The following is a 54786-nucleotide window of genomic DNA, read 5'->3' on the forward strand; positions in this document are numbered from 1 at the left end:
CGGAACCCCGTCGCGACCCGCTCCCCCGTCGGCGTGAGCGCGATGCGCGTGCGACGGGCGTCGTCGGGGTCGGCCTCGCGCCGCACCAGACCCATCTCGACGCTCTGCTGCACCAGCCGCGACGCCCGCGGCTGATCCACTCCGATCGCCTCGCCGAGCTCGCTCACGCTGAGCGGGTGGGATGCCGCGTGCAGCGCTTCGATCAACCGCAGCCGCGCCGGGCCGCCCATGCGGATCGCGGGGCCGCCCTCTCGGGCGCCGGGCCAGGACGGCGGCGTCCCGACGTCGTGATGACCGCCGTGGCGACCGCGTCCGCCCCTCATCCAGGGCGGGCCGCCCGCTCCCTCCTCCGCGCCCGGGGGACGCCCGTGGCGGTCACCGCCGCCGGGGCCCGGACCCCGCCCGCGCAGACGACCGAGGGCGGCATCGATGGCATCGAGGTCGGCGTCGGAGGGTGAGGAGTCGGCATCCGGCATACCTCGAATTTACATGTCTCTTGACATGTTCCGGCATTGCATGTCACACTGCATATACATGCACATTGACATGCAAATGGATCGCACCCGCGATCCCTCACGAAAGGACCTCCCATGGAGAACCTCACAGACATCCCCGAAACCACCCCCGCCGTCCCCGACCAGCGCGCCTTCGCCCGCGAGGTGCGCAGGGTCGCTCGTGCGCTCTGGCAGGAGCGCGCCGCCGCGTTCACGGCCGACGACATCGGCCCGCGCGAGGCGCGACTGCTGCACCTGCTCGCCTCCGATCGCGCCGCCGACCTGCCGGAGCACCTGCCGCACGGCGGCAAGCGCCTTCGCCGGCTGGCCGAGCGCGGCTGGGCGACCGAGACCGACGGCACCTGGACGCTGACCGAGGCCGGCCGCGCCGCCGCCCAGCGACTCACCCAGCACCTCACCCACCGCAGGGAGGAGATCGGAACCCGCCTGGCCGCGGCCGTGTCGGCCGACGACCTCGCGTCCGCCACGACGACCCTCGAGGCCGTCGCCCGTGCGCTCGGCGCTCCGGACGGTGACGGCCCGGACGGCCATCCCCGACACCGCCGCCACGGCTTCGGACCCGGCGCGCACGGCTTCGGACCCGGCGCGCACGGTCGGGGCCGGGCTCATCACGGCGCGGGCTGCCGCGACCACGCCCCGCGTCAGCGCGACGCGGAGAGCGCGTACGAGCGCGGCTTCGCCGCCGGTTTCAGCGAGGGCCGCACCGCCGCCGGGGCGTGAGCCCGTCCCGAACCGGCGCGCGCCCGTCCCGAACTCCTCCGATCGACGCCCTCACCGTCGCCGCAGCCCCGCGTCCACGCGGCTCCTGCGGCGGCACGGGACGCCAGTGGAGGAGTCCGGGACCGCGCCGGACCCCGCCCGACCGCGCCCCGCGCGTCAGCGCGGCGTGCGCCGCCACCAGGACGGCATCCGGACGCCCTGCTCGTTGCCGCTCTCGACGTCGAGCCCGTAGTGCTCACCGACGTAGTCGACGAGCTGGGCACGCTCCGCCCGGTCGTAGACGCGCCGCTCCCGTCGGAAGGCGATGACGGTCGACCAGCACATGAGCAGCATGACCACACTGAACGGCAGCGCGATCGTGATCGCCGCGGTCTGCAGCGCCGACAGCCCGCCGGCGAGGAGCAGCGCGATCGCGAGCGCCGCCGTGGCGAGCGTGAAGAACACCCGCACCCACCGCTTCGGCTCCGCGTCGCCGCCGGTCGCCAGCATCCCCATCACGAGCGCGCCGGAATCGGCGGAGGTGACGAAGAAGATGCCGATCAGCACGATCGCGCCGATCGTCAGCACCTGCCCGGCGGGCAGATGCGCGAACAGCTGGAACAGCGCGCCCTGCAGATCGACGCTGCCGTCCGGGAGCAGCATCGACCCGGGGGCGTTCAGCTCCTGGTAGAGCGCGGAGCCTCCGAGCACCGCGAACCAGATGATGCCCACGAGCGTCGGCACGATCAAGACGCCCAGCACGAACTCCCGAACGGTGCGCCCCTTGCTCACGCGGGCGATGAAGATGCCGACGAACGGGGCCCACGAGATCCACCAGCCCCAGTAGAACGAGGTCCAGGCCGCCTGCCACTGCTCCCCCGCCTCGCCCTGGAACGCGCTGACGGTGAAGCTCAGCCCGACGAAGTTCTGCAGGTACGCCCCGATCGACTGCACCCATTCCCGCAGCAGGTATTCGGTGTGCCCGACGACGAGCACGAACACCAGCAGAAGCGCCGCCAGCACGAGGTTGAAGGTCGACAGCCACTTCATGCCCTTGGCGACGCCCGACAGCACCGAGAACAGCACGAAGACGGTGATGACGCCGATGATGACCACCTGCATGAGGGTGTCGGGGGTGCCGAACCCGGCGCTGGAGAGGCCGGCGCCGATCTGCATGACGCCCAGGCCGAGCGAGGTGGCGACGCCGAACACGGTGCCGACCAGGGCGATCGTGTCGATCACGTTGCCCCAGGTGCCGCGCACGTGCCGTCCCAGCAGAGGCTCCAACGCCCAGCGGATCGAGATCGGCCGCCGGCGGCGGTGGATGGCGTAGGCCAGCGCGACCCCGACGACGACGTAGATGGCCCACGCCTGCACGCCCCAGTGCAGGTAGGTCTGGATGAGTGCGCTCTGCGCGAGCTGCGCGTCGGTTCCGGTGACGCCCGGCCGGGGCGAGACGAAGTGGCTGAGCGGCTCGCTCACGCCGTAGAACACGAGCCCGATCCCCATGCCCGCCGCGAACAGCAGGGAGAACCAGGCGCCGACCGAGAACTCCGGCTCGTCGTCGTCCTTGCCGAGCTTGATGTCGCCGAAGCGGCTGAAGCCCAGCACCAGGGCGAAGGCGACGAAGAAGGCCGAGATCAGCACGTAGTACCAGCTGAACGTGCGGACGATCGTGGCCTGCACCGCGGCGAACGCGCTCTCGGCGGTCGCCGGGAACAGCACCGCGAAGGCGGTGACCAGGACGATGATCGCCGCCGCCGGCCAGAACACCCAGCGGGCGAGCGGGCGTGAGGCCAGCGGATCGGCCGCCGGCGCCGCCGGGCTCGCCCCGCTCATGCGCCCCGCGCTCCGGCGTCGGTGGACCCGACATCCGTGCGGTGGAAGTTCTGGAACGACCGCGACGCCGTCGGACCGCGCTGGCCGTGGTAGCGGTTGAGGTACGGGCCGGTGCCGTAGGGGTTCTCCGCCGCGGACGACAGGCGGAAGAAGCAGAGCTGGCCGATCTTCATGCCGGGCCACAGCTTGATGGGCAGCGTCGCGACGTTCGACAGCTCCAGGGTGACGTGGCCCGAGAAGCCGGGATCGATGAACCCCGCCGTCGAGTGGGTCAGCAACCCGAGGCGGCCGAGCGAGGACTTGCCCTCCAGCCGCGCGGCGATGTCGTCGGGCAGCGTCACCTGCTCGAACGTCGACCCGAGCACGAACTCGCCGGGGTGCAGGATGAACGGCTCGTCGGGCCGCACCTCGATGAGGTGTGTCAGATCGGGCTGGTCCTCGGCCGGGTCGATGAACGGGTACTTGTGGTTGTCGAACAGCCGGAAGTACCGGTCGAGCCGCACGTCGACGCTCGACGGCTGCACCATCGCGGGGTCCCAGGGCGCGAGCCCGACCCGTCCGGTGGAGATCTCGGTGCGGATGTCACGATCGCTGAGCAGCACGCCGCCAGCCTACTGGCCGTGTCCGGCGACCGCCGCCGGGTCAGCCGTCGACGGATGCCGCGACGGCCAGAGCGGACCGGGTCAGAAGCCCGGTGATCTCCTCCGCGGGGCGATCGGAGGCGATGGCGAGCTCGATGAGCACGTCCTCCGCGAACGCGACCCAGGCGCGGGCCGCCACCCGCAGCGTCGCCGAGTCGGCGTGGCCCAGTTCCCGGAAGACGTCGAGGATGCGGCGGGCGTTCTCGTCGCGTGCCTCGTCGACGAGCTCGCGCACGACGGGGTCGCCGCTGGCGACGCCCCGCACGAGCGAGTAGAAGGTCCCGGTGTGGGCGCGCACGAACGCGACGATGCGTGCGACGGTGTCGTCGAGGCGCTCGCGCGGCGGCAGCTCCTCGCGCGGCGCGGATGCCGCGATCAGCGCGTCCCGCGCCGTCGTCACCACCGCGGTGTGGAGTCCCTGACGCGAGCCGAAGTAGTGGAACACCAGCGCCCGGGAGACGTCCTCCCGCGCGGCGAGGGCCTCGATCGTGAGGTCGTCGAGCGGCTGGGAGACGAGGAAGGCGACCCCCGAGGCGATCAGCTGGGCACGACGATCCTCCCGCGACAGGCGTCGACGCTGGTCGGAGGACATGTCCCGACCCTACCGAGCCGCTCCCCGACACCGAGGGCCCGGGCCACGTCGCAGGGGTCGGTGAGAGTTCTCTCACACTCGGTCGACCTTATTGACTGATTGTCAATTCGGGCGCACAGTCGATGATCGAGCGCGTCGGCAGCGGAGCCGGCGCCCACGGCATCCGGAGGATCGATGAGACTCTCGAACCCGACCCGCTCCCGCGCAGGGCGCATCACCCTCGCCACCGTCCCCGTCGTCCTGGCCTCGACGTTCCTGCTGGGCGGGGTCGCGCAGGGCGCCGTCCCCGTCTCGTTCGCCGTCTCCGGCAGCCAGTTCCAGATCAGCGCCTCCAAGCTCGAGGGCACCGGCTTCTCGCAGTACGCGGGGGTCACGCAGGACACCGCGGGCGGCTCGCACAACGTCGCGATCGCGAACATCGCGTCGGCCCAGCTCTACGACCTCTGTCAGTCGGTGATCTCCGACACCCCGCTCGGCAAGGTCGGCGTGCGGATCACCGCGGGCGGCGGCGGGAATCCCGCCTCGGCGACCGATCTGCAGATCGGCATGACCGACCTCAAGGGCGACTCGTCGTTCTCGAACATCCGCATCGGCGTGGACGCGTCCACGGTCAACACGGCGGCGAAGGGTTCCGTCGGCGATTTCGCTCAGGATGCCGACAGCGTCACCATCGACAACCTCCAGCAGATCTCCTGGAGCACGCAGGCCTCCGTGTTCACGCTGACCGGCATGTCGCTGACGCTGACGGACGGATCGACCGGATGCTTCTGACACGTCGGGCGGCCCGGGCGCCGCGCTCCCCCGGCCGCGGTCGGAGCTGGCGGCGCGAACGGCCGCTGGTCGGCGGCATCCTGCTCATCCTCGGCGGCCTCGTGATGTTCGGATCGAGCCAGCTCGACTTCGGCCGGCTGCACATCCACCTCGGCATCGAGGGGTTGCAGGCCGTCGTGATCCCCCTGCTGCTGATCGTGCTCGGCGCCCTGGTCATCGCGACACCGGCGCACCGCATCCTCTACGGCGTCATCGCGCTGGCGACGAGCGTCTACTCGATCGTCGGCGTCAACCTCGGCGGCTTCCTCGTCGGGTTCCTGCTGTCGGCCGTCGGCGGCATCCTGGCCGTCTCGTGGATGCCGCGCCCCGGCACCGACCCCGCCGCGGAGGCAGACGCGGACGCGGACAGGGAGCCCGAGGGGGCGATCGTCCCCGACGAGGCGGTCGCGCGATGACCGGTCGTCCGCGCGCCCGCGCGGCGGCGGTCGCGGCGGCGCTGCTCGCGCTCACGCCCGCCGTCATGGGGGCCGCGATCGTGCCGGCGACGTCGGTCGCGGCGTCGACCCCGCATCCGGCGGAGTGGTGCATCCCGATCATCCTGCCGTGCCACGGCGCCTCCTCGCCGTCGCCGAGTCCGTCGCCGTCGTCGTCGCCCACGGGGTCAGCCCCCGCCGTCCCGGATCCCGGGACTCCTGCGCCCGCACCGCCTCCCGCCCCGTCTCCCGCTCCGTCGGAGGGGAGCACGCCCCCGGCGGTCGCGCCCGTCGCCGACGAAGACGGGCCGGTGTTCACGCAGCCGTCCGCACAGCTCGGGTCGACGTCGCTGTCGTTCAGCGGGCTGCGGGGGATCTCGGTCGTGACGGTCCCCCTCGCGGACGGTTCGCGGACGACCGCGCTCAAGCTCGAAGCCGACCGCATCTCGATCTCGGGCTTCAGCCTGACCGTCCGCCACGAGACCGGCCCGATCCTGACGACGACCGCCGACACGATGACGCTCGAGGGCCACGTGGCCGTCTACCTCAACTCGCTGAGCGCGACGCTGCCCGGGGGCCGGCTGCTCACCCTGGGCGCCGACACCCCGCCGCCCGCCGAAGGCCTCGAGTCGATGTTCGGCGTGACCCTCGGTCTCGTCGGGTCGACGGCGGACTCCATCACCTACACGAACACGGTGCAGCACCTGTCGGAGTGACGGGGCGGCCGGCGGGCTCCGGTCGGTTTGCTAAGCTGGCCGCGCACCTCCCGGTGCATGGGGCTGTAGTTCAATGGCAGAACTTCTGCTTCCCAAGCAGACAGCGCGGGTTCGATTCCCGTCAGCCCCTCCACTTTCTTGCGCGCAGCGCCTCTTGGTATCTTTCCCGCGGGTCGCGCACCGTGCGCGAGCGAGGAGCGCGGGAGCATGACGCAGGACGCCGCACCACCCCTTCGTTTCGGCCTCCGACGGATGACGGCCCGCGATCCCGGTGAACGGCACCGCGCCGCGAGCCCCCTGGAGCTGTTCTTCGACCTCGTCTTCGTGGTCGCCGTGTCACTGTCGTCGCAGCAGCTGCACCACATGGAGTCGGAGGGCGCGCTGGGCGTCGCCGTCCTGAGCTACATCATGGTGTTCTTCACCGTCTGGTGGGCGTGGATGAACTTCACCTGGTTCGGCACGTCGTTCGCCGTCGACGACTGGCTGTACCGCGTGATGACGATCGTCCAGATGGCCGGCGTCCTGGTGCTGGCCAGTGGCAGCGCCGCCGCGATGGAGCACCAGGACTTCACGATCGTGACGCTCGGCTACGTGATCATGCGCCTCGCGATGGTCGGGCAGTGGCTGCGCGCGGCGGCATCCGTACCCGCGTACCGCCGCGTGTGCCTGAGGTACGCGGGCGGAATCGCCCTCGTGCAGGTCGCGTGGGTGCTGCGCCTGCTGCTGCCCCCGGGCGCCGGAACGATCGCTTTCTTCGCGCTCGTGCTCGCCGAGGCGCTCGTGCCCATCTGGGCCGAGCACCGCGACCACGCCCCGTGGAACGCGCATCACATCACCGAGCGTTACAGCCTGTTCACCCTGATCCTGCTCGGCGAGTCGATCCTCGCTTCGGCGGGCGCGATCATCGAGGCCGTGCAGAAGCAGGACCACCTCGCCGAGCTGATCGTCGTGTCTGCGGCGGCGCTGGTCATCGCGGCGGGCATGTGGTGGGTGTACTTCTCCCGCGAGCACACCGGACACATCCGCACCCTCGCCTCCTCCCTCCGCTACGGGTACTTCCACTACGTCATCTTCGCCGCGGCGGGTGCTTTCTCGGCGGGCATCGAGATCGCCGTCGACGCCATCGGCGGCGAGGCCCACCTGTCCGACATCGCCGCGCACGCCACCCTCACCGTGCCCGTGGCGCTGTTCATCCTCGGGATCTGGGCACTCACGCTGCGGACCCGGTTGACAGCGGCCGGCAGCACGCTCCTGCTGCTCGGGACGGCCGCCGTCGCCGCCGCGACGTTCGTCCCCTCGACGATCGGGATGCTGCTCACCGCCGCCGTCGGCACGGTCACCGCGGTCGTCGCCGTCGAGATCGGCCCGGCCCCTCGCGGCGCGACTCAGAGGCAGGTGTCGACGACGGTCTGATCGTCCAGCACCGCCACGATGCGCTCCGCGAGCGGCCAGTAGGGCGCGTAGTGCTGCGGATCGCGGTTGATCTGCACGCGATGCGCGACCTCGGTGGGTGCGGTCTCCGATCGCTCCGGCTCGGGCACGTCCTCGACCATCGCCCGGTAGAAGAGCGTGGCGGCGGTGTACGGGTCCAGCCGTTGCTCCCGACTCCCCCAGCCGTCCTGCTGCTGGAACAGCCCGATCGAGGTCGTCCGGGAGCCGTCCGGATTGGTGACGCCGTCCGTCTCCCAGTCGCCGTAGTCGATGTTCTGCAGACTCGACTCCCCCAGCGCGGTCATCACGGCGATGGTCTGATCCCGCGCGGACAGGCCCGCATCGCGCCCGGCGGCCACGATGGTGCGCGCGTTGTCGAGCTGCTCCCGACCGAAGCCGTCCGCCTCGGCGCAGACGGCCGCGTGATGGATCGACCGCCCGATCGCCACGCCCGCGATGCCCAGACCCACGGCGAGCACGGCGGCCACGGCGAGCGCGATCGCGCGCCGGCGGCGCAGCTGACGGCGGCGTCGGGCGCTGACCGCCGGGCGGCGGCGGCCCGCGGATCGGCGCGACGTCGACGGGCGGCTGCTCACCTGCGGCATCCTGCCACGCCCGGCTATCCGCCAGCCGAGCGGGGGCTGAGATCGCCCCCCGTCACCGCTGTCACCCGACCGGTTCGACGGCCTCGTCCGCGCGCCGTCCGGCCGAGCGCACCGCGCCGATCGAGGCGGCGATCACCAGAGCGATGCCGACGACCTCCAACCACGCGAGATGCTGACCGAGAAGCACCCATCCGGCGAGTGCGGCGACGGCCGGGGCGAGACTCATGAGCACGGCGAAGGCCGCGGCCGGAAGACGGCGCAGGGCGATGAGCTCGAAGGCGTAGGGCAGCGTCGACGACAAGAGCGCGACGGCGGCGCCCAGCCCGAGGATCTCGGGCCGGAGGAGCGCAGCACCGGCATCCACGAGGCCGAACGGGAGGGAGAGGACGGCGCCGACGGTCATCGCGATCGCCAGCCCGTCGAGACGAGGGAACGCGGCGCCCACCCGCGACGACGCGAGGATGTAGAGCGCCCAGCTCGCCGCCGCCCCGAGCGCGAACAGCACACCGTCGAGGCGGAGCCGATCCCATCCGCCGCCGGCGAGGGCGACGACGCCGGCGAACGCGAGCAGCGCCCAGATCCAGGCCGCCCTCCCGCGGCCGGCGATGATCGAGAGGGCGAGCGGGCCGAGCACCTCGATCGTCACGGTGACCCCCAGGGGGAGCCGCTCGAGCGCGAGATAGAACAGCCCGTTCATCATCACGAGCACGACGCCGAACACCACCACGTCGCGCCACGCGGCACCGCCGCGACCCCGCAGCCGGGGACGGGCGACGATCAGGAGGATCAGGGCCGAGAAGACCAGCCGCAGCATCACCATGCCGAGCGGGCCGACGTGCGGGAAGAGGGTGACCGCGATGGCCGCGCCGCCCTCCTGGAAGGCGAGCCCGGCGACGACGAGCGCGACGGCGGCCGGAGCCGCGGACGCCCCCGCGCGACCGCTGGTCACCGGCGGCGGATCACGGGATCGGGCAGACGGCGACCGCCGCGACCTGGGCGGCCATGTCCTCGGCGGTCCACGGGAGCCCCGCCTGCGGGGCCGTGCGCCCCGAGGCGGCGGGCGCCTTGGAGGCGATCGCGGCGAGCTCCCAGGCGAGGCTCCGCACGAGGTCGGCGGAGGCGCGGGAGTTGTTCAGCGTCACGACGACGCTCATACCGGTGTTGCGGTCGGCGAAGGCCGCCGTGAGCGCGCCGGGAACCGCTCCGTACTGCCCGACGAGACTGCCCGCCTGGTAGACGCCGCCGCGCGCCGTGAACCACGACGGGCCGTCGGCGACCGCCGGCAGTGCGTTGTCGAAGCGGCCGGCGGCGTCGTAGGGGCGCAGCCCGAGGGCCAGCGCCTGGACGTAGCGGCTCAGATCCGCGAGATCCGTGATGACACCGGATGCCGTGAACCCCGCCGCCGGCGAGAGGTCCTCGATCGGCGTCGGAGCACTGCAGGCCGCGCTGCCGTCTTCGGCGTTGCCCGTCCACAGCCCGGGCAGCTGCGCGGAGCCGGTGCTCGGGAAAGAGCTGTCCGACATGCCGTTCGGGCCGAAGACGTAGTGCTGGTAGAGCTGCGCGGAGCTCTTGCCCGACGCGCGCTCGAGCGCGAGACCGAGCAGCACGTAGCCGGTGTCGGAGTCGGCGAAGACCGTGCCGGGCTGGGCCGTCGAGCCTCGCGACATGCCGTAGCCGAGAAGCTCGCGGGGGTTCCACTGCCGGGCCGGCGTCGCGCGGGTGCGCGTCTCGATCGACGGCCCGTACGACGCGAGTCCCGCCGTCGAGTCGCAGAGCTGGCCGAGGGTCACGCCCCCCTGGTCGCCGAGGCCCGCCACGTACTCGCCGGCCGTGTCGTCGAGGCTGACGACGCCGTCGTGCACCAGCCCGTAGAGCACATCGCAGGTCATCGACCGCGTGGTCGCTCCCGCGTGGAAGGTCATCGTGTCGCTGACGGCGGCGCCCTCGGGCGCGGTCGTGCCGACGCCCGCCTCCCACACGCCCGACCACGGCACCCGGACGCCCACGACGGCGCCCGACGCACCGGATGCGGCGAGGGCGCGCTCGACGGCCGTCTGCAGCTGTCCCTGCACGTCCGCGGGGATGGCGGCATCCACCTGATCGGGCAGCGGCAGCGAGACGGAATCGTCCGACGAGCACGCGGCCAGCGCGATCGCCAACGCGAGCGTGCCGGCTACAGCCGCGAGACGTCGCGATCGACGAAGACCCCGCATCCTCACCCCCTGATCAGTTCTTTCAGCGTAGAACACGATGCGCACCGGACCGGACGCCGTGACACTCCTGTGACGTTTCTGTGAACGGATTTCGCCGGCGGCCGGTCGCGGGGCGCGGCGGCGCCGGCTCTAAGGTGGGTGCCATGGCGCACACCTTCGACGACGACGCCCTCGCCGGCGTGCTCGGTCACATGAACGACGACCACTCCGACGACAACCTCCTCATCGCCCGCGCCTTCGCTCCGCTCACCGAGGTCGTCGGCTCCGAGATGATCGGATTCGACGGGGCGGCGGGCCGGTGGCGCGTCCGCCTCGCCGACGGCGCCGAGGACGTCATCGTGGTCCCGTGGCCGGGCGGTGCCATCACGGAGCGCCGTGAGGTGCGCCGCGAGATCGTCGCGCTGTACGACGAGGCCTGCGCCCGGCTGGGGATCACGCCGCGCCCGCACTCCTGAGCATTCTCGGAGGCAACCTTCAGTTTAGGTGAGCCTTAGTTTCAGATACACTGACGGCTGTGACCGAGCCGATCCCGTTCTCCACCGCCCTGCGCGAGCGTTCGCGCTCCGCCCACTCCGGCAGCGAGCACGCCGGCTTCATGGACGACCTGATGCGCGGTCGCGGCACGCGCGACGACTACGTCGCCCTCGTCGCACAGCACTGGTTCATCTACGACGCCCTCGAGACCGCCGCCGAGACGATGCGGCACGACCCCGTCGCCGCCCCGTTCATCAGCGACAAGCTGACGCGGCTGCCCGCGATCGAGGCCGACCTGGCGTTCCTCATCGGCGACGACTGGCGCGCGCGCATCGAGCCCCTGCCCACGACGCGGCGCTACGTCGAGCGGATCCGGGAGGTCGGCACCAGCTGGCCCGGCGGCTTCGTCGCCCACCACTACACCCGGTATCTCGGCGACCTCTCGGGCGGCCTCTTCATCGGCAAGCTGATGGCGCGGCAGTTCGGCTTCGAGACCAACGGCATCGGCTTCTACCTCTTCGACGAGATCGCGGATCCCGCCGCGTTCAAGGACGTCTACCGCGAACAGCTCGACGCGGTCGCCTGGGATGCCGCCGAACGCGAGCGCGTCATCGACGAGGTCCTGACGGCATACCAGTTCAACACCGACCTCTTCCTCGACCTCGCCGCCGCGAAGGCCGCGACCGCGGCATCCGCCTGACCGCGCGTTTCGACTCCTCGCTGCGCTGGTCAGAAGCCGGCGGCGCGGACCCCGGCCATGAAGCGGCGGACGTCGGCATCCACGAGGATGTCGCTCGGGCGCAGCGGCCGTGAGAGGTACAGGCCGTCGAGCGAGGTGAGCCGCGACAGCGCGACGTACGTCTGTCCGGGGGCGAAGGCGCCCGAGCCGAGGTCGATGACGGCGCGGTCGTAGGTCTTCCCCTGCGACTTGTGGATCGTCACGGCCCAGGCCAGGCGCAGCGGGAACTGCGTGAACTCGGCGACGATGTCACGCGTGAGCTTTCGAGACGCCGGGTCGTACGCGTAGCGGAACCTCTCCCACACGGCCGGCTCGACGTCGACCTCCTCGCCGTCGATCTCGACGCGCACCGTGCCACCCGCGATCCGGGTCACGGTGCCGATCGACCCGTTCACCCAGCGCGGTCCGTCGCCCCGCGTGCCCACGTCGTTGCGCAGGAACATCACCTGGGCGCCGACCTTGAGCTGCAGCTCCGTGTCGGCCGGATACGACGCCTCGCCCCGGCCGAAGTCGCCGCTGATGTCGGCGCGCGCCGTCTGCACCGGCCCGGGCAGCGCGTCGAGGTGACGCTGGTTGATGCGGGAGACGATGTCGTTGCGCGTGGCGAGGGTGATGATCGGAGGCTCGCCGTCGACCGGCTCCGGGACGGGACGAGCCCCGGCGGCGTTGAGCATGCCGGCGATCTCCGCGGTCACGACCCCGTGGCGCACCGCGTTCAGCATGGCCTTGAAGCCGTTGTCGGCCTGCCGGTGGATCTCGCGCAGCTCGCGGATGTGCAGGGGCGCGCCCACCCGGCCGAGGTCGAGCAGTCCGTCCGAGCGGATCGCGGAGCCGTCGGCCGACGGTCCCGCCCACACCTGCGCGTCGAAGAACCAGAACGACCGGTAGTGGTCGTTGATGTAGCGCAGCTCATCACCGCGCGGGGGCACCGGTGACAACTGGTAGGGATCGCCGAACATGATCACCTGCACCCCGCCGAACGGCTCCGACCGGCGGCCCCGGGCCTGGCGGAGGGAGCGGTCGATGGCATCCATGAGGTCGGCGTTGACCATGGAGACCTCGTCGATCACGAGTGTGTCGATCGCCTTCAGCACACGGCGGGCCGGCTCGGACTGGTCGAGCTCGCTGTCGGCGATGAGTCCGATCGGCAGCCGGAAGAGCGAGTGGATCGTCTGCCCCTCGACGTTCAGCGCCGCCACGCCCGTGGGCGCGCACACGGCGATCTGCTTCTGCGTGTTCCACGCGAGATGCTGCAGGAGGGTCGACTTGCCGGTACCGGCCCGTCCCGTCACGAACACGTGCTCGCGAGTGTCCTCGATGAGGCGGAACAGCTCCTCCTGCTCGGCGGACAGGGCGGGGATGCTCACCGGATCCATGCTAGCCATCAGCATCCGTTTCCTAGACTGGACCTGTGGACGGGGTGGTGGGTGTCGATGCGCGCGCGGCGCAGACGCGAGGCGATGCCGCGTCGCGCCGCTCCTCCGCCCGTCGCGGAAGCCGCCGGCTGGCCCTGGACCTGACCGCCCTCGCCGTGGTCGGCGTGCTGCTGCTGGCGGCGGTCGGCGCGGCGACCGTCACGATCTACCGCGATCTCTACAGCCCCGGCGCTTTCGTCACCCGGTATCTGGAGATGCTGAGCCAGGGCCGCGCGCCGGAGGCGCTGGCGCTGCCGGGCGTCACGATCGACTCCACCGATCTGACCTCCGCGGGCCTGCCCGCCGACGCGAGCGAGGCGCTGCTGCGCCGCGCGGCGCTCGCCCCGCTCAGCGACATCCAGGTCGTGAGCGAGCAGGAGAGCGACGGCGTCGAGGTCGTGACGATGTCGTACCAGGCGGGCCCGCACCGCGGCACGTCGACCTTCCGCGTCGAGCGCTCCGGCTGGGTCGGGCTGGCGCCCACGTGGCGGTTCGCGCAGAGTCCTCTCGCGGTGATCGACCTGACGCTCCGCGGCGCCACCGCGTTCTCGGTCAACGGGTTCGCGGTCGACACGCGGCAGGTCTCGCCGGCCGGTGCGCAGGCCGATCCGCTCGCGCCGGTCGCGCTCCTCGTCTTCTCGCCCGGCCTCTACTCCATCTCGGTCGACACCCCCGTCTCCACGAGTGCGGGAGTCGCGGTCCTGTCCGACACGCCGCAGGCCCAGGTGCCCGTCGACATCCAGACGCAGCCGACGACGCAGTTCGTGGCGGTCGTGCAGGACCGCGTCGAGTCGTTCTTGACCGCGTGCACGACCCAGCAGGTGCTGCAGCCGACGGGGTGCCCCTTCGGACTCCAGGTGCGCAACCGCATCGTCGAGCCGCCGGTGTGGTCGATGGTCACGCAGCCCACGATCACGCTCGAGCCCGACGGCGCCGGGTGGGCCATCGCTGCGGCGGATGCCGTGGCGCACGTCGTCGTCGACATCCGATCGATCTTCGACGGCACCGTCCGTCACGTCGACGAGGACGTGCCGTTCCGGGTCGGCGGGACGATCACGATGCTTCCCGACGGCACCGCCTCCATCCAGGTGGAACCCGCGAGCTGAGGACGCGGTCGCCTCAGCGCGCCGCGCGGGCGTCGCGTTCGGCGAGCTCGGCGAGCCGGGCGTTGTACGCCTCCAGCTCGGCGTCGCCGGTGCGGTCGGCGTGACGGTCGCTGCGCCGCTGCGTCCGCTCGTCGGAACGGCTCCACTGGATCGCGACCGTGATGGCGAGGATGAGGGTCGGGATCTCGCCGATCGACCAGGCGACCCCGCCGCCCGTGTACTGATCGACCAGCGGCGCCTCGCCCCAGGTGCGTCCCATCGAGCCGAACCACTCCGCGACGAACAGGCCTGTGGACATCATGATCGCGATGCCGAAGAACGCGTGCATGGCCATGACGCCGATGAGGGTCAGCAGCCGGAACGGATAGGGGTAGCGCAGCGGCACCGGATCGATGCCGACGAGCGACTGCACGAACAGGTACCCCGAGATCAGGAAGTGCGCGACCATCCACTCGTGGCCGATGTGGTCGTAGAGGGTCCAGCGGAACAGGTCGGTGTAGTAGAACGCCCAGAGCGACCCGATGAACATCGCCGCGGCGAACAGCGGATGCGTGATCACCCGGGAGAACGGCGTGTGCACCGCCCACAGGATCCACTCGCGACCGCCCCGCGTGCCGTCGTCGCGCTTGGCGATGGCCCGGGAGGCCAGGGTCACGGGAGCCCCGAACACGAGCATCATCGGGATCGCCATCGACAGCAGCATGTGCCCGATCATGTGCATGCTGAACAGGTAGTCCTGATACGCGTTGATCGGTCCGCTCGTGACCCAGAACAGCGACAGCAGGCCGAGCACCCAGAGCACGGTGCGGTAGATCGGCCAGCGGTCGCCGCGGCGGTGCAGGCGCCACACCCCGGCGAGGTAGAAGAACAGCCCGAAGCCGACGGCGAAGACCCACAGGATGTCGATGTCCCACTGCGTGAACCACTGCGTGATGGTCAGCTCGGGCGGCAGCGGCGTTCCGGTCAGGATCTCGGCCGGCGTCTTCACCTCGGGCAGGGTCGTGTCCACGGGCGGCGGGGTGCGCGAGAGCGCCACCGCCGCACCGCTGGCGATGCCCATGAAGACGAGCTCGAGCGTCACGAGGCCCCAGAAGCGGCGCGCCGCGGCATCCTGGCCCGCCCGATCGGCGCGGGCGATACGGGCGATCACTCCCGTGCGGTACCGCGCGCCCAGCGCGCCCAGCAGCAGCAGCGCGACCACTTTCACACCCAGCAGGGCGCCGTACGGCGACAGCAGGTAGCGGGGCTCGACGACGCCGACGGCCGCGCGGGCGACGCCCGACAGCGACACGACCACGAAGGCGACGAGCGCGAGGCTCGAGTACCGGGTCAGCACCGCGCCGAGCTCCGCGACGCGCAGCTGGGGCCGCAGCACGATGAGAAGCAGCAGGCCGCCGAGCCAGACGGCCGCGGCGACGATGTGCAGCACGAGCGCCGAGACGGCGATGTTGTGACCGGCCTCGTCGCCCGAGTGGCCCTGCGTCGCCATGGGCACGAGGCTCGCCGCCGCCAGCACCGCCACGACGAGCGTCGACGTCCACCCGCGGACGGCGAAGGTGAGCACCGTCAGGCCCGCCCCGGCGATCGTCGTGAGCGACCACGCGCGGCCCACGTCGGTCTCCACGAGGAAGCGGCCGAGCTGTCCGCCGAACTCCGCACCGACGTCGGGGGTCGCGTTGAAGATGCTGAGGAAGGTGAAGAACGCGGTGAGCCCGCTGGCCACGGTGAAGAGGGCGGCCGAGATGGATGCCGTGTCCAGCGCCGCGTCGAACGTGCTCTCCCCGGCCCGCAGCGCGAAGAGCGCGAGCACCAGGGCACCGAGCATCCCCGCCGCCGACAGGTTGACGGCGAGCGTCACGAGGGGAAGCCCCCAGCGCACGACGGGACCGGCGTCGCCGATGAGCAGGGGCGCGGCCCCGCCCCCGTACAACAGCCCGAGCACCAGAGCGGCGAGGGCGGACGCGACGAGGATCGCGGGGCCCGCGAGGCGCAGCGCACGGGTCGAGATCACCCGTCCAGCCTACGCGGCGCCGGACACACGAAAGGGGGGATGCCGAGCGGCATCCCCCCTTCGCAGGACCGTGCTTACTTGACGGCGGCCTTGAGCTTCGAGCCCGCGGTGACCTTGACGCGCTTGCCCGCGGCGATCTTGATCTCCTCACCCGTCTGCGGGTTGCGGCCCGTGCGGGCGGCCGTGGCGACCTGCTCGAACGAGAGGAAGCCGGGGATCGTGACCTTCTCGCCCTTGGCGACGGCCTCGGAGACAGCCGAGAACAGGCCGTCGACGACGCGGCCGACGGTGGCCTGGCTCTCGCCGGTGGCGCTGGCGATGCTCGCGACGAGCTCAGTCTTGGTGATAGCCATTGGGGTTGTCCTCCAGACGGCAGCAGATGCCGCCTTCAGTGAGATCGGACCGGACGCGAGGCGACCGGTTTGGTCGGTTGGACCGTCCCCGAATATACCTACGATCCGCGGAAATCCGCGGATTTCCGGCCCTCAGACGTCATCTTCACCGGCGTGTCGGCCCGGATCGGTGACGGATGTGGCTGATGTGACCGCGGCGAGCACAGCAGAAGGCCCGGCCTCCGCGAGGAGAACCGGGCCTTCCGACGGGTGCGGTGCTTACCAGCTCGACTTGGTCACGCCGGGCAGCTCGCCCTTGTGCGCCATGTCGCGGAAGCGGACGCGCGAGATGCCGAACTTCGACAGGTAGCCGCGGGGGCGACCGTCGATGGCGTCGCGGCCACGCAGGCGCACGGGCGACGCGTTGCGGGGAAGCTTCTGCAGGCCGACGCGGGCGGCCTCGCGGGCCTCGTCGGTCGCGTTCGGGTCGACGAGGGTCTTCTTCAGCTCGGCACGCTTCTCGGCGTAACGGGCGACGACCTCCTCGCGCTGGTTGTTGCGCGCGATCTTGCTCTTCTTGGCCATGAGATCAGCGCTCCTCTCGGAATTCGACGTGCTTGCGGATCACCGGGTCGTACTTCTTCAGCACGATGCGGTCGGGGTTGTTGCGACGGTTCTTACGCGTCACGTAGGTGTACCCCGTGCCGGCAGTCGACCGGAGCTTGATGATCGGACGGACGTCCTGAGCCTTCTTCGCCATTAGAGCTTCACACCCTTCGCGAGGAGGTCCTTCACGACCGACTCGATGCCGCGGGCGTCAATGACCTTGATGCCCTTGGCCGAGACGTTCAGCGTGATCTTGCGACCGAGCGAAGGAACGTAGTAGGTCTTCTTCTGCACGTTCGGGTCGAAGCGACGCTTCGTCCGGCGGTGCGAGTGCGAGATGTTGTGACCGAAGCCGGGAACTGCTCCGGTCACCTGGCACACTGCTGCCATAGTGATTCTCCTTAGTACCGTGACACCGGACGGTGCCACCCAAGATCCCTTGTCTGCATCCCTCTGAACACAGGGATACGAACTGCGTGCTGGAGTGCGCGCAGACAAAGAGTCAGTCTAGCACGGCCGGGCGTGTCGCCTTGACTCACGCGAGCGGCCCGGCTCCCCGTCCCCACCGGAACGGCGAGACCGTGGGATCTCCCTCGATCCAGAACCGCCACGGGAACGCGGCGGTGCCGCCGACGCCGGCCACCCCGACCCGCGGACCCGCGGCGACGTCGGTGCGCGGACGGGCCGGCAGCCACAGCCGGGCGACCGCACCGGCCCACGGCGCTCCCGTGACCGCGTCGATGCCGTCGTGCAGCGGATGCCGGAGCCCCACGGCATCCCCGAGCCGGCCGGGACCCCGCGCGAGGTCGCGGCCGGCGCGGGCCGCGGGGCGCCGCGAAAACGCGACGTCCTCTCCCACGACGATCTCACCGGCGCGCAGCAGCACGCCGCCCGCCTGACCCTCGGGACCGCACACGACGTTGACGCACGAGTGGATGCCGTGGCTCAGGTAGACGTAGAGGTGCCCGGGCGGTCCCCACATCGTGGCGTTGCGGGCGGTCCGTCCGCCGCGCGCATGCGAGCCGGGGTCGGGCTCGGGGCCCGTGCCGGCGCCGTGGTAGGCCTCGACCTCGGTGAGGCGCACCGCGACCACCGCGCCGTCGCTCGCGACCTCCAGCACGCCGTCGAGCAGCCGCGGCGCGACGTCGACCGGCAGCCCCGCGAGCGCCGCGCGCGTGGCCGGGACGAGACCCGTCGTCGTCATGGCGTCATCCGCGCGGAGGGGTCTGGCACCACGAGATGTCGAAGCCGGCGAGCGCGCCCACCTCGGTGCCCGCGTCGGCCCCCGTCAGCGCGACGACGTGCGTCCGCACGTGGGTCGGGAGGGGGAGGCGGTAGCCGTCGTACGGGTTCGACACGGCATCCGGCGCCACGAGGAAGGCGGCGTAGCGCCCGCTGGGCGAGACGCACGACTGGATGAGGATGTCCTTCGGGTCGACCGAGAACACGGGGGTCGCCGCCCCCGACGCGTCGACGACGTTCACGGTCGTCGAGCGCACGGTGAACCCGTCGACGACGGCGAGCACGCGCAGGGTGCTCCCGTCGGTCATCGGCGTCATCTTGTTCGTCTGGCCCAGCGCCTTGTCGGTGGGCGGCAGCGGCACCTGGGTGGCGGTCGCCAGATCGATGGCCGCCGGTCCCTCCACACGCTCGATGATCGCGGTCGTCGTGCCGCGGGCGATGCCGTCGATGGAGACGGCCGTCCCCAGCGTGACCGGGTCGCCGCCCGACGGGGAGATCAGGGTGAGGGCGCCGTCGTAGGTGAGCATCAGGATGCTGTCGGTGCCGGGCACGAAACGCCAGTCGTCGACCCGCGACTCTCCCCCCGTGCGTTCGATCATCGTGGGTGCGGCATCGGACTGCGCGGCGGTCAGCGACGCCGTGAAGAGGCGGGCCTCGCGGGCACCGGGAGTGCCGACCGTGGCGTCGGTGAACGTGTAGCCGATGAGATCGCCGCGATCGGCGCTCTGCAGATCGGTCACGGTGCCGTCGCCGGGCAGTGCGAGCTCGCGGACGTTGCCGCCGTCGAGGTCGGTGACGACGAGGTGGGAGGTGTCGTCGTCGCTGAGGGTCGACATCACCAGGTGGCCGGACGTCGCGCGGAAGTCCTCGATGTGGGCGTTCGTGTAGACCGGCTCGGGGTCTTCTCCGGCGAGGTCGGTGCGCAGGATCGTGTCGCCGCCGGTGCCGCGCTGAAGCACGTAGGCGTGGAGGGGCGGCGTCGTGAAGCTGTGCTCGACGGCGGCCGTCGGCCCGCCGCCCACGCCGACGAGCCCCGCGATGGTGACGGTGTAGGAGGTGTCGTCCCACAGCGGCTGGGTGAAGCGGATGCCGACGCTGCGCCCCGACGTGTCGACCGTGAACGGCGCCGCGGGAGAGACCGTGACCTGTGCGGGTTCGACCGTCGCCAGCGACTGCGTCGTGGTGATGATCAGGCGCGAGCCGGAGGCGCTCACCGCGGCATCCGGGTCGACGCTCACGTTGGTGACGCGGGGCCCCTGCGCGACCGTCACGGCGGAGCCGGCGAGCCCGACGACGGCGAGGGCGCCGACGACGAGCGCGAAGCCCACGAGGAAGGCGCGGGAGCGTCGCCGGCGCGTGCGCTCGCGGCGCGTCGCGCGATCAGTACTCATACGGGTCCTTGGGCTGGTCGACGGTCTGCACCGACGCCGGCTGGATCTGCAGGCGCCCGTCGGCGTCGCGGATCGTCCCGGTCACCGTGACCCAGGTGCCGGTCGACGGGATGCCGTCGGCGAGCGCGACCGGCACGCTGGCCGGCTGCGCGTCGATCACGCAGTGGGTGATCACGAGCCGGGTGAGCCCGAAGCCGCCGTCGGTGGGCGTGACGAAACCGGTGAGGGTGATGGTGTCTCCGTCGAACGCCTCGGGGTTGGTCGCGGTCGCGAACACGCTCGCCCACTCGCCGACGCCGAACGTCGACGTGTCGCCGGTCGACGCGAGGGCCACGGTGTCGGAGCCCTGGAACAGCGGCGGCGCTCCGGTGTCGCGCTGCATGGCGAGCTCGGCCGACAGCGTCGCCGGGGGTGTGAGCACGATGGCGGCGACCACGCCCGTGGCCAGGATGCCGCCGGTCACCGTCGCGGCGGTGCCCCACACCGAGCGCGCCTCGTGCCCGTGGTCGTCGCCGTGGTCGTGTCCGTCGCCGTGCTCATGCTCGTGCCCGTCGCCGTGGTCGTGCCCGTGATCGGCCTCCGCGCCGCGCGGCAGCGCGAAGCTGAGCACGGCGCCGACCAGCGTGAGGATCGCCATCGGCACCGCGAACCAGTTCGACGAGGGGTTGATGTAGAGCGCGAGCTGACCGGTGAGCCACAGCACGACCGTGACGGCGGAGAGGCCTGCGGCGAGGCCGACACCGAGGAGCCGGGATCCGAGGAGATCACGCAACGAGGTTCACCACCGATCCGACGGCGATGGCGAACAGCACGACGACGATCACCAGACCGCCGAGGACCTTCGTGCGGAAGGTCGTGCGCAGCAGCGCCAGCATCTTGACGTCGACGAGCGGTCCGACCAGCAGGAACGCGACGATCGAGCCGGGCGTGAACGTCGAGGCGAACGAGAGCGCGAAGAAGGCGTCGACGTTGGAGCAGATGGAGACGATCATCGCGAGCGCGATCATCGCGATGATCGACAGTGCGGGGTTGGAGCCGATCGCCAGCAGTGCCGAGCGCGGCACGAGCACCTGAACGGCGCCGGCGATGGCGGAGCCGATGACGAGAGCCGGCATCACGGCGCGCAGCTCCACGACGAACTGGGCGAGGCTGCGCTGCGCCTTGCCGGGGCCGCCGCCGTGGGCGGCGTTGTCGAGCGAGAGCTCGCAGCTGGCGCGGAAGCGCTCGGTGATGAGGCCGTCCGGGTCGGGATGCCGGCTGTACAGCCATCCGATGAGGTTGGCGACGGCGTACCCGCCGAGCAGGCGGGCGATGAGGATGCCGTCGTCGAAGCCGAACGCCTGATGGGTCGTGATGATGACGATCGGGTTGACGATCGGCGCCGCGATCAGGAAGGTGAGGGTCTCGGCGACGCCCAGTCCGCGCATCATGAGGCCGCGGGCGAACGGCACGTTGCCGCACTCGCAGACCGGGATGAGCATGCCGAGCAACGACAGCACGGCGCGGCGCGCCCACGGCGCGCGCGGCATCCACCGTTCGATGACGCCGGCGGGCACCCACACCTGCACGACGATCGACAGCAGCACGCCCAGCACGACGAAGGGCAGCGACTCGATCAGCACGCTGATCGCGAGGGTCAGTCCGTCCTGCGCCCGCGTCGGAAGCGACGGCCCGGGCGAGAGGAGAGCGATGACGACGAGCGTCGCGACGACCAGCACGCCGATGCCGACGGCCACCGCGGTGCGGACCGGCGCGGCGCGCACCTCAGTCGACACGGTCTCCGGGGCTCGCCGCCGCCCGTTGCGCCGCGCAGGCCGCGCACACGCCGAAGATGTCGACCACGTGCTCGGCCTCGGTGAACCCGTGCGCCGCGGCGGTGCGCTGCGCCCACGCCTCGACCTCGCTGGCCTCGATCTCCACGGCGAGCCCGCACGAACGGCAGATCAGGTGATGGTGGTGGCCCGTGCTGGTGCAGGCGCGGTAGATCGCCTCGCCGTCCGGGCTCTGCAGCTGGTCGGCCTCGCCGCTCGCGGCCAGCGTCGCCAGGGCGCGGTAGACGGTCGCGAGACCGATGCCGGTGTTCTCGTCGCGCAGGGTGGCATGCAGCGTCTGAGCGCTGACGAAACCGGTGGCGTCGCTCAGCGCCTCGCGCACGCGATCGCGCTGCCAGGTGTTGCGCTGGGCCATGCGGCGAGTCTACCCACGGGGTCTTGGAGCGGGCTGGACACGGCGCAGCCCGCCCTCACGCCTCGACACTGCCCCGCCGACGGACCCCGTCGATCGCACGACAGACGAGGTAGATGAGGAAGGACAGCGTCGTGATGTACGGGCTCACCGGCAGCGTGCCGGCGATCGCGAGGAGGATGCCGCCGACGGCCGCGGTGACGCCGAAGCCGGCGGCGAGCAGCGGCACCGCGACGGGACCGTTGGACACGCGCATCGCCGCCGCGGCCGGGGTGACCAGCAGCGAGAGCACGAGGAGTGCGCCGATGATGTGGACGGCGACGGCGACGACGATGCCGAGCAGGAGCATGAAGGCGAAGGACACGACCGTGGTCGGCACTCCGCGGGCGGCGGCCGACTGCGGGTCGAGGGAGTCGAAGGTCAGCGGGCGCCAGATCAGCAGGAGCGCGACGAGCACGATGGCGCTCAGCACGATCAGCACGGTGAGCTGATCGCTCTGCACCGACACGATCTGGCCGGTGAGCAGGCTGAAGCGGTTGGCGCTGCGCCCGTTGTAGAGCGAGATGCACAGGATGCCGATGCCGAGCCCGAAGGGCATGAGCACGCCGATGATCGAGTTGCGATCGCGCGCCCGCGCTCCGAGCCATCCGATGAGGCCGGCCGCGACGAGCGATCCGAAGATGGAGCCCGTCACGACGTCGAAGCCGAGCAGGAGCGCGGCGGCCGCTCCGGCGAAGGAGAGCTCGCTGATGCCGTGCACCGCGAAGGCCATGTCGCGCTGCATGACGAACACGCCGATGAGCCCGCCGACGATGCCGAGCACGGCTCCCGCCCACACCGAGTTCTGCACGAGCGCGAGGATGTCGCCGTAGCGCGAGAGCCCGCCGAAGAGCGCGTTCGCGATGTCGTCCATGTTCACGCGACAGCTCCCGGTGCGGCGGCGTCGCCGTGGTGATGGTGGTCGGCATCCGAGTCGGGGGCGCCGACGACGACCAGTCGTCCCCCGACACGCGCGACGTGCACGGGCGTGTCGTAGAGGGCGGTCAGCGTCTGCGAGGTCAGCACCTCGTCGGGCCGGCCCAGCGTGAAGCGGCCGCCCGTCAGGTAGAGGATGCGGTCGACCTTCTCGAGCACGGGGTTGATGTCGTGGGTGACCAGCAGCACCCCGGCGCCGCTCGCGGTGCGGTAGCGATCGATCAGATCGATCACGTCGCGCTGGTTGGCCAGGTCGAGGCTCGTCAGCGGCTCGTCGCACAGCAGCAGGCCGGGCTCGTCGGCGAGCGCCTGCCCGACGCGCAGCCGCTGCTGCTCGCCCCCGGACAGCAGGCCCACGGGGCGGTCGGCGAAGGCGGTCGCCCCGACGGCGTCGATGAGCTCCTGCACGCGCCGACGGTCGCCGCGGCGCGGCAGGGGCGGACCGAAGCGGTGGCCGTCGACGCCGAGGCGCACGAGGTCGCGCCCGCGCATGGCCGTGTGCCGGGGCAGCGGGCGCTGCTGGGGGATGTAGCCGATGCGGCGGTTGCCGGCGCGACGGACGCGCTCGCCGAGGGCCTCGATGGTGCCGCCGGTCAGCCGCTCCAGGCCCAGCACGGCACGCAGGAGCGTGGTCTTGCCGGCCCCGCTCGGGCCGAGCACGGCGACGAGCTCGCCGGGCTGGAGCTCGAGGTCGAGGCCGCGCCACAGCTCATGGCCGCCGCGCGAGAGCGCGGCGGCCATGATGCGAAGGGGTGAGGATGTCGCCGGGGTCACGAACCCAGGGCGCTCTTGATCTGCGTGGCCATGTCGGTCATCCACGATACGTAGTTCTCGCCCTCGGGGAGCAGTTCCGACGCCTTGATGACGGGAACGCCCGCCTCGCCGGCCTTCGTCTCGACCTGCGTGGTCTCCGCGCCGGCCGCCTGCGCGTTGACGAAGACGATCTTCACCGACCCGCCGCCGACGAGGGTGAGCGCGTCCAGAAGGGTCGCAGGAGGCACGTCCTGCCCCTCCTCGACCGCCTCGCTGAAGGCGGCGGGCGTGACGTTCGTCAGACCCGCGGCTTCGGCGAGGTACAGCGGCACCGGCTCGGTGACGAAGATCTCGGTGCCGGTGTGGGCCGCCGCCACCTCGGTGAGGATCGGCGTGACCTTCGCGTCGATGTCTGCCCGGAACGCCTTCGCGTTGGCGGTGAACACGCTCGCCTCCGCGGGGTCGAGGGCGCCCAGCTGGGCGGCGATCTCGTCGGCGACGGCCGCGATGGTCTGCGGGTCGTAGAAGACGTGCTCGTTGAAGCCGTCGACGGCCTCGGACGGGTCGGAGCCCGTCCATTCGGGGGAGAACGTCACGGCGCTGATGAGCGGCGCGTCCGACTTCGCGGCATCCTTCAGCGTCGCCATGAACGGGTCGTAGCCGCCGCCGTTCTCGATGAGCAGCTGCGCGTTCTGGATGTCGAGCTGGTCGGCCGCCGTGGCCTCGAACTCGTGCGGGTCCTCGCTCTCGTCGGCGATCAGGGCGGTGACCTCGACGTGCTCGCCGCCGATCGTCTTCGCGATGTCGCCGTACACGTTGGTGGAGGCGACGACGGCGATCGTGCCGTCGGCGGAGGCGGAGGGCGTGGAGGACGCACCGGTCGAGCCGGAGCAGCCGGTGAGCGCGAGGGCGGATGCCGCGGTCAGCGCGGCGAGGAGGACGACGGGACGCTTCATGTCCCCCAGAGTACGGCTAGTGATAATCGTTATCAAATCCGGGCGGCCCGAAATGCTGTCAATCCGGGCTCTCGGCTTGAACGAGCGCACCGCGCGACGTCAGGCTGTTGTTCGGCCCCCGCGCCGACGGCGCACGCGGACGGCCCATCACCCCTTTCCGACCGTGACCTCTCCGGTCGTCGCCTTTCCGTTCCGAGGAGCCGTCATCTCACCCTGGACTCTTCTGCTGCTCGCCCTCGGCGTATCGGCGGATGCCTTCGCCGTCGCCCTGGGCAAGGGCCTCCAGCTGCGGGCCCACGTGCTGCGCACGGCCCTCGTCTTCGCGACCGCCTTCGGTGTCGCCCAGGCGGTCATGCCGCTGCTGGGCTGGCTGCTCGGCTCGACCTTCGCGGACGCCATCGCCCCGTTCGATCACTGGATCTCGTTCGGCCTGCTCGCGCTGGTCGGCGGAAAGATGCTGTGGGAGGCGCTCACCCCCGACGCGCCGACGGAGGCCGGGGAAGCCGAACACGTCCACGACGTCGAGGCGTTCACGACCCGCGAGGTCGTGCTGCTGTCGGTCGCCACCAGCATCGACGCCCTCGCCGTCGGGGTGTCGTTCGCCTTCCTGAACGTCGACGTCGCGGTCGCCGTGACCGCGATCGGTCTCGTGACGTTCGCCCTGTCGTTCATCGCGGTGTTCATCGGCTACCGCATCGGCACCCGCTTCCGCCGGCCCGCCGAGATCCTCGGCGGGCTCGTGCTGATCGGCATCGGTACGCAGATCCTCATCGAGCACCTCACCGCCTGAGCATCGGGGACGGCTGCGGCGGTCCTGGCGCTCCTGGCGCTCCGGGCGCCTATCGCTCGCGCTCGGCGTGCCCGCTCTCGAGGGCGATCACCTTTCGGAGGCGACGCTCGAAGTCGCTTCCCCCCTGATACGTCGCGCCGAGGAAGGCGTCGACCAGCTCACGCGCCACCTGGGTTCCGACGACACGTCCTCCCAGACAGAGCACGTTCGCGTCATCGTGCTCCACGCTCTGGTGCGCCGAGTAGTGGTCGTGCGCGAGCGCCGCACGGATGCCGCGCACCTTGTTCGCGGCGATCGACACCCCGACGCCGGAGCCGCAGATCAGAATGCCGCGGCTTCCCTCCTCGCTGCGCAGGAGGGCAGTGGTCAGCTGCGCGGCGACGTCGGGGAAGTCGACGATCGCATCGTCCGCGGGTCCGATGTCCCGCACGGGCAGGCCCCGCGCACGCAGGTGCGTCAGGAGGTCGCGCCGGAGATCGTGCCCTCCGTGATCCGAACCGATGATGACCGTCATGGGACTGCCTCTCCTGTCGAGTGGAGATGCCGGAGCGCCCAGCCCGACGCGGGGCGCTCCGGCATCGTGCGGATGCCGAGGTCAGCGGCGCTGGGCCGCGGCCTCCATGATCTCCAGCCCCTTCGCGTTCAGCTCGGGGATCGCCGGCATCTCGTCGTAGACGCCCGCCCCGACGAGGAACTCCGCCGTCTTGGTGAGGCTGTCCGTGAAGGCGGTCCCGCGCATCTGCTCCAGCGCCTGGTCGAAGGTCAGCCACTGCCGCGCGTCGAGAGCGTACGTGGCCTCCTCGTCGGTCGCCTCGATTCCCATCTCCTTGAGGAAGACCTGGAACGTGGCCAGCACCTCGTCCCGAGGCGTGTCGATGATCCACTCGTTGGCCTTGTACACGGCGTCGACCCACGCCGCGGCGGCATCCGGGTTCTCGGCCCAGAAGCGGGGCGTGACGACGTACGGGTCGAGGATGGACACCCCCGCCTTCTCCCCGTCGCACACCTGCACGTACTTGTCGGGGTCCGCCAGGAGGGGCGCGTTGTTGACCGAGAACAGCACGGCGGCGTTGATGTCGTCGTTCAGCATCCCGTTCGCGATGGCGGCCGGATCGAGCGGGACCGTCTCTATGTCGGCCGCGGCGACACCGAGTGCGTCGGCGCAGGCGTAGAGGAGCTGGGCGCTCGTGCTGTTCGCGACGACGCCGACGGGCGTCTTGGCGAGCGCCGTCGCCGGATCGGTGCCCGCGAGGACGTCCTTGTCCATGAAGAGGATGAGGTTGCGGTACTCGTCCATCATCGCTCCGGCGGGGAGCAGACCCCAGGTCTTGTAGCCGCTGATGAGCGGCGGACCGCCCATGTACCCGACCTGCCAGTCACCGGCCGCGCCCGATGCGAGCAGGGCCGCCCCGCTCTCGGCGATCTGGAAGTCGACGTCCAGGCCCGCCTCCTTGTAGTAGCCGAGGTCCTGGGCCAGCCACAGCGAGAACCCGGTGGGCTGCGCCTGCGTCGCGATGGTGATGTGGGTCACGCCGTCGGCATCCGCCTGACCGCTGCCCCCTCCCCCCGCGCAGCCGCTCGCGGTGAGGGCGATCGTCGCCAACGTGGCGACGGTGGTGAGGACTCGGATGCTGGTTCGCTTCTTCTTCATCAAACACTCCTTTGTGGTGGACGGGCTTCTGTGGGGAACGGGCTTCGGGTGTGCGGATCAGTCGTCCGTGACGATCTCTTCCCGGACGAGCGACCAGATCCGCTGGCGGATCTCGCTGAAGTCGGCGTAGCCCATCGCCGCTTCGATGTCTGCCGCGCGCCACTCGGCATCGCGGGGGACGTGGATCTCCGCTTTGATGCGTCCCGGGCGCGCGCTCATCACGATGACGCGGTCCGCGAGATACACGGCCTCCTCGACGCTGTGCGTGATGAACAGGACCGTGTACCGATCGTGGCGGTGCAGGCGTGAGACCTCCTCCTGCAGGAGCGTCCGCGTCTGGGCGTCGAGCGCGCCGAACGGCTCGTCCATCAGGAGGATCTCCGGCCGCACGACGAGGGCGCGGGCGATCGCCACGCGCTGCTGCATGCCGCCGGACAGCTCGTGGGGGTACGAGTTCCTGAACTTCTTGAGTCCCATCAGGGCGAGCTGCGCGTCCACGCGGCGCTCGCGCTCGGCTTTCGGCACCCGCGCGACCTTGAGGCCGAACTCGATGTTGTGGAACACGGTCTGGGAGGGGAAGAGCGCGAACTTCTGGAACACGACGCTCCGGTTCGGGCCCGGCTGAGCGGCGACCTTGCCGTCGACGAGGATCTCGCCCGTGGTCGCATCCTCCAGGCCCGCGGCGATCATCATGAGCGTCGACTTGCCGCACCCGGACGGGCCGACGATCGTCACGAACTCACCCTCCGCGATGGAGAGGTCGCATTCGGCGAGCGCCTGCACCTCGCCCCTCTTGGTGACGAACCGCTTGGAGACGCCGCGCACCTGCATCTTCGGGACGGTTCCGCCCTCGAGGGGGACGGCCGCGGCGGTGGGGCTGTCGGTGGAGATGTCGTTCATGGGTCAGTTCCCCTTGTTCTTCGGCGCCCACGAGAAGAGCAGCCGCTGGATGCGCTGGAGGATGATGTCGAAGACCGTCGCGACGACGGCGATGCAGATCATCCCGACGATGATGATGGGCGTGGACAGGTTGGCCTGCCCCTGGAGGATGAGGTTGCCGAGGCCCTGCTTGCCCACGATGAGCTCGGCGCCGACGAGCGCCATCCACCCGTTTCCGAATCCGATGCGCACACCGGTGAAGGCGGATGCGGCGGCCACCGGGCCGACAACGGAGGCGAGGATCCGCGCCGAGCCGGCTCCGGTCGTGCGCGCCGCCTTCACGAGCAGAGGGTCGACCTGCGTGACGCCGAGGCGGCTGTTGATCACGATCGCCGGAAACGCGGCGATGAAGACGACGAGCGCCTGCGCCGACGTGTTCGCGCCCATCCACAGGACCGCGATGGGAATCCAGGCGAAGGGCGGGATGTAGCGCAGCAGCTCGAAGACGGGCGCCACGATCGCGCGGACGACGGGGATCCACGCGAGGATGAACCCCAGCGGCACCCCCACGACGATCGCGATCAGCACACCGCTCAGCCATCGGCCGAGCGACGCCAGGACATGGCCTCCGAGCGTCGCGCCGGCGAACGGCTCCACGAGGACCTGGACGAACTTCCCGGCGACCGCCGACGGCGACGGGAGCACCCGTTCGGGAACGAGCTGGAGGACGTCGGTCGCCACGATCCACAGGATCATCAGGCCCACGAGCGTCCCGGTCGTCCAGACGATGGCACCGGTGTCGAATCGTGCAGCGCGCCGCGGTCTGTCGACGACCGCGTTGGTCACGGTGGCGGGAAGGTCGTTCACGACGGTCATCGCCGTCCTCCCGGGGTGAGCAGCTTCATCAATGCGGACAACAGCGCTCCGATCAGTCCGATGGTGATCATCGACACCAGCAGGATGTCGGTGTCGAGGGTGCGCGAGGAGTTGAGGGCGACGTATCCGAGTCCGCTGAGCGCGCCCAGCAGCTCGGCGGCGATGACCGTCGTCCAGGCGTTTCCCATCGCGATCTGGCCGCCGGCGAGCAACGTGGCCATCGCCGTCGGGATCACGACGCGTCCCAGGATGGTCAGCGGCGGCGCCCCGAGGACGCGTGCCGCGTTGACGAGGGTGGGCTCCACCGAGGTGACGGCGTGGATCGAGTTCAGCGTCCAGGGGACGATCGCGGAGACGAACACCACGAACACCCGCGAAGGATCCCCGATGCCGAACCAGACGAGGGCCAACGGGATCCACGCGATGGGCGGGATGGGTCGCAGCAGCTGGAAGATCGGGTAGACCGTCCACCGGGCCTTGCGCGACCAGCCGATCCACACCCCGAGAGGGATGCCGACGGCCGCCGCGAGCAGCCAGCCGGCGATGACGGTGGTCAGGCTCGAGACGATGTGCCCGCCGAGCGTCGAGCCCAGGTAGGGACGTTCGATCAAGCGGACGGCGGCATCCCACACGTCGCCCGGCGAGGGCAGGAAGAGCGGGGAGATCGCGCCTCCGGGACGTGTCACCCACGCCCAGACGGCGATCAGTGCCACGGCGGAGCCGACCGAGATGAGCAGGGACGTGAGCTTCCTGGGCTCGCGGCGCCACACCGGCTCCAGCGAGGGCCGGCGGCGGCGGGGGACGTCCTTGAGCGCGAGCGTCCTCGTCGTCGTCATCGGGCGTCCTCGGCGGTGCGGGAGGCCGGATCCGCGGACGTGGCCAGCACGGCGACGGTGCGCTTCGCCCCCTCGCTCCACAGGGAGTCCAGCACCCGCAGGTAGGGATCGGTGAAGGCGGGCTCGTCCGCGAGGGAGCCGAACAGCTCCTCGTTGCGCAGGAAGGCCAGCGGGTCGTCCCGGCGGGCCCGCGCCGCGGCCATCACCTGCTCCTTGAGCGCGTCGACGACCTCGATCGCCTTCCCGCCCTCGTCGACCCCTGCCGCGTACCGCGCCCAGCTCGCCACGATCGCGGCGGAGAGGTGCACCTGGCCGCTCCGGGCGAGCTGATCGCGAACGACCGGCAGGAGCCACTTGGGGATGCGGTTGGAGGAGTCCGCACACAGCCGAGCGAGGGTGTCGCGCACCTCCGGGTTCTGGAAGCGCTCGATGAGCGTGTCCTTGTAGTCGGTCAGATCGATCCCGGGGACCGGCTTGAGAGTCGGCGTGCCCTCCTCGTCCATGTATCGGCGCAACAGGCGCTCGATGTCGGGATCCGTCGCCGCCTCGTGCGCGAAGGTGTAGCCCGCCAGCACCCCGAAGTAGCACATCGCCTGGTGACTGGAGTTGAGCAGACGGAGCTTCATCAGCTCGTAGGGATGGACGTCCGCGACGAACTGCGCGCCGACGCGATCCCACTCCGGTCGATCGTTCACGAAGTCGTCCCGGATGACCCACTGTTCAAAGGGCTCGCAGACGACCGGCCACGCATCGTGCACGCCGATGGCCGCGTCGTTCTCCACCCGGTCCGCGTCCGAGGTGACCGGCGTGATGCGGTCGACCATCGTGTCGGGGAACGTCACGTGCCGCTCCACCCACGCGCCGAGCTCCGCATCCCGCCGGCTCGCGAACGCGCAGAACACACGCCGGGCGATGGCGCCGTTGCCCTGGACGTTGTCGCACGACAGGACCGTGAAGGGCGGAATGCCTCGGTCCCGGCGGCGCGCGAGCGCCTCGGTGACGATGCCGAACACCGTGCTCGGTCGCGTCGGGTCTCGCAGGTCGGCGACGACGGCGGGGTTGGCGAAGTCGAACTCGCCCGTCGAGGCGGAGAAGTTGTATCCCCCCTCGGTGACCGTCAGCGAGACGATGCGGATCTCTGCGGAAGCGAGCCTCTCCAGCACCGCCTCGATGTCGTCGGGCGCGAACAGGTAGTCGACGATGCTCCCGATGATGCGACGCTCGCGGCGGCCGTCGGCGTGCGTGAGCACGAGGGTGTAGAGGCCGTCCTGCTCGCGCATGACGTCGCGCATGTGCGCGTCGGTGGGCAGCAGGCCGATGCCGCAGATGCCCCACTCCCGCGCCTGCCCGCGCTGCAGGAGGCGATCGACGTACATCGCCTGATGCGCGCGGTGGAAGCCGCCCACGCCGATGTGGGCGATTCCGGCGGTGACGGCGCTGCGGTCGTAGGTGGGCCGGGCGATGTCCTCCGGCAGTGCCGCGAGGGTGTCTTGAGTGAGTCGCTCCATTGCGAGGCCTTTCTGAGGGTGCGGGGTGTTCAGCGGGCGAGCCAGCCGCCGTCGACGGCCAGGACGACGCCGTGGATGTAGGCGGCCGCGTCGGAGGCGAGGAACAGCGCCGCGCCGGCGATGTCCTCGGGGGTCCCCCATCTGCCCGCGGGGATCCGGTGGGAGACCTCTCGCGAGCGCGCCGCGTCGGCCTTGAGCTCTTGGTTGAGCTCGGTGTCGATGTATCCGGGGGCGATGGCGTTGACGTTGAGACCGCGACCCGCCCACTCGTTCGACAGCGCCTTGGTCAGCTGCGCGACGGCGCCTTTGGAGGCCGCATAGGCGGGAGCGCGGAAGCCGCCGACGAACGACGTCATCGATGCGATGTTGATGATCTTCCCCGCCCCGTTGCGCAGCATGTCGCCGCCCAGCGCCTGACTCAGCCGGAACACGGCACGCAGGTTGATCGACAGGATCCGGTCGAACTCGTCGAGGGGGAAGTCGGTCGAGTCGTGCCACGCCTGCAGTCCCGCGTTGTTCACCAACACGTCGACGCCGCCCGCGGCCCGCACCTGCGCGATGACCGCTTCCACGTCGTCCGGCAGGGTGAGATCCGCCGCGATCCGCCGCACTCTCGCCGCATCGCCCGCCCGGTCGCTGCGCTGCACCGACGTGACGTCCGCGCCCGCGGCGACGAAGGCGTCGACGATGGCCTGACCGATGCCGCGCGAGCCGCCGGTGACGAGGACGCGCGCGCCGGAGAAATCGAAGGCGGCCGTGCCCGATCCCGTGTTCGAGGTCATTCTCGTCCCAATCATTCGAGCGGTTGAGGTGCTCGTATGATCATTTGTACGGGATGACGCCGTCCCGCGCAAGAACGAGATCGCGCGGGGCGGAACGGGGTCAGGCGCTCACGCGCTCAGGATGGCCTCCGCGAGCCGCCGATCGGCGATCAGCTCATTGACGTAGCCGGCACGCGTGGCGGCGATGGTGGCCTCGGCACGCGCCGCCCCGAAACTGCCGGCGATCAGCCGCGGGATCCTCGCGAGCTGATCCAGGGGGATGCCGACGACGCGATTGCCGATGACGGAGTCCTCCGGCACACCGTCGGCGTCGAACAGCCGCCCGTTCATCTCGCCCACCACGCCGAGTTCGCTGGCGCGAGCGCGGTCGCGCTCCGAGGCGGCCGCGTACACCGCGGACTCGTCCGGACGCCACGCGCCGATCGAGATCGCCGCGACGTCGATCGCATCGAACATCGCCGTGGCGGCGGAGATCATCGGCTGGCCGAGGAGCGAGCGCAACGCGCCTTCGTCCGTGACGAGCAGCGGAGACGGGATCGCATAGGCGGCTCCCCCGGACGCGCGCGCGATCCGGCGCACGAGCTCCGAGCTGTCGGGGAGATCGGCGCTGTTGCCGGCATGTCCGGCGAGCTGGACGGTCACGCACTTCGGGAGACGTTCGAGGTGCCGCGTCATCGCGACGAGCGCACGGCTCCACGACATCCCGATGACGTCGCCGGGGTGGACGGTCTCCTCCAGGATCCGCGCCATCGTGGCGCCGATGATGTCGACGACGTCGGCCGGGTCGGAGGAGTCGACGACCCATGCCGCGGTCAGCCCCAGCTTTGCCCGCAACCGCTCGCTGAGCCCGAGGTTCACGCCGTCCAGCGAACGCACCTCGATCTTGACGATCTCCAGCTCACGCGCCCGTTGCAGCAGCCGGGCGACCTGGAATCGACTGATCCCGTGCTGCTTGGCGATGTCGACCTTCGACTCGTCCTTCAGGTAGTAGGCGTGAGCCACACGGGTGATGAGTTCCTTCGAGAGGAGCGGGTCGGTGGCGGCGATGTCGGTCATTGTGGCTTCCTTGCACATGCATCACGTGGCGGGGGAGAACAGTCAGCATCCAGTGTGACACAAAAGCGCTCATATGAGCGACTCTGATTCGAGAGGCATGACGACCATGAGTAGCTCCACACCCCGCCCCCGCGGCCGCGTCGTCGTCACCGGAGCGGGCGGCGCGATCGGCGGGGCCATCGTGGCGACGCTGCGGGAACGAGGCTACGAGGTCTTCGCCACGGATGTCCGCCCCTCCGCTGACGACTCCGCCGGCGTCGTCGCCGCAGATCTCAGCGATGCCGATGGCCGCGCCGTCGTCGCCACCGCGCTCGAGGGCGCGGTCGGGCTCGTGAACGCCGCCGGCATCGCACTCTCCGCCCCCGTCGACGAGATCACCGACGACATGTGGGACCGCACGATCGACGTGAACGTGAAATCGGTGTTCCATCTCTGCCGCGCCGCCGGCAAGGGACTGGTCGACGGCGGCGCGATCGTGAACATCGCCTCGACCTCGGCGCACCTCGCGCGCTTCCCCGCCTCCATGGCGTACTCGGCCTCGAAAGCCGCCGTGGTGAACCTCACCAAGGCGTTCGCCCGGGAGCTGTCGCCTCGCATCCGCGTGAACTCGGTCTGCCCGGGCCTGATCGCGACCCCGATGCAGACATCCGTCATGGAGAAGGTCGCCGAGGACACGGGCCGCGCCCTCGCCGACGTCCGCCGCGACGCCGCCGCCGGCATCGCGCTCGAGCGTCTGGGCTCGACCCGCGAGGTGGCCACCGCGATCGCTTTCCTGCTCGGGTCGGACGCCGCGTACGTCACGGGAGCTTGCCTCGACGTCGACGGCGGCCTCAGCATGCGGTAAGCGCTCATACGAGCGCCACAATGGGATAAAGACTCTCATATGTGAGCACCTGTGCTAGCTTTCCCTCAGAGTTCGAGCCTGCGTCAGGCACGAGAGCCGTGTGAACGAATCGGAGATGATTCATGCCTCAGTCAGACACCCCGCCGAATGTGGTGTTCATCATCACGGATCAGCAGCGCTGGGACACCATCGCCGCGCTCGGGCACTCGCATGCCATCACGCCCCACCTCGACCGCCTCGTGCGAGAAGGCACCGCCTTCACCAACATGTACGTGACCTCACCGTCGTGCGCGCCCTCCCGTGCGAGCCTGTTCACCGGCCTGTACCCGCACACCACCGGCGTCTACCGCAACGACGACGTCTGGCGACACTCCTGGGTCGAGCGCGTCGCCGCTCAGGGCTACCGCTGCGTGAACGTCGGGAAGATGCACACGTTCCCCTATGACGCCGCCGTCGGATTCCACGAGCGCCACGTGATGGAGAACAAGGATCGCGGCAATCCCGAGCTGCCTTTCCTCTTCGACAACTGGGACAAGGCGCTGTGGAGCCACGGGTACGTCAAGCCCGACCGTCGGACGCTGCGCGACGTGCCCGACTACCAGGATCGTCTCGGGGCGTTCGTCTGGGAGCTTCCCGAGGAGCTGCACGTCGACAACTTCGTCGGGAACATGGCGCGGCACTGGGTGGACGTCTTCCCGGGTCTGACCGACCTCCCCTTCTTCCTGCAGATCGGCTTCCCCGGGCCGCATCCGCCCTACGACGCCGTGCCCGCGCATCTCGATCTCTTCGAGGGGCGAGAGGTGCCGGGGCCGGTGAACTCCGCGGCCGACCGTGACGGCCAGCCGTCCGTGCTGAAGGCCCTCCGCGCCGAGCACGTGCGCAACGACCACGACTCGGTCGTGCACGACGAAGACCCCGAGCGCCACCGGAGCCTGCGACAGCGCCGCCACTATCTCGCGAACATCTCCATGATCGACGCGCAGATCGGCCGCCTGCTCGACGCCCTCGAGGCGCGGGGAGTGCTCGACAACACGGTCGTCATCTTCACCTCCGACCACGGAGACACGCTCGGCGACCACGGCCACAGCCAAAAGTGGACGATGTACGAGGGAAGCGTGCGCGTGCCCGCCATCGTGTGGGGCCCGAAGTTCGTCCGCCAGGGATCGCGGGTCGACGGCCTCGCCTCGCTCTTCGACCTCGGCCCCACGATCCTCGAGCTCGCCGGCGCGGACATCCCCCCGTGGATGGAGGCCACCTCACTGCGCGGGGCGCTGACGGGCGACGGCTGGGAGGGACGCGCGCACGTCTTCGCCGAGCACGCCCGCGACATGATCCTCACCGAGACGGCTCTGATGACCATGGTGCGGGACACGGAGTGGAAGCTCGTGGAGTTCATCGACTCCGACGAGGGTCAGCTGTTCGACCTCCGCACCGACCCGCACGAGGAGCATTCGCTGTGGGACGATCCCGCCGCGGCCGGGACCAAAGCCCGCCTGAAAGAGGTGATCTCCCGCTGGCGCGCGGAGAGCGCCCTCAGGACGGCGGGCTGGGCGTCGTCCTCCGTGTGAACGAGCGCCCACCCCCCTCAGGAGCCGGCGGCGATCGCGCGGATGACGCGCGCCAGCAGCGGACCGAGGGTCGCCTCGGCCGACTTCCCGGCCTCCAGCACCTCCTGGTGGCTCAGCGCCCCGGACTGGAGGCCGGCGCCGAGATTCGTGATCAGCGACAGCCCGAGGACCTCGAGCCCCGCCTCGCGGGCGGCGATCGCTTCGAGCGCGGTGGACATCCCGACGAGGTCGCCGCCGAGGCCGCGGAGCATGCGGACCTCGGCCGGGGTCTCGTAGTGCGGACCCGTGAGCTGCACGTACACGGCCTCGCCGAGCTCCGGCGCGACGGCGTGCGCGAGGGTGCGCAGCCGCGACGAGTAGAGGTCGGTCAGATCGATGAAGCGGGCGCCGGTCACGGGAGACAGCGCGGTGAGGTTGATGTGATCGGTGATCAGTGCCGCCGTGCCGGGGATGCGGTCGGGGTCGAGGGCGCCCGCGCCGTTGGTGAGGATCATCGTCTTCACACCCGCGGCGGCGGCCGTGCGGACGCCGTGGACGGTCGCGGCGACGCCGTGTCCTTCGTAGAAGTGGGTGCGCGCGCCGAGCACGAGCACCCGGGTCCCGTCATCCGTGACGAGGGAGCGGAGCGTTCCGGCGTGCCCCTGGACGGCGGAGGCACGGAAGCCCGTGACCTCGGCGGCGGGGATGTCGGCGACGGTGGTGCCGAGGTGCTCGACGGCCGTCTTCCAGCCGCTGCCGAGCGTCACGGCGATGTCGTGCTCGGCGACGCCGGTCAGACGTGCGATGTCGGCAGCAGCAGCGGCGGCCTGGTGGGTGGGGGACGGTTCAGACATCGGGGAGCCCTCTCTGGGTCGGATCGGTCATTCGGAGGCGAGGATGACGTCGGCGCGCTCGCGCGCGTCGTCCTCCTGCGGCGAGGCATCCATCGTCACGAGCGCGATCGTCTGCGCCGGCAGGGCGATGGTCTGCAGCGGGCTGAATCCGGAGACGACGCCGGCACCGACGTCGAGGCCCCAGAAGGAGAGGTGCGAGGACGACGTCGGGATCACCAGCTCGTCGGATGCCGGGACGTCGTCGATCGTCAGACGGACGCGGGCCCGACGGTCTTCCGCGGCGTGCAGAGTGAATCCGACGGTCTGCGCATCGGGCGGGATCGGCCGGTCGCCGACCAGCGCCAGGTGCGTGTCGAGGAGCTTGTGCTCGAAGCGCAGCACGCCGCCCTGCACCGACAGGAAGTAGCCGCCCTGCGCGTTGCCGGAGGACAGGATGGTTCCCGTGAGGGCGCTGACGTCGGCGGCGAGCCGGGCGCGGACGGTCAGGGTGCGGTGGGAGCCGGTGACCCCGGTCGCGCCGGGGACGTGGCTCTGACCCGGACGCAGCTCGAGACGGTCCTGCGCGATCAGCCCGTGCGGGCCGGCGAGCTCGATGAGAACGCGCAGCGGGCGATCATCGAGCGGCAGGACGTCGTGACGGCCCGCCTCCTGCCACCAGAGGTCCTGAAGCCGGCGGAGCACGTCGGGGTGCTCCGCGGCGACGTCGCGCGCCTCGGCGAAGTCGGTGCGCGTGTCGTAGAGGCGCCAGGTGTCGTCGGCGTACGGCGCTCCAACCTCGTGAGCCGTCACCGCACGCCACCCGTCGTGCCAGATCGCGCGGTGGCCGAGCGTCTCCCAGTACTGCGTGGTGCGGCCGACGGGGGCCGTGGCATCCACGATGCTCTCGGCGAGACTCTCGCCGTCCATCCCGTCGGGAGCGGTCGCCCCGATGAGGTCGTAGAGCGTCGGTGCGAGGTCGACCACGTGCATGAACTGAGTCCGCACCGCGGCCCGCGACGTCTCGGGCGTGGAGATGACGAGCGGCGAGCGCACGCCGCCGAGGTCGACGAACTGCTTGTAGCGCCGGAAGGGCGTGTTCCCCGCCATCGCCCATCCCTCGGGATAGAGCGCGCCGCCGGTGACCGAGCCGACCCTGTCGAGCTCGCCGACCATCGCCGCCGCGGGGCGACGGATGCCGCTGTACGGTCCGTTGGTGTCGACGTCGCCCGTCGGGCCGCCCTCGCGCGAGGCGCCGTTGTCGGAGAAGAGCGCGAACACGGTGTCATCGGTCTGACCGAACTCCTCCAGGGCGTTCAGCAGCCGTCCGATCTGCGCATCCGTGTGCTCGAGGAACCCGGCGAAGGCGGACTGCAGGTGGGTGAACACCTCGCGCTCGACGTCGGTGAGCTCCTCCCACGCGCTGACGCCCTCGTTGCGCTCGGTCAGAGGCGTGCCCGACGGGACGACGCCGGTGAGGATCTGCCGCGCGAGGCGCTCTCGTCGCGTCTGGTCCCACCCCTTCGCGAACTCGTCGAGGTACTTGTCGATGAACGCGCGCGGCGCCTGGAACGGTGCGTGGGTCGCCCCGAAGGCCACCTGAAGGTAGAACGGATCGTTCGGCCGGAACGAGAGGTGGTCACGCAGGTACGAGATCGACTTGTCGACGAGATCCTCGCTGAGGTGGTACCCGTCCCGCGTGGGGGTGGGGACGGCGTGGTTGTCCTCGTAGAGCTCCGGCTCGTACTGGTCGGTGCACCCGTCGAGGAAGCCGTAGTAGCGGTCGAAGCCGAGCGCCAGCGGCCAGTTGCCGTGCGGACCCGCGGGAGTGATCTCGTGGAGCGGGGCGAGGTGCCACTTGCCGACGAGATAGGTGCCGTACCCCTGCTCGCGCAGCACCTGCGGCAGCACGGGCGTTCCCGCCCGCACCGATCCGCGGGAGTTCGGGAAGCCGGTGTCGGTGTCGGCGAGGAACCGCATCCCGACGGCGTGGTTGTTCTTCCCGGTGAGGAAGGAGGCCCGCGTCGGCGAGCACAGGGGGGTGACGTGGAAGTTGCTGTATCTCACCCCGTTGTGCGCGAGCGCGTCGATGTGGGGGGTGGCGATCTCCGAGCCGAAGCATCCGAGATCGGACCACCCCGTGTCGTCCAGGATCACGACGACGAGGTTCCGTCGCGGCGTCGTGTTCGGCTCGGGCCACCACGGGACGGAATCCGCCACGGTGGTGCCGACGGATCCGCGGAAGGAAGGGTCGAGGGTCGTCATCGGTGACTGCTTTCTGCGGGGGACGGCACGGTCACCGGGCGGCCGGGGCCGTCGCGGGCGCGCTCGGGGCGGCGATGGAGACGGTGTGGCGCGGCTTCACCGTGATGGTGAACACCAGGGCGATGACCGCGATGAAGGCGATGTACATCGACACCGTCCAGGTCGCGCCGTTCGCGGCGCCGGTGAGCGCTTGAGCGATCACCGGGCCGAAGCCGCCGCCGAGCACGGTTCCGAGCTGGAAGCCGACGGACATGCCCGAGTAGCGCACGCGCGGCGGGAAGTAGTGGGCGAACAGTGTGGCCTGCTGGCTGAACAGCGTGCCGATGATGAGACCGGAGATGCCGGTGGCGAGGAACAGGCCCCCGACGGTGGCGGTTCCGATCAGCAGGAACATCGGGAACGCCCACAGCACCAGGGCGACCAGTCCGACGACGAGGACTGCACGCTGGCCGACACGGTCGCCGAGACGACCGGCGATGGGCGTGATGATGAGGCTCGTCACCGACGAGAGGATGTTGGCGAGCAGGACGACCGTCGGGTCCATGCCGAGGACGTTGGAGGCGTAGCCGAGCACGAACACGCCGACCACGAGTCCGAGGGTGGCGTCGCTGGCGTGGATGAAGACGGCGGCCAGGATCTGCGCGGGATAGCGACGGACGGCCTCCCAGACGGGGACCTTCACCTTGTCGTCGGCGGCTTCGATCTTCTCGAACTCGGGGGACTCGTCGACGCTGAAGCGCAGCCAGATGCCGACCAGCAGCAGGATCGCGCTCGCCAGGAACGGCACGCGCCAGCCCCACTCGACGAGCTGTTCGAGGCCGATCGTGGCCGTCAGCAGCGCGACGGAGCCGCTGGACAGGATGACGCCGATCGGCGCGCCGGCCTGCACGACACTGCCGAAGAAGCCCCGCTTCCCGTCGGGCGCGTGCTCGACGGCGAGGAGGGCGGCGCCGCTCCACTCCGCTCCGATGCCGACGCCCTGCGCGACACGCAGAACGACCAGGAGGATCGGGGCGACGACGCCGACCTGGGCGTAGGTCGGCAGGAATCCGATGATGAGCGTGACGCCACCGGTGAGCATGAAGCTGAAGAGCAGGATCCGCTTGCGGCCGATGCGGTCGCCGAAGTTGCCGAGGATGATGCCGCCGAGCGGACGGGCGATGAAGCCGACGGCGAAGGTCCCCAGCGCGAGGAGCGACGCGACGCCGGGGTTGTCCTGGGGGAAGAACACCCGCCCGAAGACGAGGGCGGACAGCGTTCCGAAGACGAAGAAGTCGTAGTACTCGAGGATGGAGCCGATCGTGGCGCCGGCGAGGGCGCGGGTCGACATCTGCTGCTTCGTGAGCACTCGCGGGCGGTGCGGTCGGTTCATCGGTCACTCCAGTGTGAGGCGGGGCGGGAAAAATATCGCTGGAATCGATTCCGGGAATCGATTCCGCTACGGTAGGGGATCAACAGGGCATCATGCAAGCGGTGTTCGATTCCGCCCCACCGTCGGGAACGCGAACGTCCACCGGATACCGTGGTGTGACCACGACGTGAGGAGGAACTCGCATGGCTGCATCGCGACCGGCCACCTCTCCGTCGGCACCTTCCCCGGGGACGGCCACCATCGTGGACGTCGCCGCGTTGGCGGGCGTCTCGCGCACCACGGTCTCACGCGTCCTCAACCATCCCGACCTCGTCCCCGCCGACACGATCGCCCGCGTCGAGGGCGCGATCGACGAGCTCGGCTTCCGGCCGAGCAGCCGCGCCCGCGGCCTGCGCACGGGACGTTTCGACACCATCGCACTGCTGGTCGGCGATGCGTCGCAGCCGTTCCAGAGCGCCGTCGCGAAGGCGGTCGCGCGCGCCGCGGAGGCACGCGGCCTCAACGTGCTGCTCTGCGATCTCGATCACAGCGAGGAGCGGCTCATCACGTTCCTGCGTCAGCTTCCTCGTCAGGGCGTCGACGGGATCGTGATCTCCACGGGCGACGACGTGTCGCGCTCCCGCGCGGGCGCCGTCATCGCGGAGACCCGCGCCGGCGGAACGCCGATCGTCATCTCCGGCCGCCTCCCCGAAGACGACCTGTTCGGCGTGGGGGTGGACTTCACGTCCATCGCCGACGCGGCCACGACCCGGCTCATCGAGCACGGGTCGCGGCGGCCGATCCTGCTCATCGGCGACGCCGACACCTACGTGGGTGCGCGGTGGGCAGCCGGCTATCGCGCCGCGGTCGAACGAGCGGGCCTCGATGCCGTCGTCCTCCAGACGCAGTACTCCGACGCGACCTCCACCCAGCTCGTGCTGGGCGAGCTGTCAGCGAGCACGCCGGCGGACGGGATCATCGCGGGCACCGTACCCCTCGCGCTCAGTGCGGTCCGCGCGGCGCACCACTGCGGTCGCCTCGTGCCCGACGACCTGGCCATCATCGCGTGCGAGCAGGTCGGGCTGGCCGAGCTCGTCACGCCCGCGGTGTCGACCATCGGCGTCACGGCCGAAGCCAGCGGCGAGGCGCTGGTCGAACACCTGTCCCAACTGATCGCGGGCCGCAACCCCCCGCACGCGACGCTGCCCCACCTGCTCTCGGAGAGACAGACCACGCGGCATCCGGCAGAAGGCGAGACCAGGTGAACCCGCGCGCAGGCCGGACCCTCCGGTGGATCTACCGGCACGGAACGGAGCCCGACCCCCGGTTCACCCTCGCGAACGAGCGGACGTTCCTCGCCTGGATCCGCACGTCGCTCGCTCTCATCGCGGGCGGGGTGGCGTTGGAAGCGCTCGGGCTTCCGCTGCATCCCGTTCTGCGCCTGACGGCCTCCCTCATCCTCCTCGCCACCGGAGCCGCGCTGCCGCTGCTGGCGTGGGTGGGCTGGGGCCGGGCCGAGAGGGCGATGCGGCAGCAGACGCCCCTGCCCGTACCCGTCGTCGCCCTCCCCCTCGCGGTGGTCCTCGCCGTGGTGACCGTGCTGATCGTGCTCGGGCTCCTCATCGCCTGAATCGCCATGACCGAGATCTTCGACCCTGGGCTCCAGCCGGAGCGGACGCTGCTGGCGTGGCGGCGCACCCTCCTCACGATCGGCGGAGCGGGGCTCATCGCGCTGCGGCTGCTGCCGTCGGCGCTCGGCCCCTGGGCGCTGCCGGTCCCGCTCGCGATCATCGCCACCGCCGTCGCCCTCCACCTCCTGAGCGAACGACGGTTCCGGCACACGTATCGCGAGCTGACCGCCAATCGCGTCGTGCCCACGGTCGGGATGCTGACGCTCGTCCTGGCCGGGCTCGTCGCCGGCGGTGGCGTCACCGCGATCGTCGCCGTCCTCGTCCTGGCCGCACAGCACACACCGGGGGCACCATGACGACGGGACAGGACGGCGGGTCGTGCGGCCCGAACTGCTCGTGCGGAGGACCGCGACGCGACGCGTTCGTCGCGCTCGGCCCCGTGCGCCGTGCGGACGACGGTTCGGCGAGGGCCGCCGCTCACGACATCGAACAGATCCACGTGCCGGCGGGAGCGTTCCTGATGGGCGACTCGTCGGGCGATGCGAACGTCGGCGACGGCGAGATCCCGGTGCATGCCGTCGAGCTCGCCGCGTTCGACATCGACGCGACCACCGTGACCAATGCGTCCTTCGCGGCCTTCGTGGAGGCGACCGGCTACGTCACCGACGCGGAGGCGTTCGGCTTCTCCGCCGTGTTCCACCTCGCGGTCGCCGCCCCCGCGGAGGACGTGCTGGGCAGGGCGCCGGGAACGCCCTGGTGGATCGGCGTGCGCGGGGCCGACTGGCGGCATCCCGGAGGGCGCGCGTCGACCGTCGACGACCTGCCCGACCACCCGGTCGTCCACGTGAGCTTCAACGATGCGATCGCCTACTGCGACTGGGCGGGACGCGCGCTGCCCACCGAGGCGCAGTGGGAGTACGCCGCTCGCGGCGGGCGGGAGTCCGAGAAGTACCCCTGGGGGGAGCGCGAACCCGGGACCGACGGTTGGCCCGTGAACATCTGGCAGGGCGAGTTCCCCCGCGTGAACACGATGGACGACGGCTATCTCACGACCGCCCCGGTGCGCTCGTTCGCCCCCAACGGCTACGGCCTGTGGCAGCCCGTGGGCAACGTCTGGGAGTGGTGCGCGGACTGGTTCGACCCCGACTACTACGCGCGCTCGCCGCGGGTCGACCCGCCGGGGCCTGCGACCGGCACCTCCCGCGTCCTGCGCGGCGGGAGCTATCTGTGCCACGTCTCGTACTGCAACCGCTACCGGAACTCGGCGCGCTCGCAGAACACGCCGGACTCGTCGATGGGCAACGCGGGCTTTCGCACGGTCTCGCGTCCGCGCTGACGCCGGACGGAGAGTCGGGATGCGCGGTGACGCCGCCGTCCGCCGGTGCGCCCGCGTACGTGATGTCGATCGCGGTCGTGCACATCGGGAAGGCCCTCGCCGCTCAGAAGGGGGGCGGGTCGTTCGGTGTGGCGGTGGTGGGGACGAATCGGACGCGGCTGGGTGGGCGGTCTTCGTAGTGGCGTCCGGTGGGTGAAGTCCACTGGAGGGTTCCGCCGCCGAGGTGTCGGACCCGCCAGGCGGTGTGGTGCTTCGCGGTGTGGTGGCGGCGGCACAGGTGGGCGAGGTTGTCGGGTGCTGTGGGGCCGCCTTCTGCGGCGGGGGTCGTGTGGTCGCGGTCGCACCGGTGGGCGGGGCGGGTGCAGCCGGGCGTGCGGCAGCGTTCATCCCGGGCAGCGAGGTAACGGCGGATCTCGGCGGACGGCCGGTACCGGTCGACGGCGACGGGGATGCCGGTGGTCGGGTCGGTGAACACCCGATCCCATCCGGGTGCAAGCCCTGCCAACCGGCGGGCAAGTCCCGGGTCGATGGGCCCGTACCCGGCGAGGAGGGCCGGGCCGCTGTTCGGGTCACCGGCGAGGGTGAGGGCGGGGATCGTCACCTGGATCTGCGCCGTCACCGCCTCGATGCCGGTGCCGGTGGCGCGGGTGGAGGCAGTGGCGGTCAGGAGCAGGTCGGTGAGGATGTCCGCACGCACCTGCGCCAACGTGCGGGAATCCTTCACGGCGGTCGTGGCCGTGGGCGTGGTCGCGCAGGTCAGGTCGGTGGGGCGGGCGGGGCCCGTGGTGAGCGTCTCGCCACACGGGCCGCCACTCGTGCCCCGCGCGACGCGCGTGTTCACATCGGTGTCGACATCGGTGTCGACATCGGCGAAGGCAGCTGCCTCGGTGGCATCCGCGTCGGAGTCGCTGCCCTCGTCGGGCTGGTCGAGGATCGCCCGGCCCCGGGCGGTCAGGGTGTCGTGGATCGCGTGGGCGAGCGGGGCGGGAAGATCCGCGATGAGTCTGGCCATCCCATCGTCGAGAGGGAACAACCGGACGGAGCGTTCGTCATACGCGCGCTGCGCGGCCTCAGTGAACGCGGCCGGGTCGATGGTCGCGGCGATCGCCTTCGCCGCCGCGCTCATCCGCGCAGGCGACTCCGACCGGGCCGCCTCCAGAGCGAGGGTCTCGTACCGTGCCCGGTCTGATTCAGAGGTGAGAAGCGTGCCCGTGCGGCTGATCGCCCACGCATGACCGGCATCGATCTCCCCGCCCGCCCACACCTCAAACGTCCGCGGGAACAGGGTCGTCAGCAGGTACGCCTCCGACATCCGCCGTTGCACACCCCGATCCGACACCCGCAGCGCCATCGCGAGCTCCAACGCGACTTCCCGCAACGGCAGATCCGCATCCGACGACCGCACCGCCCCACCCCGTTGCTGCGCCTCCTGACGCAGCAACGCCGCACGTTCCGCCACCAGTCCCACGGCATCGGCCAGCAACCTCGCCTCGGCAGCTTGCGCCTGAGCCGCACGACGCCGCGCATCCAGGACACCGGTCACCACGGCATCCAGCCCGGGCCATCCGAGCTCAGCCGGGGACGATACCGAAGACGGCGGATCGATCAGCGCGTGCATCATCACCCCTGACCCGGCCACGACCGGAGGACAGGACCCGCAACAGAAGGTGGGCACGCGCGGGGTTTCTTCACCCCACTATAGAACAAACATTCGAAACACGCAAGAGCGACATCGAAACGGTCCGCTCACGCGAGGCCCGGCAACGCCGCCGCGAGACCGTGCACGAGGATCTCCACGCCGATCGCGAGGATGAGGAAGCCCATCACGCGCGTGATGGCGCCGACGCCCGTCGCACCGAGCTTCTCGGTGAGGGGCGTCCCGTAGCGCAGCAGCACCGCGATCGCGGCGGCGATGACGAGCACGGCCGCGACGATCGCGACGCGGTCCAGGATGCCGGGATTGCGCGCCGCGAGACCGACGACGACGCCGATCGCGCCCGGGCCGGCGATGAGCGGCAGCGCCATGGGCGAGAAGCTGATGTCCGTCTTCGTCGCGGCGTGCTCCTTCTCGGCATCCGAGGCCCCCGCCCCCAGAGCGCGCGGCACGACCATGCCGAACCCGGCGTGCATCACGACCAGGCCGCCCGCGATCTGCAGCGCCCCGAGCGAGATGCCGAAGAACTCGAGGATCAGCGTGCCGAGAAGGGCGAAGACGGTCAGGATCACCGCGACGTAGACGCCCGTGAGCCACGACTGGCGGCGGCGGTCCGCCTCGTCGAGATGCGCCGCCAGACCCGCGTAGGCGGCGACCGCGCCGATCGGGTTGGTGATCGGGACGAGCGCCGCGAGCGCGGCGACGAAGACGCTCAGCATGCCTTCATTGTGGCGCAGCCGGCCCGCTCGATCAGTCGAGCAGCAGCGCGGGCTCCTCGAGGATCGACGCGACATCGGCGATGAACCGGCTCATGCCGTCACCGTCGATGACGCGGTGATCGAACGAGCCCGAGACCGTCGTCACGAACCGCGGACGCACCTCGCCGTCGACGACCCACGGCTTCTGGCGGATCGTGCCCATCGCGACGATGCCGGACTCCCCCGGGTTGATGATCGGGGTCCCGGCATCCATCCCGAACACACCGATGTTCGTGATCGTGATCGTGCCGCCCTGCTGGTCGGCCGGGGTCGTCTTGCCCTCACGGGCGGTCAGCGTCAGCTTCTCGAGCGCCTTCGCGAGCTCGCGGAGGTTGAGGTCCTGCGCGTCCTTGATGTTCGGCACGAGCAGGCCCCGGGGCGTCGCGGCGGCGATGCCGAGGTTGACGTAGTTGCGCACGCGGATCTCGGCGGAGCCGTCCTCCTTGTCGATCCACGCGGCGCCGATCAGGGGCGTGCGCCGGACCGCCCAGATCACGGCGCGCGCCATGATCAGCAGGGGCGACACCTTGATGTCGGCGAAGTCGGGCGAGGCCTTCAGCCGCTTGACGAGCTCCATCGTGCGGGTCGCGTCGACATCGGTCCACACCGAGACGTGCGGCGCGGTGTAGGCGGAGCGCACCATGCCGGATGCCGTGGCCTTGCGCACGCCCTTGACCGGGATCGCCTCCTCGCGCTCGCCCACGGGCGGAGCGGCGGGCGCCGGCGCGGAGACCGGGATCGTCTGCTCGCGCTCGGCGGGAGCGACCGGCGTCGCGATGTTGCGGAAGACGCTCGCCTGCTCGGCGTGGCGCACGACGTCGTCGCGGGTGACCTCCCCGGCGGGACCGGTCGGGGTGACCTCCGACAGCGTGACCCCGAGGTCGCGCGCGAGCTTTCGCACCGGCGGCTTCGCGACCACGCCGACCGACGCGCGCACCGTCTCGCCCCGCTCGGCGGGGCGCTTGCGGCGGGAGGTGGCCCCGGCACCCGTGCCGTAGCCGACGAGCACCGCACCGCCGTCGTCGTCGGATGCCGCGGCCTGCTCGGCCGGGGCGGGAGCGGATGCCGCGGCATCCCCCGCGCCGCCGCCGATGGTGATGATCGCCGCGCCGACCGTGACGGTCTGCCCCTCGGGCGCGAGCAGCTCGCCCACGGTGCCGGAGAACGGCGAGGGCAGCTCGACGAGCGACTTCGCGGTCTCGATCTCGACCAGCACGTCGTTGACCTCGACGGTGTCACCGGGCGCGACGCGCCACTGCACGATCTCGGCCTCGGTGAGTCCTTCACCGACGTCCGGCAGGTGGAAGATCTGCTCGCTCATGTCGTGGTTCTCCTTCGCGGCGGACGTTCAGTAGGCGAGGGCGCGGTCCACGGCCTCGAGGATGCGGTCGGCATCCGGGAGGTACGTGCCCTCGAGCTTGGCGGGCGGGAACGGCACGTCGAAGCCCGACACGCGCAGCACGGGCGCCTCGAGCGCGAAGAACGCGCGCTCCATGACGGTCGCCGCGACCTCAGAGCCGACCGAGGTGAATCCCGGTGCCTCCTGCGCGTAGACCATGCGGCCCGTGCGGCGCACCGAGTCGAGGATGGGGCCGTAGTCGATCGGCGACAGCGAGCGCAGGTCGATCACCTCGCACGACGTGCCCTCGCTCTCGGCCAGCGCCGCGGCCTGCAGGAGCGTCGTCACCATCGCGCCGTGGCCGACGAGCGTGACGTCAGTACCCCGGCGCACGAGGCGCGAGGCGTGCAACGGCAGCGGCCGCTCGTCGACGTCGACGTCGCCCTTCATCCAGTACTTCGCCTTGGGCTCGAGGAAGATCACCGGGTCGGGCGAGCGCACGGCATCCTGGATCATCCAGTACGCGTCGTTCGCCGTCGACGGCGACACGACCCGCAGGCCCGCCGTGTGCGTGAAGTACGCCTCCGGGCTCTCCTGGTGGTGCTCGACCGCACCGATGTGGCCGCCGTAGGGGATGCGGATGACGACGGGCATCTGCAGCGCGCCCTCGTGCCGGTTCGTCAGCTTCGCGAGCTGCGTCGTGATCTGGTCGAACGCGGGGAAGACGAAGCCGTCGAACTGGATCTCCACGATCGGCCGGAAACCCGCCATCGCGAGACCGATCGCCGTGCCGACGATGCCCGACTCCGCCAGCGGGGTGTCGAGCACCCGCCGGTCGCCGAACTCGGCCTGCAGGCCCTCGGTGACGCGGAACACGCCGCCGAGACGACCGATGTCCTCGCCCATCAGCAGGACGTGGTCGTCGGCGGCCATCGCGGCGCGCAGGCCCGCACTGAGGGCCTTGGCCAGGGGCATGGACTCGACCATCAGACGCCTCCCTCCAGCGATGCCTCGTAGGCGGCGAGCCAGCGCCGCTGCTCCACCATCAGGGGGTGGTCCTCACTGTAGACGTGGGCGAACATCGAGTCCGGCTCGATCGTGCCCAGCGCGTTGGTGCGCACCCGCACGTCGTCGGCGTAGGCCTGCGCGGCGGCATCCACGTCGTCGAAGAAGGATGCCGCGGCCCCCCGGCCCTCGAGGTACGCGCGCATCCGCGCGATCGGGTCGCGGCGGGCCCACGACTGCTCCTCGTCGGAGGTGCGGTACTTGGTGGGGTCATCGCTCGTGGTGTGGGCGCCCATGCGGTAGGTCATCGCCTCGATCGCGCGGGGACCGTCGCCGGCGCGCGCCTCGTCGAGCGCGAGCCGCGACACCGCGTAGCTGGCGAGCACGTCGTTGCCGTCGACGAGGATCGACGGCATGCCGTAGCCCTCGGCGCGGCGGTACAGCGGAGCGCGCGACTGGGTGGCGACCGGCACCGAGATGGCCCAGTGGTTGTTCTGCAGGAAGAAGACCTGGGGCGTGCGGTACGTGTTGGCGAACACCATCGCCTCGTGCACGTCGCCCTGGCTGGACGCGCCGTCGCCGTAGTAGACGACGACCGCCTCGTCGCGGTCGACGTCGCCCGTGCCGGTGCGGCCGTCGAACACGAGCCCCATGCCGAAGCCGGTCGCGTGCAGCGTCTGCGACCCGAGCACCAGCGTGTAGATGCGCACGTTGCCGTTCCTCGGGTCGGTGGGGTCCCACCCGCCGTGGGTGAGACCGCGCATCACGCGGATGATGTCGATCGGGTCGACGCCGCGGGTCGTGGCGACGACGTGCTCGCGGTACGAGGGGAAGAGGTGGTCCTGCGGGCGGGCGGCGCGCACCGACCCGACCTGCGCGGCCTCCTGACCGAGCGACGGCGGCCACAGTGCGAGCTGGCCCTGTCGCTGCAGGTTGGTGGCCTGCCGGTCGAACGCGCGGACGACGACCATGTCGCGGTAGAACGTCTCGAGCTCGGCATCGGAGAGCGCGTCGATGAGCGGCAGATAGCGCTCGGCTTCGGGCGTGGGGGCGAACGTCCCGTCCGCCGCCAGGACGCGCACGAGGGCCGGGTCGTCAGGCGGGGTCATGTTCCCACGCTAACGCCCTCCGCATGCGTCGTACTGCATGGGATCGACAACGGGAGCCGCGATCCGCCGTGCCCGCGCCACAACGCGCCGGGGCAAACCGCGCGACGGGGAGTTTCGGACGCCTCTGGCGACCGAAACGGCGTGGGGGCGGGTTTCGGGCGCTCGGGGCGTCCGAAACTCGGGCGAGAAGGCCTCAGCGCGGCGCGACGGATGCGGCGACGCGCACGATCGTGTCGAGCGCCTCGTGCTCACCGATGGAGATGCGCACGCCGTCGCCCGCGAACGGGCGGACGATCAGCCCGGCCTCCTCGAACGCCGCGGCGACCTCGAGCGCGCGCTCCCCGGCGGGCAGCCAGACGAAGTTGCCCTGCGCCTCGGGGACGTCCCAGCCGGTCTCGCGCAGCCGCGCGGCGAGGTCGTCGCGGTGCCCGGCGAGGGTGCGCACGCGCTCGAGCAGCTCGTCCTCGGCGTCGAGGCTCGCCAGGGCCGCCTCCTCGGCGGCGGCCGTGACCGACAGGGGGATGCCGGTGCTGCGCGCGGCCGCGAGGATGCGCGGGTCGCCCACGGCGTAGCCCACGCGCAGGCCCGCGAGGCCGTACGCCTTCGAGAAGGTGCGCAGCACCACGACGTTCGGGTGCCCGGCGGCCAGCACCGCGGGACCGGAGACGGCGTCGGGATCGGTGACGAACTCCGCGTAGGCCTCGTCGAGGACCACCAGGACGTCGGCCGGCACCCGGGCGAGGAAGGCGTCGAAACCTGCGGCGGTCACGACGGGACCCGTCGGGTTGTTCGGACTGCACACGATGACCATGCGGGTGCGGTCGGTCACGGCATCCGCCATCGCCTCGAGGTCGTGGCCGCCGTCCACGTCGTTCGGAACCGTGACGGCGGTGGCGCCGGCGACCGTGGCCAGGCTCGGGTAGGCCTCGAAGGAGCGCCACGAGAAGAGGATCTCGTCGCCCGGTCCGCTCGTGGCCTGTGCCAGCTGGAAGAGGATCGACACCGATCCGGCCGCGATGTGCACGGCGTCGTCGCCCACCCCGAAGCGCTCCGCCAGGCGCGCGCGCAGGCGCGGCGACGACGCGTCGGGGTAGCGGTTGACGGCGACCGCCGTCTGCACCGCCGCCACGACGCTCGGCAGCGGCGGGAACGGGTTCTCGTTGCTGGACAGCTTGAACGCCTCCGCACCGGCCTGCTTGCCCTGCTTGTAGGCGGGGAGGGCGGCGATCTCGGGGCGGATGCGGACGGGCAGCTCGGTCACGGGACGAGTCTACGAGGGCGCCGCGCGACGCGTGCGGGACGACGCCTTCCCGGCGGCGCGGCCGCGTGGAACACTGGAGGGACCATGCGCTTCATCGTCCGCGTCGTCGTCAACGCCTTCGCCCTCTGGGTCGTGACGCTCCTGCCCGCCCTCGAGGTGGGGGTGACCCCGTTCGCCCCCGGCGAGACGCTGCAGCTCGTGCTGACCCTGCTCGCCGTCGCGGCCATCTTCGCCCTGGTGAACACGATCATCGGGACGGTCATCAAGATCGTCGCCTTCCCGCTGTACATCCTGACGCTCGGACTCATCTCGTTCGTCATCAACGGCCTCCTGCTCTGGATCACCGCGTGGGTCACGAGCTCGTGGGGCTGGGGGCTCACCGTCGGGGACTTCTGGCTCGGCGTCGTCGCGGCGATCGTGATCTCGCTCATCAACTGGGTCTTCGGCATCCTGCTGCGACCCCAGGAGAAGAAGCGCCGCTGACCGGCGGCCTCAGAGCCCGCCGGAGCGTCGACGCACGCGTGCGTCGTCCGCCGACGATGTGCGGCGGGCCCCGTACACGATCGACGTGACCGTCACCGCGCCCGCGAGCGGCGCGAGCCGGTCGCGCACCGCGGTGACACGCGGATCGGGCGCGGCGTCGACGAGCCGGGCGGTGTCGCGATACGCGTCGAGGCCGTGCACGACCAGCGTCGCATCGGTCCACGCCGGAGCCGGGTGGGCGGTGCGCTCCACGACCAGGCTCTGCGGCGAGCCCGACACCCCGGGCGGACCGCCCACCGCCAGGGCCGCGACCGGATCGTCGGTGTGGCGGATCGTCAGGGACAGCACCCCCGCCGGAAGCTCCGCCTGCACGGGACCCGCGATGCCGATCTGGGTGCGCACGTCGTAGCCGTCCTGACGGGCCAGATGCGCTCCGATCATCGCGCCCTGCGAATGCCCGACGACGTGCAGCCGATCGCCCGCGACCGCTCCCGCCGCCGCGAGCGCCCGTTCGACCGCCTCGTACGACGACGACTCCTCGCCGAAGTACAGCTGCACGTTGGATGCCATGTCCCACGGCTCGTCGCGGTCGACGGCCGCCCGCGTGCCGCCGATGTAGACGAAGAACTCGCGCTCACCGGACGCGAACCGGTACTCCTCGACGCGGACGCGCGCCCCGTCGAGCCCGTCCTCCCCCGGCATCCGGTCGATGATCTCGACGAGCGAGCGCGGAGCCGCCGCGGCGCCGGGGGCGCGGTGCCGGCTCAGCTCCACGACGGATGCCGTCGCCCCCACCGGCCGCAGGGGTGGCGCGCCGGCGGGGATCGTGCCCCGGTCGGCCGCGCGGACGGCGCCCGTGAGCAGCGTGAGGCTCGGGCCTAGCGTGCCGTAGACGCCGAGCATCCCGGCGGCGGCGCGCATCTGACCCTCGATCTCGGCGTGGCGGCCCTCGCTCCACGCCTCCGCGAGGTGCGCGGCCTCGGCGGCGACGTCGGGGGCGACGGCGAGCCGCCGGGCGGCGAGCCGCAGGCCATCCGCGCCGCCCGCGCCGCCCGCGCCGCGGATGCGCGCGAGCGCCTCCTGCTCCGCGAGCTCGTAGACCTCCGCGAGTCTGCGCACGCTGCGCGCCAGAGCGGCGGCCGCGTCTTCGGCGGCGCGCGCCCCGCCCTGCGGCGACGCCACCCAGAGCCCGCCCGCGAGCGACGACGCGTGCGCGCGTCCGAGCACCTCCCCCGCCTCCGCGAGGCGTGCCGCGAACAGGGCGAGCGTGGCCGCGAGGTGTCGGAGCGTGTCCGTGTCGACGACCACCAGCCCGCCGGATCGGATGTCGACGTCCCCCGTCATCCCGCCGCTTCCGCCAGGGCGCGGCAACGCTCGCGCCGCAGCGAACGCTCCCACTCGTCGGTCTCCGCCGCCGCGGCCGCCAGCAGCCGGGTCCAGGCGACGAGCTCATCGCGCAGCGGCGCCACGGCGGAGCTGCCGCCCGGAACCTCGTCGATCAGCGCGGGAGCGCGGGCACGGACCTCCGCCAGCAGCGCGCTCGCCTCCCGCACCTGGGCGAGGGCGCGGTCGATGTCGTCGACGCGGTTCACCCCCCGATCGTCCCGGAAGCAGCGGCGGCAGCGGACGACGTCCGGGGGAATGTGGACGTTCCGGCGCACGCCGCCGCGGGGGAGGAGGAGCCGGCGACGACGCGAGTCCGCGCACGGAGCACTTTCGGCGCGGGAGCGACCTGCTCCACAATGGGGAGGTGACTCGCCGCGCCGCACCTTTCCGCGTCGTGTTCGTCTGCACCGGCAACATCTGCCGTTCCCCCATGGCCGAGATCGTCTTCCGCGACGTCGCGGAGCGCGCCGGACTCGGCGACCGCGTCGTCTCGACCAGCTCGGGAACGGGTGACTGGCACGTCGGTGAACGGGCCGACGCGCGCACGCTCGACGCGCTCCAGCGCCGCGGCTACGACGGCGCGCGCCACCGCGCCCGGCAGTTCACGCTCGACGACTTCGAGAGCAACGACCTCGTGGTCGCCCTCGACCGGTCCCACGAGCGCATCCTGTCGACCTGGGCGCGCACGACGGCGGATGCCGACAAGCTCGCGCTCCTGCTGTCGTTCGACGCCGACGCCCACGGCAACCTGGACGTCCCCGACCCGTACTACGCGGGGCCGGAGATGTTCGACGACGTGCTCGGTATGATCGAGAGCGCGAGTCGGGCGCTCTTCCGGCAGCTCGAACCGGCCATCCGCCCGTGCTGAGCACGTCACCCTGAGCACCGGCCGCGCGTCGACAGACACCGTGATCGGAGCCCGCGTCGTGACCACCGCGAACACCCTCGCCCACCAGCCCCTCAGCCCCCTCGACGGCCGCTACCGCGGCGCCGTCTCGGGCTTGTCCGCGTACCTCTCCGAGGCCGGCCTCAACCGCGCACGCGTCGAGGTGGAGGTCGAGTGGATCATCACCCTCACCGATCGCTCCCTCTTCGGCTCGGCACCGCTCACCGACGCGCAGAAGGACTCGCTGCGCGCCCTCTACCGCGACTTCGGGCAGACGGAGATCGACTGGCTCGCCACGACCGAGTCGGTGACCCGGCACGACGTCAAGGCCGTCGAGTACCTCGTCCGCGACCGGCTGCAGACGCTCGGCCTCGAGGCGGTGGCCGAGCTCACGCATTTCGCCTGCACGAGCGAGGACATCAACTCCGCCTCCTACGCCCTCACCGTCAAGCGTGCGGTCGACGAGGTGTGGCTGCCCAAGCTCCGTGTCGTCATCGATGCCCTCGGCGCCCTCGCGCACGAGCACCGGGATGCCGCGATGCTCTCACGCACGCACGGTCAGCCGGCGACGCCGTCGACGATGGGCAAGGAGCTCGCCGTCTTCGCGTGGCGCCTGGAGCGCGTCGCCGCGCAGATCGCGGGCGGCCAGTACCTCGCCAAGTTCTCGGGCGCGACCGGCACCTGGTCGGCCCACCTGGCCGCGGCTCCCGAGGTCGACTGGCCCGAGCTGTCGCGCACGTTCATCGAGGGCCTCGGCATCGACTTCAACGTGCTGACGACGCAGATCGAATCGCACGACTGGCAGGTCGAGCTGTACGACCGGGTCCGCCACGCCGGCGGCATCCTGCACAACCTGGCCACCGACATCTGGACCTACATCGCGATGGGCTTCTTCGCGCAGATCCCGGTCGCCGGGGCCACCGGGTCGTCGACGATGCCGCACAAGATCAACCCCATCCGGTTCGAGAACGCCGAGGCGAACCTGGAGATCTCGGGCGGCCTGTTCACGACCCTCGCCTCGACGCTCGTGACGAGCCGGATGCAGCGGGACCTCACCGATTCTACGACGCAGCGCAACATCGGCGTCGCCTTCGGCCACTCCCTCCTCGCGCTCGACAACCTGCAGCGCGGTCTCACCGAGATCTCCCTCTCGCGCGACGTGCTGCTGGCCGACCTCGACGCGAACTGGGAGGTGCTCGCCGAGGCCATCCAGACCGTCGTGCGCGCCGAGATCGTGGCGGGCCGATCGCAGATCACCGACCCGTACGCGCTCCTGAAGGAGCTCACGCGGGGCCGCCGGGTGGGCGGCGCGGAGCTGGCGGAGTTCGTGCGCACCCTCGACATCGGGGATGCCGCGAAGGAGCGCCTGCTGGCGCTGACCCCCGCCGGCTACATCGGCCTCGCCGACGAGCTCGTCGACCGCGTCTGAGGGCGTTTCGACGCGGCTCGGCGCGTCCCGCGAAAGGTCAGTCGCGCGGCGCGGAACCGTCGTCGGACGCGTCGGGGGATGCCGCGGCATCCGCATCGTCGACGAGCACGCCGTGGTCGACCTCGCGGGTCACCTGGGCGGGGTCGACGGCGAGCATGCACAGCGCGATGATCACGAGGGTGGCGATGAACGCGATCCCAGCCACCACGAGCGCCACGACCACGACGTGCGCACGCTCGTCGCCCGTCAGGTCCTGGAAGAAGCCCATCGACACGAGCGTCACGAGACCGGCGAAGAGGGCCGCGGCGAAGGCGAAGCCCAACAGCTGAACCGGCTTGAGGAGATCACGGCGGGTGGTGCGCGGCGTGCTCATGCGGATTCTCCTGACGAGACGGGCTCCGCGGCGATCGGGCGGCGCGGCGAGAAGCCGGCGATGCCGAGGAAGACGGCGATGACGGCGGCGTACCCGCCGAACAGACCGACCCCGATCGTGATGCCGGTCAGCGTGAAGCTGCGCCCGGCCTCGGAGATGAAGTATTCGAGACTGTAGGCGGGATTGACGAGGAGCAGGGCGACGCCGAGCGCGAGGGTCACCGCACCGATCAGGATGCCGTC

60 protein-coding genes and 1 tRNA gene (2 of these 61 cut by a window edge) are annotated in these 54786 nt (G+C 71.1%); 19 read left to right on the plus strand and 42 right to left on the minus strand.

Features of this window, described 5'->3' with window-relative positions; translation table 11 throughout:
• A protein-coding gene (locus AC6CQV_RS13230) for a MarR family winged helix-turn-helix transcriptional regulator (RefSeq protein WP_498259704.1) crosses the window boundary here: on the minus strand, positions 1-476 show its 5' portion. The gene continues 112 nt to the left of window position 1, outside the view; 476 of the gene's 588 nt are visible here — the first part of the coding sequence; it begins with the start codon at positions 474-476; its stop codon lies beyond the left edge, outside the window.
• A 114-nt stretch (positions 477-590) separates the two neighbouring features.
• On the opposite strand from AC6CQV_RS13230, the gene AC6CQV_RS13235 reads away from it, so the two are divergent.
• Positions 591-1235, plus strand: coding sequence for a helix-turn-helix domain-containing protein (locus AC6CQV_RS13235; protein WP_498259705.1), 645 nt, complete (start codon positions 591-593; stop codon positions 1233-1235).
• Positions 1236-1391: 156 nt separating this feature from the next.
• On the opposite strand, the gene AC6CQV_RS13240 is transcribed toward AC6CQV_RS13235, so the two are convergent.
• The 3 genes from AC6CQV_RS13240 to AC6CQV_RS13250 are packed head-to-tail and all read right to left on the minus strand — an operon-like array spanning position 1392 to position 4286.
• The gene (locus tag AC6CQV_RS13240) at positions 1392-3053 is read right to left on the minus strand and encodes a BCCT family transporter (RefSeq protein ID WP_492491014.1); all 1662 of its coding nucleotides are present in this window, start codon (positions 3051-3053) and stop codon (positions 1392-1394) included.
• Positions 3050-3655, minus strand: a complete 606-nt coding sequence (dcd, locus tag AC6CQV_RS13245; RefSeq protein ID WP_061782197.1) for a dCTP deaminase — start codon at positions 3653-3655, stop codon at positions 3050-3052. Before dcd ends, AC6CQV_RS13240 begins: the two co-directional genes overlap by 4 nt.
• A gap of 40 nt (positions 3656-3695) precedes the next feature.
• Positions 3696-4286: a TetR/AcrR family transcriptional regulator gene (locus tag AC6CQV_RS13250; RefSeq protein WP_060959736.1), complete on the minus strand. Its 591-nt coding sequence runs from the start codon at positions 4284-4286 to the stop codon at positions 3696-3698.
• Between the two features lie 174 nt (positions 4287-4460).
• On the opposite strand from AC6CQV_RS13250, the gene AC6CQV_RS13255 reads away from it, so the two are divergent.
• From AC6CQV_RS13255 to AC6CQV_RS13275, 5 genes are all read left to right on the plus strand, one after another.
• The gene (locus AC6CQV_RS13255) at positions 4461-5057 is read left to right on the plus strand and encodes a DUF6230 family protein (RefSeq protein ID WP_060959737.1); all 597 of its coding nucleotides are present in this window, start codon (positions 4461-4463) and stop codon (positions 5055-5057) included.
• The gene (locus tag AC6CQV_RS13260) at positions 5048-5512 is read left to right on the plus strand and encodes a DUF6114 domain-containing protein (RefSeq protein WP_232783970.1); all 465 of its coding nucleotides are present in this window, start codon (positions 5048-5050) and stop codon (positions 5510-5512) included. The genes AC6CQV_RS13255 and AC6CQV_RS13260 overlap by 10 nt, the downstream gene beginning before the upstream one ends.
• The gene (locus AC6CQV_RS13265; RefSeq protein WP_498259706.1) at positions 5509-6246 is read left to right on the plus strand and encodes a hypothetical protein; all 738 of its coding nucleotides are present in this window, start codon (positions 5509-5511) and stop codon (positions 6244-6246) included. The genes AC6CQV_RS13260 and AC6CQV_RS13265 overlap by 4 nt, the downstream gene beginning before the upstream one ends.
• Positions 6247-6305: 59 nt before the next feature.
• A tRNA-Gly gene (locus tag AC6CQV_RS13270) sits at positions 6306-6379 on the plus strand.
• 119 nt (positions 6380-6498) lie between these two features.
• The gene (locus AC6CQV_RS13275; protein WP_498260701.1) at positions 6499-7659 is read left to right on the plus strand and encodes a low temperature requirement protein A; all 1161 of its coding nucleotides are present in this window, start codon (positions 6499-6501) and stop codon (positions 7657-7659) included.
• Here AC6CQV_RS13275 and AC6CQV_RS13280 read toward each other — a convergent pair.
• From AC6CQV_RS13280 to AC6CQV_RS13290, 3 genes are all read right to left on the minus strand, one after another.
• Positions 7632-8273, minus strand: a complete 642-nt coding sequence (locus tag AC6CQV_RS13280; protein ID WP_223848789.1) for a peptidase M23 — start codon at positions 8271-8273, stop codon at positions 7632-7634. The two genes, AC6CQV_RS13275 and AC6CQV_RS13280, sit on opposite strands and share 28 nt — an antisense overlap.
• A gap of 70 nt (positions 8274-8343) precedes the next feature.
• On the minus strand, positions 8344-9231 hold the full coding sequence (locus tag AC6CQV_RS13285; protein WP_498259707.1) for an EamA family transporter: 888 nt from the start codon (positions 9229-9231) through the stop codon (positions 8344-8346).
• 10 nt (positions 9232-9241) lie between these two features.
• Positions 9242-10495, minus strand: a complete 1254-nt coding sequence (locus AC6CQV_RS13290) for a serine hydrolase domain-containing protein (RefSeq protein WP_101305348.1) — start codon at positions 10493-10495, stop codon at positions 9242-9244.
• 143 nt (positions 10496-10638) lie between these two features.
• Between AC6CQV_RS13290 and AC6CQV_RS13295 the strand changes: the two genes are divergently transcribed.
• Both AC6CQV_RS13295 and AC6CQV_RS13300 read left to right on the plus strand, forming a co-directional pair.
• Positions 10639-10950 carry a DUF2470 domain-containing protein gene (locus AC6CQV_RS13295; protein WP_498259708.1) on the plus strand — a complete coding sequence of 104 codons (312 nt, stop codon included), beginning with the start codon at positions 10639-10641 and terminating at the stop codon, positions 10948-10950.
• A gap of 59 nt (positions 10951-11009) precedes the next feature.
• Entirely contained in the window at positions 11010-11669 is a 660-nt protein-coding gene (locus AC6CQV_RS13300; RefSeq protein ID WP_060959744.1) for a biliverdin-producing heme oxygenase, read from the plus strand.
• 29 nt (positions 11670-11698) lie between these two features.
• On the opposite strand, the gene AC6CQV_RS13305 is transcribed toward AC6CQV_RS13300, so the two are convergent.
• Positions 11699-13084, minus strand: a complete 1386-nt coding sequence (locus tag AC6CQV_RS13305; RefSeq protein WP_267956420.1) for an ATP-dependent DNA helicase — start codon at positions 13082-13084, stop codon at positions 11699-11701.
• Positions 13085-13131: 47 nt separating this feature from the next.
• Between AC6CQV_RS13305 and AC6CQV_RS13310 the strand changes: the two genes are divergently transcribed.
• Positions 13132-14229 (plus strand): hypothetical protein, encoded by a 1098-nt coding sequence (locus AC6CQV_RS13310; protein ID WP_060959746.1) that lies wholly within the window; start codon positions 13132-13134, stop codon positions 14227-14229.
• A 13-nt stretch (positions 14230-14242) separates the two neighbouring features.
• Here the strand turns inward: AC6CQV_RS13310 and AC6CQV_RS13315 are convergent, their stop codons facing one another.
• From AC6CQV_RS13315 to AC6CQV_RS13375, 13 genes are all read right to left on the minus strand, one after another.
• On the minus strand, positions 14243-16237 hold the full coding sequence (locus tag AC6CQV_RS13315) for a bifunctional copper resistance protein CopD/cytochrome c oxidase assembly protein (protein ID WP_060959779.1): 1995 nt from the start codon (positions 16235-16237) through the stop codon (positions 14243-14245).
• A gap of 77 nt (positions 16238-16314) precedes the next feature.
• A complete protein-coding gene (locus AC6CQV_RS13320; RefSeq protein WP_005051774.1) occupies positions 16315-16593 on the minus strand; it encodes an HU family DNA-binding protein in 279 nt (92 codons plus the stop codon).
• Between the two features lie 258 nt (positions 16594-16851).
• Positions 16852-17157, minus strand: coding sequence for a 30S ribosomal protein S14 (gene rpsN / locus AC6CQV_RS13325; protein WP_005051773.1), 306 nt, complete (start codon positions 17155-17157; stop codon positions 16852-16854).
• A 4-nt stretch (positions 17158-17161) separates the two neighbouring features.
• Positions 17162-17332, minus strand: coding sequence for a 50S ribosomal protein L33 (gene rpmG, locus AC6CQV_RS13330; RefSeq protein WP_005051772.1), 171 nt, complete (start codon positions 17330-17332; stop codon positions 17162-17164).
• Entirely contained in the window at positions 17332-17568 is a 237-nt protein-coding gene (gene rpmB, locus AC6CQV_RS13335; RefSeq protein WP_060959747.1) for a 50S ribosomal protein L28, read from the minus strand. Before rpmB ends, rpmG begins: the two co-directional genes overlap by 1 nt.
• 145 nt (positions 17569-17713) lie before the next feature.
• Positions 17714-18382, minus strand: coding sequence for a DNA-3-methyladenine glycosylase (locus AC6CQV_RS13340; protein ID WP_498259709.1), 669 nt, complete (start codon positions 18380-18382; stop codon positions 17714-17716).
• Positions 18383-18386: 4 nt separating this feature from the next.
• Complete coding sequence (locus tag AC6CQV_RS13345; protein WP_498259710.1) at positions 18387-19811, minus strand: hypothetical protein; 1425 nt, start codon at positions 19809-19811, stop codon at positions 18387-18389.
• Complete coding sequence (locus tag AC6CQV_RS13350) at positions 19801-20583, minus strand: TIGR03943 family putative permease subunit (RefSeq protein ID WP_498259711.1); 783 nt, start codon at positions 20581-20583, stop codon at positions 19801-19803. The genes AC6CQV_RS13345 and AC6CQV_RS13350 overlap by 11 nt, the downstream gene beginning before the upstream one ends.
• Positions 20576-21586, minus strand: coding sequence for a permease (locus AC6CQV_RS13355; RefSeq protein ID WP_498259712.1), 1011 nt, complete (start codon positions 21584-21586; stop codon positions 20576-20578). The genes AC6CQV_RS13350 and AC6CQV_RS13355 overlap by 8 nt, the downstream gene beginning before the upstream one ends.
• The gene (locus AC6CQV_RS13360; RefSeq protein ID WP_060959752.1) at positions 21576-21998 is read right to left on the minus strand and encodes a Fur family transcriptional regulator; all 423 of its coding nucleotides are present in this window, start codon (positions 21996-21998) and stop codon (positions 21576-21578) included. Before AC6CQV_RS13360 ends, AC6CQV_RS13355 begins: the two co-directional genes overlap by 11 nt.
• A gap of 55 nt (positions 21999-22053) precedes the next feature.
• The gene (locus AC6CQV_RS13365; RefSeq protein ID WP_267956415.1) at positions 22054-22908 is read right to left on the minus strand and encodes a metal ABC transporter permease; all 855 of its coding nucleotides are present in this window, start codon (positions 22906-22908) and stop codon (positions 22054-22056) included.
• A gap of 2 nt (positions 22909-22910) precedes the next feature.
• Complete coding sequence (locus AC6CQV_RS13370) at positions 22911-23711, minus strand: metal ABC transporter ATP-binding protein (protein ID WP_223848787.1); 801 nt, start codon at positions 23709-23711, stop codon at positions 22911-22913.
• A 29-nt stretch (positions 23712-23740) separates the two neighbouring features.
• On the minus strand, positions 23741-24679 hold the full coding sequence (locus tag AC6CQV_RS13375) for a metal ABC transporter solute-binding protein, Zn/Mn family (RefSeq protein WP_498259713.1): 939 nt from the start codon (positions 24677-24679) through the stop codon (positions 23741-23743).
• Positions 24680-24842: 163 nt separating this feature from the next.
• Here AC6CQV_RS13375 and AC6CQV_RS13380 point away from each other — a divergent pair, with 163 nt between their 5' ends.
• Complete coding sequence (locus AC6CQV_RS13380) at positions 24843-25469, plus strand: manganese efflux pump MntP (protein ID WP_060959756.1); 627 nt, start codon at positions 24843-24845, stop codon at positions 25467-25469.
• A gap of 49 nt (positions 25470-25518) precedes the next feature.
• Here AC6CQV_RS13380 and rpiB read toward each other — a convergent pair whose 3' ends face one another.
• From rpiB to AC6CQV_RS13420, 8 genes are all read right to left on the minus strand, one after another.
• Positions 25519-25983 (minus strand): ribose 5-phosphate isomerase B, encoded by a 465-nt coding sequence (gene rpiB / locus AC6CQV_RS13385; protein WP_498259714.1) that lies wholly within the window; start codon positions 25981-25983, stop codon positions 25519-25521.
• Positions 25984-26064: 81 nt separating this feature from the next.
• Positions 26065-27120, minus strand: a complete 1056-nt coding sequence (locus AC6CQV_RS13390; RefSeq protein WP_492491001.1) for an ABC transporter substrate-binding protein — start codon at positions 27118-27120, stop codon at positions 26065-26067.
• Positions 27121-27177: 57 nt separating this feature from the next.
• Entirely contained in the window at positions 27178-28020 is an 843-nt protein-coding gene (locus AC6CQV_RS13395) for an ABC transporter ATP-binding protein (RefSeq protein WP_498259715.1), read from the minus strand.
• A 3-nt stretch (positions 28021-28023) separates the two neighbouring features.
• The gene (locus tag AC6CQV_RS13400; protein ID WP_101305337.1) at positions 28024-28875 is read right to left on the minus strand and encodes an ABC transporter permease; all 852 of its coding nucleotides are present in this window, start codon (positions 28873-28875) and stop codon (positions 28024-28026) included.
• Positions 28872-29711, minus strand: a complete 840-nt coding sequence (locus AC6CQV_RS13405; protein ID WP_101305336.1) for an ABC transporter permease — start codon at positions 29709-29711, stop codon at positions 28872-28874. Before AC6CQV_RS13405 ends, AC6CQV_RS13400 begins: the two co-directional genes overlap by 4 nt.
• A complete protein-coding gene (locus tag AC6CQV_RS13410; protein ID WP_498259716.1) occupies positions 29708-31219 on the minus strand; it encodes a mannitol dehydrogenase family protein in 1512 nt (503 codons plus the stop codon). Before AC6CQV_RS13410 ends, AC6CQV_RS13405 begins: the two co-directional genes overlap by 4 nt.
• A 29-nt stretch (positions 31220-31248) precedes the next feature.
• Positions 31249-32001 carry an SDR family NAD(P)-dependent oxidoreductase gene (locus AC6CQV_RS13415; protein ID WP_101305334.1) on the minus strand — a complete coding sequence of 251 codons (753 nt, stop codon included), beginning with the start codon at positions 31999-32001 and terminating at the stop codon, positions 31249-31251.
• Positions 32002-32109: 108 nt separating this feature from the next.
• Positions 32110-33057 (minus strand): sugar-binding transcriptional regulator, encoded by a 948-nt coding sequence (locus tag AC6CQV_RS13420; RefSeq protein ID WP_157831545.1) that lies wholly within the window; start codon positions 33055-33057, stop codon positions 32110-32112.
• 106 nt (positions 33058-33163) lie between these two features.
• Here AC6CQV_RS13420 and AC6CQV_RS13425 point away from each other — a divergent pair, with 106 nt between their 5' ends.
• Positions 33164-33901 carry an SDR family NAD(P)-dependent oxidoreductase gene (locus AC6CQV_RS13425; RefSeq protein WP_498259717.1) on the plus strand — a complete coding sequence of 246 codons (738 nt, stop codon included), beginning with the start codon at positions 33164-33166 and terminating at the stop codon, positions 33899-33901.
• 122 nt (positions 33902-34023) lie between these two features.
• A complete protein-coding gene (locus AC6CQV_RS13430; RefSeq protein WP_498259718.1) occupies positions 34024-35469 on the plus strand; it encodes a sulfatase family protein in 1446 nt (481 codons plus the stop codon).
• A gap of 17 nt (positions 35470-35486) precedes the next feature.
• Here AC6CQV_RS13430 and AC6CQV_RS13435 read toward each other — a convergent pair whose 3' ends face one another.
• The 3 genes from AC6CQV_RS13435 to AC6CQV_RS13445 are packed head-to-tail and all read right to left on the minus strand — an operon-like array spanning position 35487 to position 39915.
• Positions 35487-36302, minus strand: a complete 816-nt coding sequence (locus AC6CQV_RS13435; RefSeq protein WP_492490992.1) for a purine-nucleoside phosphorylase — start codon at positions 36300-36302, stop codon at positions 35487-35489.
• Between the two features lie 27 nt (positions 36303-36329).
• Positions 36330-38543, minus strand: coding sequence for an arylsulfatase (locus tag AC6CQV_RS13440; protein ID WP_498259719.1), 2214 nt, complete (start codon positions 38541-38543; stop codon positions 36330-36332).
• Between the two features lie 31 nt (positions 38544-38574).
• A complete protein-coding gene (locus AC6CQV_RS13445) occupies positions 38575-39915 on the minus strand; it encodes an MFS transporter (RefSeq protein ID WP_498259720.1) in 1341 nt (446 codons plus the stop codon).
• 182 nt (positions 39916-40097) lie between these two features.
• Here AC6CQV_RS13445 and AC6CQV_RS13450 point away from each other — a divergent pair, with 182 nt between their 5' ends.
• The 4 genes from AC6CQV_RS13450 to AC6CQV_RS13465 are packed head-to-tail and all read left to right on the plus strand — an operon-like array spanning position 40098 to position 42861.
• Positions 40098-41159 (plus strand): LacI family DNA-binding transcriptional regulator, encoded by a 1062-nt coding sequence (locus AC6CQV_RS13450; protein ID WP_498259721.1) that lies wholly within the window; start codon positions 40098-40100, stop codon positions 41157-41159.
• A complete protein-coding gene (locus AC6CQV_RS13455) occupies positions 41156-41524 on the plus strand; it encodes a YidH family protein (RefSeq protein WP_191009390.1) in 369 nt (122 codons plus the stop codon). Before AC6CQV_RS13450 ends, AC6CQV_RS13455 begins: the two co-directional genes overlap by 4 nt.
• Positions 41525-41530: 6 nt before the next feature.
• The gene (locus AC6CQV_RS13460; protein WP_101305326.1) at positions 41531-41881 is read left to right on the plus strand and encodes a DUF202 domain-containing protein; all 351 of its coding nucleotides are present in this window, start codon (positions 41531-41533) and stop codon (positions 41879-41881) included.
• Entirely contained in the window at positions 41878-42861 is a 984-nt protein-coding gene (locus AC6CQV_RS13465; RefSeq protein WP_498259722.1) for a formylglycine-generating enzyme family protein, read from the plus strand. Before AC6CQV_RS13460 ends, AC6CQV_RS13465 begins: the two co-directional genes overlap by 4 nt.
• 103 nt (positions 42862-42964) lie before the next feature.
• Here the strand turns inward: AC6CQV_RS13465 and AC6CQV_RS13470 are convergent, their stop codons facing one another.
• The 6 genes from AC6CQV_RS13470 to AC6CQV_RS13495 form a co-directional block, all read right to left on the minus strand.
• Positions 42965-44407 (minus strand): HNH endonuclease signature motif containing protein, encoded by a 1443-nt coding sequence (locus tag AC6CQV_RS13470; protein WP_498259723.1) that lies wholly within the window; start codon positions 44405-44407, stop codon positions 42965-42967.
• 200 nt (positions 44408-44607) lie between these two features.
• On the minus strand, positions 44608-45234 hold the full coding sequence (locus AC6CQV_RS13475; RefSeq protein WP_101305324.1) for a MarC family protein: 627 nt from the start codon (positions 45232-45234) through the stop codon (positions 44608-44610).
• Between the two features lie 31 nt (positions 45235-45265).
• A complete protein-coding gene (locus AC6CQV_RS13480) occupies positions 45266-46594 on the minus strand; it encodes a dihydrolipoamide acetyltransferase family protein (protein WP_498259724.1) in 1329 nt (442 codons plus the stop codon).
• Positions 46595-46621: 27 nt separating this feature from the next.
• Positions 46622-47599 (minus strand): alpha-ketoacid dehydrogenase subunit beta, encoded by a 978-nt coding sequence (locus tag AC6CQV_RS13485; RefSeq protein WP_060959764.1) that lies wholly within the window; start codon positions 47597-47599, stop codon positions 46622-46624.
• Positions 47599-48726 carry a thiamine pyrophosphate-dependent enzyme gene (locus AC6CQV_RS13490; protein WP_498259725.1) on the minus strand — a complete coding sequence of 376 codons (1128 nt, stop codon included), beginning with the start codon at positions 48724-48726 and terminating at the stop codon, positions 47599-47601. The genes AC6CQV_RS13485 and AC6CQV_RS13490 overlap by 1 nt, the downstream gene beginning before the upstream one ends.
• 193 nt (positions 48727-48919) lie before the next feature.
• Positions 48920-49987, minus strand: a complete 1068-nt coding sequence (locus tag AC6CQV_RS13495) for a histidinol-phosphate transaminase (RefSeq protein WP_061782412.1) — start codon at positions 49985-49987, stop codon at positions 48920-48922.
• 84 nt (positions 49988-50071) lie between these two features.
• Here AC6CQV_RS13495 and AC6CQV_RS13500 point away from each other — a divergent pair, with 84 nt between their 5' ends.
• Positions 50072-50470 carry a phage holin family protein gene (locus tag AC6CQV_RS13500; protein WP_060959767.1) on the plus strand — a complete coding sequence of 133 codons (399 nt, stop codon included), beginning with the start codon at positions 50072-50074 and terminating at the stop codon, positions 50468-50470.
• A 9-nt stretch (positions 50471-50479) separates the two neighbouring features.
• Here the strand turns inward: AC6CQV_RS13500 and AC6CQV_RS13505 are convergent, their stop codons facing one another.
• Together AC6CQV_RS13505 and AC6CQV_RS13510 are read right to left on the minus strand one after the other, a co-directional pair.
• Positions 50480-51814 (minus strand): hypothetical protein, encoded by a 1335-nt coding sequence (locus tag AC6CQV_RS13505; protein ID WP_498259726.1) that lies wholly within the window; start codon positions 51812-51814, stop codon positions 50480-50482.
• Entirely contained in the window at positions 51811-52062 is a 252-nt protein-coding gene (locus tag AC6CQV_RS13510; protein ID WP_498259727.1) for a hypothetical protein, read from the minus strand. The genes AC6CQV_RS13505 and AC6CQV_RS13510 overlap by 4 nt, the downstream gene beginning before the upstream one ends.
• A gap of 224 nt (positions 52063-52286) precedes the next feature.
• Between AC6CQV_RS13510 and AC6CQV_RS13515 the strand changes: the two genes are divergently transcribed.
• Together AC6CQV_RS13515 and purB are read left to right on the plus strand one after the other, a co-directional pair.
• Complete coding sequence (locus AC6CQV_RS13515; RefSeq protein WP_060961137.1) at positions 52287-52724, plus strand: low molecular weight protein-tyrosine-phosphatase; 438 nt, start codon at positions 52287-52289, stop codon at positions 52722-52724.
• A 58-nt stretch (positions 52725-52782) separates the two neighbouring features.
• Complete coding sequence (gene purB / locus AC6CQV_RS13520) at positions 52783-54171, plus strand: adenylosuccinate lyase (RefSeq protein WP_498259728.1); 1389 nt, start codon at positions 52783-52785, stop codon at positions 54169-54171.
• A gap of 37 nt (positions 54172-54208) precedes the next feature.
• Here the strand turns inward: purB and AC6CQV_RS13525 are convergent, their stop codons facing one another.
• Both AC6CQV_RS13525 and AC6CQV_RS13530 read right to left on the minus strand, forming a co-directional pair.
• Positions 54209-54544 (minus strand): amino acid transporter, encoded by a 336-nt coding sequence (locus tag AC6CQV_RS13525; protein WP_498259729.1) that lies wholly within the window; start codon positions 54542-54544, stop codon positions 54209-54211.
• A protein-coding gene (locus tag AC6CQV_RS13530; RefSeq protein ID WP_060960747.1) for an acyl-CoA synthetase crosses the window boundary here: on the minus strand, positions 54541-54786 show its end. It continues 423 nt past the right edge of the window; the window shows 246 of its 669 coding nt (coding positions 424-669); its start codon lies off the right edge, out of view; the stop codon is at positions 54541-54543. Before AC6CQV_RS13530 ends, AC6CQV_RS13525 begins: the two co-directional genes overlap by 4 nt.

The sequence above is a fragment of the Microbacterium sp. EG9 genome (assembly GCF_059759475.1).

Bases quoted from the DNA above. Each gene is read 5' to 3' on its own strand.
- AC6CQV_RS13235 (WP_498259705.1), top strand. From the start codon at position 591: ATGGAGAACCTCACAGACATCCCCGAAACCACCCCCGCCGTCCCCGAC.
- AC6CQV_RS13240 (WP_492491014.1), bottom strand. From the start codon at position 3,053: ATGAGCGGGGCGAGCCCGGCGGCGCCGGCGGCCGATCCGCTGGCCTCA.
- AC6CQV_RS13250 (WP_060959736.1), bottom strand. From the start codon at position 4,286: ATGTCCTCCGACCAGCGTCGACGCCTGTCGCGGGAGGATCGTCGTGCC.
- AC6CQV_RS13255 (WP_060959737.1), top strand. From the start codon at position 4,461: ATGAGACTCTCGAACCCGACCCGCTCCCGCGCAGGGCGCATCACCCTC.
- AC6CQV_RS13260 (WP_232783970.1), top strand. From the start codon at position 5,048: ATGCTTCTGACACGTCGGGCGGCCCGGGCGCCGCGCTCCCCCGGCCGC.
- AC6CQV_RS13265 (WP_498259706.1), top strand. From the start codon at position 5,509: ATGACCGGTCGTCCGCGCGCCCGCGCGGCGGCGGTCGCGGCGGCGCTG.
- AC6CQV_RS13275 (WP_498260701.1), top strand. From the start codon at position 6,499: ATGACGGCCCGCGATCCCGGTGAACGGCACCGCGCCGCGAGCCCCCTG.
- AC6CQV_RS13290 (WP_101305348.1), bottom strand. From the start codon at position 10,495: ATGCGGGGTCTTCGTCGATCGCGACGTCTCGCGGCTGTAGCCGGCACG.
- AC6CQV_RS13295 (WP_498259708.1), top strand. From the start codon at position 10,639: ATGGCGCACACCTTCGACGACGACGCCCTCGCCGGCGTGCTCGGTCAC.
- AC6CQV_RS13305 (WP_267956420.1), bottom strand. From the start codon at position 13,084: ATGGATCCGGTGAGCATCCCCGCCCTGTCCGCCGAGCAGGAGGAGCTG.
- AC6CQV_RS13320 (WP_005051774.1), bottom strand. From the start codon at position 16,593: ATGGCTATCACCAAGACTGAGCTCGTCGCGAGCATCGCCAGCGCCACC.
- rpsN (WP_005051773.1), bottom strand. From the start codon at position 17,157: ATGGCCAAGAAGAGCAAGATCGCGCGCAACAACCAGCGCGAGGAGGTC.
- rpmG (WP_005051772.1), bottom strand. From the start codon at position 17,332: ATGGCGAAGAAGGCTCAGGACGTCCGTCCGATCATCAAGCTCCGGTCG.
- rpmB (WP_060959747.1), bottom strand. From the start codon at position 17,568: ATGGCAGCAGTGTGCCAGGTGACCGGAGCAGTTCCCGGCTTCGGTCAC.
- AC6CQV_RS13340 (WP_498259709.1), bottom strand. From the start codon at position 18,382: ATGACGACGACGGGTCTCGTCCCGGCCACGCGCGCGGCGCTCGCGGGG.
- AC6CQV_RS13345 (WP_498259710.1), bottom strand. From the start codon at position 19,811: ATGAGTACTGATCGCGCGACGCGCCGCGAGCGCACGCGCCGGCGACGC.
- AC6CQV_RS13360 (WP_060959752.1), bottom strand. From the start codon at position 21,998: ATGGCCCAGCGCAACACCTGGCAGCGCGATCGCGTGCGCGAGGCGCTG.
- AC6CQV_RS13365 (WP_267956415.1), bottom strand. From the start codon at position 22,908: ATGGACGACATCGCGAACGCGCTCTTCGGCGGGCTCTCGCGCTACGGC.
- AC6CQV_RS13370 (WP_223848787.1), bottom strand. From the start codon at position 23,711: ATGGCCGCCGCGCTCTCGCGCGGCGGCCATGAGCTGTGGCGCGGCCTC.
- AC6CQV_RS13375 (WP_498259713.1), bottom strand. From the start codon at position 24,679: ATGAAGCGTCCCGTCGTCCTCCTCGCCGCGCTGACCGCGGCATCCGCC.
- rpiB (WP_498259714.1), bottom strand. From the start codon at position 25,983: ATGACGGTCATCATCGGTTCGGATCACGGAGGGCACGATCTCCGGCGC.
- AC6CQV_RS13390 (WP_492491001.1), bottom strand. From the start codon at position 27,120: ATGAAGAAGAAGCGAACCAGCATCCGAGTCCTCACCACCGTCGCCACG.
- AC6CQV_RS13395 (WP_498259715.1), bottom strand. From the start codon at position 28,020: ATGAACGACATCTCCACCGACAGCCCCACCGCCGCGGCCGTCCCCCTC.
- AC6CQV_RS13400 (WP_101305337.1), bottom strand. From the start codon at position 28,875: ATGACCGTCGTGAACGACCTTCCCGCCACCGTGACCAACGCGGTCGTC.
- AC6CQV_RS13405 (WP_101305336.1), bottom strand. From the start codon at position 29,711: ATGACGACGACGAGGACGCTCGCGCTCAAGGACGTCCCCCGCCGCCGC.
- AC6CQV_RS13410 (WP_498259716.1), bottom strand. From the start codon at position 31,219: ATGGAGCGACTCACTCAAGACACCCTCGCGGCACTGCCGGAGGACATC.
- AC6CQV_RS13415 (WP_101305334.1), bottom strand. From the start codon at position 32,001: ATGACCTCGAACACGGGATCGGGCACGGCCGCCTTCGATTTCTCCGGC.
- AC6CQV_RS13420 (WP_157831545.1), bottom strand. From the start codon at position 33,057: ATGACCGACATCGCCGCCACCGACCCGCTCCTCTCGAAGGAACTCATC.
- AC6CQV_RS13425 (WP_498259717.1), top strand. From the start codon at position 33,164: ATGAGTAGCTCCACACCCCGCCCCCGCGGCCGCGTCGTCGTCACCGGA.
- AC6CQV_RS13430 (WP_498259718.1), top strand. From the start codon at position 34,024: ATGCCTCAGTCAGACACCCCGCCGAATGTGGTGTTCATCATCACGGAT.
- AC6CQV_RS13435 (WP_492490992.1), bottom strand. From the start codon at position 36,302: ATGTCTGAACCGTCCCCCACCCACCAGGCCGCCGCTGCTGCTGCCGAC.
- AC6CQV_RS13440 (WP_498259719.1), bottom strand. From the start codon at position 38,543: ATGACGACCCTCGACCCTTCCTTCCGCGGATCCGTCGGCACCACCGTG.
- AC6CQV_RS13445 (WP_498259720.1), bottom strand. From the start codon at position 39,915: ATGAACCGACCGCACCGCCCGCGAGTGCTCACGAAGCAGCAGATGTCG.
- AC6CQV_RS13450 (WP_498259721.1), top strand. From the start codon at position 40,098: ATGGCTGCATCGCGACCGGCCACCTCTCCGTCGGCACCTTCCCCGGGG.
- AC6CQV_RS13460 (WP_101305326.1), top strand. From the start codon at position 41,531: ATGACCGAGATCTTCGACCCTGGGCTCCAGCCGGAGCGGACGCTGCTG.
- AC6CQV_RS13465 (WP_498259722.1), top strand. From the start codon at position 41,878: ATGACGACGGGACAGGACGGCGGGTCGTGCGGCCCGAACTGCTCGTGC.
- AC6CQV_RS13475 (WP_101305324.1), bottom strand. From the start codon at position 45,234: ATGCTGAGCGTCTTCGTCGCCGCGCTCGCGGCGCTCGTCCCGATCACC.
- AC6CQV_RS13480 (WP_498259724.1), bottom strand. From the start codon at position 46,594: ATGAGCGAGCAGATCTTCCACCTGCCGGACGTCGGTGAAGGACTCACC.
- AC6CQV_RS13485 (WP_060959764.1), bottom strand. From the start codon at position 47,599: ATGGTCGAGTCCATGCCCCTGGCCAAGGCCCTCAGTGCGGGCCTGCGC.
- AC6CQV_RS13490 (WP_498259725.1), bottom strand. From the start codon at position 48,726: ATGACCCCGCCTGACGACCCGGCCCTCGTGCGCGTCCTGGCGGCGGAC.
- AC6CQV_RS13500 (WP_060959767.1), top strand. From the start codon at position 50,072: ATGCGCTTCATCGTCCGCGTCGTCGTCAACGCCTTCGCCCTCTGGGTC.
- AC6CQV_RS13505 (WP_498259726.1), bottom strand. From the start codon at position 51,814: ATGACGGGGGACGTCGACATCCGATCCGGCGGGCTGGTGGTCGTCGAC.
- AC6CQV_RS13515 (WP_060961137.1), top strand. From the start codon at position 52,287: ATGGCCGAGATCGTCTTCCGCGACGTCGCGGAGCGCGCCGGACTCGGC.
- AC6CQV_RS13525 (WP_498259729.1), bottom strand. From the start codon at position 54,544: ATGAGCACGCCGCGCACCACCCGCCGTGATCTCCTCAAGCCGGTTCAG.